This is a genomic window from Halopseudomonas pelagia CL-AP6, from assembly GCF_000410875.1.
Lineage (GTDB): Bacteria > Pseudomonadota > Gammaproteobacteria > Pseudomonadales > Pseudomonadaceae > Halopseudomonas > Halopseudomonas pelagia.
Map to the genome: position 1 here is coordinate 288,358 of NZ_AROI01000006.1, position 57,671 is coordinate 346,028.

50 protein-coding genes, 1 other RNA gene and 1 riboswitch (2 of these 52 only partly in view) are annotated in these 57,671 nt (G+C 57.8%); of the genes, 30 read left to right on the forward strand and 21 right to left on the reverse strand.

All coding sequences use genetic code 11. The features are described 5' to 3' along the window. On the reverse strand, positions 1-34 hold the beginning of the coding sequence (locus K787_RS0105775; RefSeq protein WP_022961846.1) for a GlxA family transcriptional regulator. It extends 980 nt beyond the left edge of the window; only the first 34 of its 1,014 coding nucleotides appear in the window; its start codon is at positions 32-34; its stop codon lies beyond the left edge, outside the window. A gap of 162 nt (positions 35-196) precedes the next feature. Next, positions 197-1,237 carry an NADP(H)-dependent aldo-keto reductase gene (locus K787_RS0105780; protein ID WP_022961847.1) on the reverse strand — a complete coding sequence of 347 codons (1,041 nt, stop codon included), beginning with the start codon at positions 1,235-1,237 and terminating at the stop codon, positions 197-199. 285 nt (positions 1,238-1,522) lie between these two features. Here K787_RS0105780 and rplM point away from each other — a divergent pair, with 285 nt between their 5' ends. The 7 genes from rplM (at position 1,523) to K787_RS0105815 (ending at position 6,478) form a co-directional block, all read left to right on the forward strand. Then, positions 1,523-1,951 carry a 50S ribosomal protein L13 gene (gene rplM / locus K787_RS0105785; protein ID WP_022961848.1) on the forward strand — a complete coding sequence of 143 codons (429 nt, stop codon included), beginning with the start codon at positions 1,523-1,525 and terminating at the stop codon, positions 1,949-1,951. Positions 1,952-1,963: 12 nt separating this feature from the next. Further along, positions 1,964-2,356 (forward strand): 30S ribosomal protein S9, encoded by a 393-nt coding sequence (gene rpsI / locus K787_RS0105790; RefSeq protein ID WP_022961849.1) that lies wholly within the window; start codon positions 1,964-1,966, stop codon positions 2,354-2,356. A gap of 264 nt (positions 2,357-2,620) precedes the next feature. Further along, entirely contained in the window at positions 2,621-3,214 is a 594-nt protein-coding gene (gene petA, locus K787_RS0105795; RefSeq protein WP_022961850.1) for a ubiquinol-cytochrome c reductase iron-sulfur subunit, read from the forward strand. Further along, the gene (locus K787_RS0105800) at positions 3,214-4,437 is read left to right on the forward strand and encodes a cytochrome b (RefSeq protein WP_022961851.1); all 1,224 of its coding nucleotides are present in this window, start codon (positions 3,214-3,216) and stop codon (positions 4,435-4,437) included. Before petA ends, K787_RS0105800 begins: the two co-directional genes overlap by 1 nt. Next, a complete protein-coding gene (locus K787_RS0105805) occupies positions 4,437-5,222 on the forward strand; it encodes a cytochrome c1 (protein WP_022961852.1) in 786 nt (261 codons plus the stop codon). Before K787_RS0105800 ends, K787_RS0105805 begins: the two co-directional genes overlap by 1 nt. Before the next feature lie 169 nt (positions 5,223-5,391). Beyond that, positions 5,392-6,021, forward strand: a complete 630-nt coding sequence (locus tag K787_RS0105810; protein WP_022961853.1) for a glutathione S-transferase N-terminal domain-containing protein — start codon at positions 5,392-5,394, stop codon at positions 6,019-6,021. A gap of 37 nt (positions 6,022-6,058) precedes the next feature. After that, complete coding sequence (locus K787_RS0105815) at positions 6,059-6,478, forward strand: ClpXP protease specificity-enhancing factor (protein ID WP_028614646.1); 420 nt, start codon at positions 6,059-6,061, stop codon at positions 6,476-6,478. Positions 6,479-6,570: 92 nt separating this feature from the next. Here K787_RS0105815 and K787_RS0105820 read toward each other — a convergent pair whose 3' ends face one another. The 4 genes from K787_RS0105820 to K787_RS0105835 are packed head-to-tail and all read right to left on the reverse strand — an operon-like array spanning position 6,571 to position 10,081. After that, positions 6,571-7,140, reverse strand: coding sequence for a BON domain-containing protein (locus tag K787_RS0105820; RefSeq protein ID WP_022961855.1), 570 nt, complete (start codon positions 7,138-7,140; stop codon positions 6,571-6,573). Next, positions 7,137-7,730: a phosphoheptose isomerase gene (locus tag K787_RS0105825; RefSeq protein WP_022961856.1), complete on the reverse strand. Its 594-nt coding sequence runs from the start codon at positions 7,728-7,730 to the stop codon at positions 7,137-7,139. Before K787_RS0105825 ends, K787_RS0105820 begins: the two co-directional genes overlap by 4 nt. Before the next feature lie 15 nt (positions 7,731-7,745). Continuing rightward, complete coding sequence (locus K787_RS0105830; protein ID WP_022961857.1) at positions 7,746-8,120, reverse strand: YraN family protein; 375 nt, start codon at positions 8,118-8,120, stop codon at positions 7,746-7,748. Further along, the gene (locus K787_RS0105835) at positions 8,117-10,081 is read right to left on the reverse strand and encodes a penicillin-binding protein activator (protein WP_022961858.1); all 1,965 of its coding nucleotides are present in this window, start codon (positions 10,079-10,081) and stop codon (positions 8,117-8,119) included. Before K787_RS0105835 ends, K787_RS0105830 begins: the two co-directional genes overlap by 4 nt. Between K787_RS0105835 and rsmI the strand changes: the two genes are divergently transcribed. After that, positions 10,080-10,916, forward strand: coding sequence for a 16S rRNA (cytidine(1402)-2'-O)-methyltransferase (rsmI, locus tag K787_RS0105840; protein ID WP_022961859.1), 837 nt, complete (start codon positions 10,080-10,082; stop codon positions 10,914-10,916). The genes K787_RS0105835 and rsmI overlap by 2 nt on opposite strands. Before the next feature lie 299 nt (positions 10,917-11,215). Here rsmI and uca read toward each other — a convergent pair whose 3' ends face one another. The 5 genes from uca to K787_RS0105870 form a co-directional block, all read right to left on the reverse strand. Further along, positions 11,216-14,818 (reverse strand): urea carboxylase, encoded by a 3,603-nt coding sequence (uca, locus tag K787_RS0105850; protein WP_022961861.1) that lies wholly within the window; start codon positions 14,816-14,818, stop codon positions 11,216-11,218. A gap of 143 nt (positions 14,819-14,961) precedes the next feature. Further along, positions 14,962-15,597: an urea amidolyase associated protein UAAP2 gene (locus K787_RS0105855; protein ID WP_022961862.1), complete on the reverse strand. Its 636-nt coding sequence runs from the start codon at positions 15,595-15,597 to the stop codon at positions 14,962-14,964. 11 nt (positions 15,598-15,608) lie between these two features. Continuing rightward, positions 15,609-16,337 (reverse strand): urea amidolyase associated protein UAAP1, encoded by a 729-nt coding sequence (locus K787_RS0105860; RefSeq protein ID WP_022961863.1) that lies wholly within the window; start codon positions 16,335-16,337, stop codon positions 15,609-15,611. After that, positions 16,334-17,143: an ABC transporter ATP-binding protein gene (locus K787_RS0105865; RefSeq protein WP_022961864.1), complete on the reverse strand. Its 810-nt coding sequence runs from the start codon at positions 17,141-17,143 to the stop codon at positions 16,334-16,336. The genes K787_RS0105860 and K787_RS0105865 overlap by 4 nt, the downstream gene beginning before the upstream one ends. A 1-nt stretch (position 17,144) precedes the next feature. Continuing rightward, positions 17,145-17,963, reverse strand: coding sequence for an ABC transporter permease (locus K787_RS0105870; protein ID WP_022961865.1), 819 nt, complete (start codon positions 17,961-17,963; stop codon positions 17,145-17,147). A gap of 114 nt (positions 17,964-18,077) precedes the next feature. Continuing rightward, a riboswitch (guanidine-I (ykkC/yxkD leader) is annotated at positions 18,078-18,178 on the reverse strand. A 262-nt stretch (positions 18,179-18,440) separates the two neighbouring features. On the opposite strand from K787_RS0105870, the gene rnpB reads away from it, so the two are divergent. The 17 genes from rnpB (at position 18,441) to lpxC (ending at position 36,890) form a co-directional block, all read left to right on the forward strand. Then, positions 18,441-18,795: RNase P RNA component class A (gene rnpB / locus K787_RS24250), an RNA gene on the forward strand. 309 nt (positions 18,796-19,104) lie between these two features. Next, positions 19,105-19,560, forward strand: coding sequence for a division/cell wall cluster transcriptional repressor MraZ (gene mraZ / locus K787_RS0105875; protein ID WP_022961866.1), 456 nt, complete (start codon positions 19,105-19,107; stop codon positions 19,558-19,560). Positions 19,561-19,562: 2 nt separating this feature from the next. Next, positions 19,563-20,495 carry a 16S rRNA (cytosine(1402)-N(4))-methyltransferase RsmH gene (rsmH, locus tag K787_RS0105880; RefSeq protein WP_022961867.1) on the forward strand — a complete coding sequence of 311 codons (933 nt, stop codon included), beginning with the start codon at positions 19,563-19,565 and terminating at the stop codon, positions 20,493-20,495. Then, complete coding sequence (gene ftsL / locus K787_RS0105885) at positions 20,495-20,803, forward strand: cell division protein FtsL (RefSeq protein WP_022961868.1); 309 nt, start codon at positions 20,495-20,497, stop codon at positions 20,801-20,803. Before rsmH ends, ftsL begins: the two co-directional genes overlap by 1 nt. Then, positions 20,800-22,533: a peptidoglycan D,D-transpeptidase FtsI family protein gene (locus tag K787_RS22320; RefSeq protein WP_052185317.1), complete on the forward strand. Its 1,734-nt coding sequence runs from the start codon at positions 20,800-20,802 to the stop codon at positions 22,531-22,533. Before ftsL ends, K787_RS22320 begins: the two co-directional genes overlap by 4 nt. Beyond that, positions 22,533-24,008, forward strand: a complete 1,476-nt coding sequence (locus K787_RS0105895) for a UDP-N-acetylmuramoyl-L-alanyl-D-glutamate--2,6-diaminopimelate ligase (RefSeq protein WP_028614652.1) — start codon at positions 22,533-22,535, stop codon at positions 24,006-24,008. Before K787_RS22320 ends, K787_RS0105895 begins: the two co-directional genes overlap by 1 nt. After that, positions 24,001-25,398: a UDP-N-acetylmuramoyl-tripeptide--D-alanyl-D-alanine ligase gene (locus tag K787_RS22325; RefSeq protein ID WP_022961871.1), complete on the forward strand. Its 1,398-nt coding sequence runs from the start codon at positions 24,001-24,003 to the stop codon at positions 25,396-25,398. The genes K787_RS0105895 and K787_RS22325 overlap by 8 nt, the downstream gene beginning before the upstream one ends. A gap of 1 nt (position 25,399) precedes the next feature. Continuing rightward, on the forward strand, positions 25,400-26,482 hold the full coding sequence (gene mraY, locus K787_RS0105905) for a phospho-N-acetylmuramoyl-pentapeptide-transferase (RefSeq protein ID WP_022961872.1): 1,083 nt from the start codon (positions 25,400-25,402) through the stop codon (positions 26,480-26,482). A 10-nt stretch (positions 26,483-26,492) separates the two neighbouring features. Next, positions 26,493-27,842: a UDP-N-acetylmuramoyl-L-alanine--D-glutamate ligase gene (gene murD, locus K787_RS0105910; RefSeq protein WP_022961873.1), complete on the forward strand. Its 1,350-nt coding sequence runs from the start codon at positions 26,493-26,495 to the stop codon at positions 27,840-27,842. Further along, entirely contained in the window at positions 27,839-29,017 is a 1,179-nt protein-coding gene (gene ftsW / locus K787_RS22330) for a putative lipid II flippase FtsW (protein WP_022961874.1), read from the forward strand. Before murD ends, ftsW begins: the two co-directional genes overlap by 4 nt. 4 nt (positions 29,018-29,021) lie before the next feature. Continuing rightward, positions 29,022-30,095, forward strand: coding sequence for an undecaprenyldiphospho-muramoylpentapeptide beta-N-acetylglucosaminyltransferase (gene murG, locus K787_RS0105920; RefSeq protein WP_028614653.1), 1,074 nt, complete (start codon positions 29,022-29,024; stop codon positions 30,093-30,095). Between the two features lie 34 nt (positions 30,096-30,129). After that, on the forward strand, positions 30,130-31,539 hold the full coding sequence (gene murC, locus K787_RS0105925) for a UDP-N-acetylmuramate--L-alanine ligase (RefSeq protein WP_028614654.1): 1,410 nt from the start codon (positions 30,130-30,132) through the stop codon (positions 31,537-31,539). Beyond that, entirely contained in the window at positions 31,536-32,456 is a 921-nt protein-coding gene (locus K787_RS0105930; RefSeq protein WP_022961877.1) for a D-alanine--D-alanine ligase, read from the forward strand. The genes murC and K787_RS0105930 overlap by 4 nt, the downstream gene beginning before the upstream one ends. 10 nt (positions 32,457-32,466) lie before the next feature. Then, the gene (locus K787_RS0105935) at positions 32,467-33,333 is read left to right on the forward strand and encodes a cell division protein FtsQ/DivIB (protein WP_022961878.1); all 867 of its coding nucleotides are present in this window, start codon (positions 32,467-32,469) and stop codon (positions 33,331-33,333) included. A gap of 9 nt (positions 33,334-33,342) precedes the next feature. Further along, a complete protein-coding gene (ftsA, locus tag K787_RS0105940) occupies positions 33,343-34,572 on the forward strand; it encodes a cell division protein FtsA (protein ID WP_022961879.1) in 1,230 nt (409 codons plus the stop codon). Positions 34,573-34,673: 101 nt separating this feature from the next. Then, on the forward strand, positions 34,674-35,855 hold the full coding sequence (gene ftsZ, locus K787_RS0105945; protein WP_022961880.1) for a cell division protein FtsZ: 1,182 nt from the start codon (positions 34,674-34,676) through the stop codon (positions 35,853-35,855). A gap of 123 nt (positions 35,856-35,978) precedes the next feature. Continuing rightward, positions 35,979-36,890 (forward strand): UDP-3-O-acyl-N-acetylglucosamine deacetylase, encoded by a 912-nt coding sequence (gene lpxC, locus K787_RS0105950; protein WP_028614655.1) that lies wholly within the window; start codon positions 35,979-35,981, stop codon positions 36,888-36,890. Positions 36,891-36,980: 90 nt separating this feature from the next. Here lpxC and K787_RS0105955 read toward each other — a convergent pair whose 3' ends face one another. Next, positions 36,981-37,433 carry a DUF721 domain-containing protein gene (locus tag K787_RS0105955; protein ID WP_022961882.1) on the reverse strand — a complete coding sequence of 151 codons (453 nt, stop codon included), beginning with the start codon at positions 37,431-37,433 and terminating at the stop codon, positions 36,981-36,983. Between the two features lie 91 nt (positions 37,434-37,524). Between K787_RS0105955 and K787_RS0105960 the strand changes: the two genes are divergently transcribed. From K787_RS0105960 to argJ, 3 genes are all read left to right on the forward strand, one after another. After that, the gene (locus K787_RS0105960) at positions 37,525-38,442 is read left to right on the forward strand and encodes a M23 family metallopeptidase (RefSeq protein ID WP_022961883.1); all 918 of its coding nucleotides are present in this window, start codon (positions 37,525-37,527) and stop codon (positions 38,440-38,442) included. Between the two features lie 227 nt (positions 38,443-38,669). After that, positions 38,670-41,411 (forward strand): preprotein translocase subunit SecA, encoded by a 2,742-nt coding sequence (secA, locus tag K787_RS0105965; RefSeq protein WP_022961884.1) that lies wholly within the window; start codon positions 38,670-38,672, stop codon positions 41,409-41,411. A gap of 523 nt (positions 41,412-41,934) precedes the next feature. Then, on the forward strand, positions 41,935-43,152 hold the full coding sequence (argJ, locus tag K787_RS0105970; RefSeq protein WP_022961885.1) for a bifunctional glutamate N-acetyltransferase/amino-acid acetyltransferase ArgJ: 1,218 nt from the start codon (positions 41,935-41,937) through the stop codon (positions 43,150-43,152). Between the two features lie 116 nt (positions 43,153-43,268). Here the strand turns inward: argJ and K787_RS0105975 are convergent, their stop codons facing one another. The 8 genes from K787_RS0105975 to K787_RS0106010 all read right to left on the reverse strand — a co-directional run bounded on the left by K787_RS0105975 (position 43,269) and on the right by K787_RS0106010 (position 53,234). After that, complete coding sequence (locus K787_RS0105975) at positions 43,269-43,787, reverse strand: GspH/FimT family pseudopilin (RefSeq protein ID WP_022961886.1); 519 nt, start codon at positions 43,785-43,787, stop codon at positions 43,269-43,271. A 97-nt stretch (positions 43,788-43,884) separates the two neighbouring features. Then, positions 43,885-44,307 carry a type IV pilin protein gene (locus tag K787_RS0105980; RefSeq protein ID WP_022961887.1) on the reverse strand — a complete coding sequence of 141 codons (423 nt, stop codon included), beginning with the start codon at positions 44,305-44,307 and terminating at the stop codon, positions 43,885-43,887. Further along, the gene (locus K787_RS0105985; RefSeq protein ID WP_022961888.1) at positions 44,307-48,164 is read right to left on the reverse strand and encodes a pilus assembly protein; all 3,858 of its coding nucleotides are present in this window, start codon (positions 48,162-48,164) and stop codon (positions 44,307-44,309) included. The genes K787_RS0105980 and K787_RS0105985 overlap by 1 nt, the downstream gene beginning before the upstream one ends. Before the next feature lie 17 nt (positions 48,165-48,181). Then, positions 48,182-48,808 carry a pilus assembly PilX family protein gene (locus K787_RS0105990; protein ID WP_022961889.1) on the reverse strand — a complete coding sequence of 209 codons (627 nt, stop codon included), beginning with the start codon at positions 48,806-48,808 and terminating at the stop codon, positions 48,182-48,184. Then, on the reverse strand, positions 48,805-49,572 hold the full coding sequence (locus K787_RS0105995; RefSeq protein ID WP_022961890.1) for a PilW family protein: 768 nt from the start codon (positions 49,570-49,572) through the stop codon (positions 48,805-48,807). The genes K787_RS0105990 and K787_RS0105995 overlap by 4 nt, the downstream gene beginning before the upstream one ends. Next, positions 49,569-50,090 (reverse strand): type IV pilus modification protein PilV, encoded by a 522-nt coding sequence (pilV, locus tag K787_RS0106000; RefSeq protein ID WP_022961891.1) that lies wholly within the window; start codon positions 50,088-50,090, stop codon positions 49,569-49,571. The genes K787_RS0105995 and pilV overlap by 4 nt, the downstream gene beginning before the upstream one ends. A 2-nt stretch (positions 50,091-50,092) precedes the next feature. Then, the gene (locus K787_RS22335; protein ID WP_022961892.1) at positions 50,093-50,572 is read right to left on the reverse strand and encodes a GspH/FimT family pseudopilin; all 480 of its coding nucleotides are present in this window, start codon (positions 50,570-50,572) and stop codon (positions 50,093-50,095) included. A gap of 268 nt (positions 50,573-50,840) precedes the next feature. Then, positions 50,841-53,234 carry a DUF6351 family protein gene (locus K787_RS0106010; protein WP_022961893.1) on the reverse strand — a complete coding sequence of 798 codons (2,394 nt, stop codon included), beginning with the start codon at positions 53,232-53,234 and terminating at the stop codon, positions 50,841-50,843. A 235-nt stretch (positions 53,235-53,469) separates the two neighbouring features. On the opposite strand from K787_RS0106010, the gene K787_RS0106015 reads away from it, so the two are divergent. Beyond that, positions 53,470-55,668 (forward strand): hypothetical protein, encoded by a 2,199-nt coding sequence (locus K787_RS0106015; RefSeq protein WP_022961894.1) that lies wholly within the window; start codon positions 53,470-53,472, stop codon positions 55,666-55,668. 21 nt (positions 55,669-55,689) lie between these two features. On the opposite strand, the gene K787_RS0106020 is transcribed toward K787_RS0106015, so the two are convergent. Further along, the gene (locus K787_RS0106020; RefSeq protein ID WP_028614659.1) at positions 55,690-57,108 is read right to left on the reverse strand and encodes an aminotransferase-like domain-containing protein; all 1,419 of its coding nucleotides are present in this window, start codon (positions 57,106-57,108) and stop codon (positions 55,690-55,692) included. Positions 57,109-57,382: 274 nt separating this feature from the next. Between K787_RS0106020 and K787_RS25820 the strand changes: the two genes are divergently transcribed. Continuing rightward, positions 57,383-57,671 carry the 5' portion of a PAAR domain-containing protein gene (locus tag K787_RS25820; RefSeq protein WP_152486788.1) on the forward strand. The gene runs 227 nt beyond the window's last position, so only the first 289 of its 516 coding nucleotides appear in the window; it begins with the start codon at positions 57,383-57,385; its stop codon lies off the right edge, out of view.

Genomic DNA, 57,671 nt, shown 5'->3' on the forward strand with positions numbered 1-57,671 from the left:
GGGGCGTTGAGGGTGGAGTAATAGGTGTTGTCATATGGCTCATTATTATAGGCTGTTTCGGCCAGTATATGACTAAAGCATCTTAAGGTTTGGCGCAAGTGTCTTGTTTGGCTCGTTAGTCGTAGCAATATTGCTGAATGGTTAAGCGGCTGCCGCGAGGATGGCCCCGCGACAGTGCAAATCTGCGAACGTGAAATCAGGGTGCTGGGTTGGGTTGGCTCTGATGGATCTCGGCAATGGCTTCGAGGATGGCGTCGGTCAGCCCCATGTTCACGCTGCTCAAATTGCGATTGAGCTGATCCATGTTGGTGGCACCAATAATATTGCTGGTGACGAAGGGTTGTCGGGTGACGAACGCCAATGCCATTTGTGCCGGGTCCAGGCCGTGATCTCGGGCGAGCTGCACATAGCGAGCACAGGCCCTTTGCGCCTGAGGGTTAGTGTAACGACTGAAGCGGCTAAATAGTGTCAGCCGGCCTTTTTCCGGTCGCAGACCATTTAGATATTTACCGGTCAGTGTGCCGAAAGCCAATGGCGAGTAGGCCAGAAGACCCGTTTGCTCGCGTAGAGACATCTCTGCCAGGCCCACCTCATAACTGCGGTTGAGGAGATTGTAGGGGTTTTGAATCGATGCAATGCGTGGCCAGCCACGGCTCTCAGCCAGATGTAAAAAGCGACTGACGCCCCAGGGCGTTTCGTTAGACAGGCCGATATGGCGAATTTTGCCAGCTTTGACCATCTCATCGAGTACCTCGAGGGTATCTTCGATCGGGGTTATAAGCTCGTCGGGGTTGTGTTTGTAGCCAAGGTTGCCGAAAAAATTGGTGTTGCGATCCGGCCAATGCAACTGATAAAGATCGATATAGTCGGTTTGCAGGCGTGTCAGGCTGGCGTCCAGCGCAGCGGTCAGGTGGTCGCGATTAAAGCGCGTCTTGCCGTCGCGGATGTGCGGTAGCCAGTCGCCGGGGCCAGCCACCTTACTGGCCAATATCCAGTTCTCGCGATGGCCTCGCTCAGCAAAGTAATTGCCGATAATGCGCTCGGTTTCGCCGTAGGTCGCTGCCACCGGCGGAACCGGGTACATCTCAGCGGCATCGATAAAGTTGACCCCCGCATCCTTGGCCCGATCAATTTGGGCAAAGGCGTCCTTCTGGGTGTTCTGTTCGCCCCAGGTCATGCTGCCGAGACAGAGTGCGCTGACCTTGAGTTTGCTGCGGCCGAGTGGGCGGTATTGCATGGGTTTACTCCCAGTGGATCGGTAAAGGACTGATTATTGACCATAAGCTGAGCTAAAGTAGCGGTAAATGTAAATAAGGGTTGTAATTTTTAGCTCCCTTGGCATAATGCCGCCACTTTCGACAGGATGCCTAGCCTGTCGTTGTTGTTTACAGCGCAGATGCCACCCAGACCCACGCAGCCCCCACTGAGTGTCTGTTCTAGGCTTTGTTGTCTTGTAAAAACACATTTCATTCTGTAAGATTCGCCCTCTTCTAAACAAGAGTGGCCTCTGAGGCTAGGATTAATGAAAACCTTCAGCGCCAAACCTGAAACCGTAAAACGCGATTGGTACATTGTAGATGCTACCGGTCTGACCCTGGGTCGCCTGGCTACCGAAGTGGCTACACGCCTTCGCGGTAAGCACAAGCCCGAGTACACGCCGCACGTCGATACTGGCGATTATATCGTCATCATCAACGCGGAAAAGATTCATGTGACGGGTAACAAGGCTCAGGACAAGATCTACTACAGCCACTCCGGTTTTCCGGGCGGTATCAAGTCGATCAGCTTCGAAAAGCTCGTTGTACGTGCTCCAGAGCGCATCATCGAGTCAGCCGTCAAAGGCATGTTGCCGAAGAACCCCTTGGGTCGTGCAATGTACCGCAAGATGAAAGTGTACAAAGGTGCAGTTCATCCGCATGCGGCTCAGCAACCCCAAGAACTCAAGGTCTAATAGGAGCATACTATGTCGGCGACACAAAACTACGGTACTGGCCGTCGTAAAACTGCCACCGCTCGGGTGTTCCTACGTCCGGGTAATGGCAGCATCCAGATCAACAACCGCACCATCGAGAACTTCTTCGGTCGTGAGACAGCGCGCATGGTTGTTCGCCAGCCGCTGGAACTGACTGAAAACGTCTCCAAGTTCGACGTGTTTGTCACCGTCAAAGGCGGCGGCACTACTGGTCAGGCTGGCGCGATCCGTCACGGTATCACTCGTGCTCTGATGGAATATGACGAAACACTGCGTGGCGTGTTGCGCAAAGCTGGTTTCGTTACGCGTGATGCTCGTGAAGTTGAACGTAAGAAAGTGGGTCTGCGTAAAGCGCGTAAGCGTCCTCAGTACTCCAAGCGTTAAGTCGCAAGACTTACCCGCAAAGCGCCCGGCCTCCTATTGGATACCGGGCGTTTTTGTATCTGCGGCAAAATGCCGCTTACGCTCTAGTGCGCTGGAAAGCTCCGTAATTCAAGGTGTTTAGCCGGATCTCTGTGGTTAATGATGAATACTTCACCTTGTCAAAAATGGGGTTTTTCATTAACATCGGATTCATTTTGTGCATGCGGATTAAAACTCTTAAAAGGGCTTACAAAAGGCCTGAATTAGCAGATGGGAGACGACTGGATGAGTAATGACGGCGTTAACAATGGCCGGCGTCGCTTCCTGGTGGCAGCCACAGGTGTTGTGGGTGCGGCCGGAGCCGTAGGGGTGGCAGTACCCTTCGTGGGATCGTGGTTCCCGAGCGCCAGAGCCAAGGCGGCAGGTGCGCCGGTCCGGGTAAATATCGGCAAGCTGGAAGCGGGGCAGCAGATTATTGCTGAATGGCGCGGCCAGCCTGTGTTTATTTCCCGCCGTACACCCGAGGCGCTAGCAATCCTCGAGGAGAATGTCGCTGTTCTGGCTGATCCTGAGTCCGAGTCCTCAGATCAGCCCGACTATGTCGATCTGCACACCCGGGCGATCAGGCCGGAGGTGCTGGTGGTCATGGGTATCTGTACGCATCTGGGCTGTTCTCCTTTGTTTCGTCCCGAGGTGGCTTCCGCCGACATGGGTAACGAATGGAAGGGTGGCTATTTTTGCCCCTGCCACAGCTCCCGTTACGATATGGCTGGCCGTGTCCACCGCGGGCAGCCTGCCCCGTTGAACCTGCCGGTCCCACCCCATTCCTATGAGACCGATGAGATCATTGTTATCGGCCTGGATGAGGAGTCTGCCTGATGAGCAAGCTGAATAACTGGATCAACGAGCGGATGTCCGTTAATCGGGTGGTCGAAGATCACCTGACCAAATACTACGCTCCCAAGAACTTCAACTTTTTCTATTTTTTCGGCTCGCTGGCGATGCTGGTGCTGGTCAACCAGATTGTGACCGGTATTTGGCTGACCATGAGTTACGAGCCCTCGGGCGATGGCGCATTCGCCTCCATCGAATACATCATGCGTGATGTCGAATATGGCTGGCTGTTACGTTACATGCACTCCACCGGCGCTTCTGCGTTCTTCGTGGTGATCTATCTGCATATGCTTCGCGGCATCATGTACGGGTCCTACCAAAAGCCCCGTGAGCTGATCTGGTTGTTTGGCATGACCATCTATCTGGTGCTGATGGCTGAAGCCTTCATGGGCTATCTGCTGCCTTGGGGGCAAATGTCCTACTGGGGGGCGCAGGTGATCATCTCGCTGTTCGGTGCGATTCCGTTTATCGGGCCGGACCTGCAGCAGTGGATTCGTGGCGACTATCTGATCTCCGGGATCACCCTGAACCGATTCTTCGCGCTGCATGTAGTCGCCTTGCCGATCGTCCTGCTTGGACTGGTGGTTCTGCACATCATTGCGCTGCATGAGGTGGGTTCCAACAACCCGGACGGCGTGGATATCAAGAAGCACAAGGATGAGAATGGCAAGCCGCTGGATGGTATCGCATTCCACCCTTACTACACCGTCAAGGATATTGTCGGCGTCGTGGTATTCCTGTTTGTTTTCTGCATCGTGGTGTTCTTCTTCCCCGAAATGGGCGGCTTCTTCCTTGAAAAGCCCAACTTCGAGATTGCCAATCAGCTGAAAACGCCTGTTCACATTGCACCGGTGTGGTACTTCACGCCCTTCTACGCGATTTTGCGCGCAGTTCCGGCTATTGGTGGTTCGGCATTCCCGGGTGTAGTGGCCATGGGTGCTGCGATTGCCGTGTTGTTTGTGCTGCCCTGGCTGGACCGCAGTCCAGTACGCTCCATCCGCTATAAAGGCTGGATGAGCAAAGTTGCGCTGGTGGTGTTCTGCATCTCCTTTGTGATCCTGGGTATTCTGGGTGCTATCCCCGGTAATGACACTCGGACTCTGATTTCGCAGATCTGCACCGTTTTGTACTTCGCCTTCTTCATACTCATGCCGTTCTATTCCAGCATGGAGAAGACTAAACCCGTCCCGGAGAGGGTTACTGGCTAATGAAAAAGCAATTGATTGCACTGTTGTTTGCACTCGTGCCCGTAGTGGCCCTGGCAGCGCCAGCCGGTGCGCCATTGGAGTCGGCTAATATCGACCCGCATGACAAGGCCTCTCTGCAGGACGGCGCGCGTACTTTCGTTAACTACTGCATGGGTTGCCATTCCGCGCAATACCAGCGGTATGAGCGTGTCGCGACCGACCTGGACATTCCGGAAGAGTTGATGCTCGATAACCTGGTGTTTTCTCAAGGTAGTCTGATCGGCGACCATATGAAGATTGGTATGCGTCAGGCTGATTCCAAGCTGTGGTTTGGTGCTGCGCCACCTGACTTGACCAACGTTGCCCGTGTTCGTGGTGAAGACTGGTTATACAGCTACCTGAAGACCTTTTATGAAGATCCTTCCCGCCCCTACGGCGTCAACAACAAGGTTTTTGCCAACGTCGGCATGCCTAACGTGTTGGCTGAGCTTCAGGGGCGCCAGGTGATTGGTTGCAAGGCTATGCCGGTAACGGACAAAAGCGGCAAGGTTCAGCGCGATCCGCTGAGCGGCGATACCCTCAAAGACGAGCAGTGCGATGTGCTGACCGTGGTTGAAGGTACTGGCACCCAATCCGAGGAAGAGTTTGATACCACGGTGCGTAACCTGGTGAACTTCCTGGCTTACTCGGCTGATCCGATCAAGCTGGAGCGTCATCGCATCGGTACCTACGTGCTGCTTTATCTTGCGTTCTTGTTCGTGTTTGCCTACCTGCTCAAGCGTGAGTATTGGAGAGATATTCACTAACTAACGCTTTTTCAGGATCAATTGCGCGCCCTTTGGGGCGCGCTCTTGTTTCTGGGGTATAATGCGTCACTACTAATTGAGGCGGTTCTTGTTATGAGCCCGTCTTGCGTACCTGCGCAGCAGCGCGATCTGTTGTTACCGCAATCCGCTAATGGATGAGGGTTGATTTATGGGCGTTACCGCCAACAAGCGTTCTTCGATGGCTTTTTTCTCTGATCCACGTGACCACTACTGTCATCGTGTCCGTATCGTTCTGGCGGAGAAAGGCGTTACCGTTGACGTCATCAACGTTGAGCCCGACAACCATCCTGAAGAGCTGGCTGAGAATAACCCTTACAATAGTGTTCCCACCTTGCTGGACCGTGATCTGGTGCTCTACGAGCCCAATATCATGATGGAGTATCTGGATGAGCGTTTCCCGCATCCGCCGTTGCTGCCGGTTTATCCGGTAGCCAGGGCCAATACTCGCCTGCTTATGTTTCGTGTTCAGCGTGACTGGTGCGGTCTGGTGGATGCCATTGCCAATCCCAAGACGCCGACGGCTGCCGTCACCAAGGCGCGCAAAGAGCTGCGTGAAAGTTTGATCGGCGTAGCCCCTGTGTTCGCTGAAATGCCGTATTTCATGAGCGAGGAATTCAGCCTGGTTGATTGCTGTATTGCTCCAATCCTCTGGCGCTTGCCGATTCTCGGTGTTGAGCTGCCCAAGCAGGCCAAACCGTTGCAGGATTACATGGACAGAATTTTCCAGCGTGAAGGTTTTCTCGGTAGCTTGTCTGCGGCCGAGAAGGAAATGCAGTAAGCAATTCACCAAACAATAGGAGGCCCGCATGGCTCAAATGAGCTCAAGCCGACCCTACCTGATTCGCTCACTTTATGAATGGATATTGGATAACCAGTGCACGCCTTATGTGCTGGTCAATGCCCACTATCCGGATACCGTGGTTCCCGAGTCCTTTGTCGAAGCCGGACAGATTGTTCTCAATCTGGCGCCCAGCGCGATACGTCATCTGGAAATGGATAACGAGAAAATCTGTTTTGATGGCCGCTTTGGCGGGGTAGCTCAGCAGGTATGGTTACCTACTCAGGCGGTAATGGCTATTTATGCGCGCGAGAATGGTCAGGGTATGGTCTTCGAGGTAGAGCCTGCGCCGCAGCCGCCGTCTTCAGAGTCACCCTCTGCAAAAGAAGGCGCAGTACCAAGCAAGGGCTCTACTGGCAGTAAGCCAGCCAGGCCTGCGTTGAAAGTGGTTAAATAAGCGCGGCGGATATTGCTCGAATAGCATAATGAAAAAGCCCGACCCGGAGATATCCGGCGCCGGGCTTTTTTCTGCCAAGTGAGGAAGCAGACTCAGTCGATATATTCGAATAACTTCACGATACGTTGTACGCCACCCACCTGCTGAACGGCATTGACGGCCAGATCGGCTTCGCTGCGGCGCACCAGGCCCAGCAGATAGACTACCCCAGCCTCTGTAGTGACTTTGATGCGGCGACCCGGGATGGTGCTGTCACCGAGCATACGTGCCTTTGCACTCGTGGTAATCAAGGCATCATTGTTGCGAGCCAGCAGCGGCAAGTTATCGCCAACGGTCAGCTCGTTGTGTACTACCTTGACGCGCTGCACGTTTTTGGTCACCTGTTCGGCCAGGTCCTTGAGCTCTTGGCGTGGCACCTGTCCGGCAAGCAGCACCACGCCGTTATAGCTAGTGACGGCAACCCGGGATGACTGTTCCAGATCCAAATGGGCCTTAGCGATATTGACCCCTGCGCGGGTTTCTATCAGTTGATCGTCAATGGTGCTGCCGAGGGTTCTGGTGCCTTGATTGCCTTCCATAGGCGTATCGCGTGTCGCGGTGAGCACCGAGCTGCAGCCTGCAAGCAGCAGAGAGACTATTAGCAGGGTTCCGAGGCGTTTCATTCTTCGCTCCCAAAGAGTTGACGATCAATAAGATCACACAGGCAATGGATAGCCAGCAGATGCACTTCCTGAATGCGCGCAGTCGAGCGTGCCGGGACGCGGATTTCAGCATCTTCGGGTAGCAACAGAGAGGCCATGGCGCCGCCGTCTCGCCCGCTCAGGCAGACTACCAGCATGTCGCGATCATGCGCGGCCTGAATGGCCTGGAGTACGTTGCCGGAATTGCCGCTGGTCGAGATTGCCAGCAATACATCGCCAGGCTGGCCCAGGGCGCGAATCTGTTTGGAAAAAATTTCGTCGTAGCTGTAGTCGTTAGCGATTGAGGTAATGGTCGAGCTATCAGTAGTCAGCGCCAGCGCAGGCAAGCTGGGCCGCTCGCGCTCGAAGCGGTTCAGCAGTTCCGATGAAAAATGTTGCGCGTCACCGGCCGAGCCACCGTTGCCGCAGGTCAGAATCTTGCCTTCATTCAACAGGCAATTGACCATCAGTTGGCTGGCCTGTTCGATGCTTGGCCCCAGCACGTCCATGGCGCGGGTTTTGGTTTCAATGCTGTCAGTAAACAGTTGCCTGATTCGGTGTTGCATATCCATAGGGATCGTGACTCGCTAGCAGGTGAATGCTTCTCGGATCCATTGGTAAGAGGCCGGATCCGCTGGGTTGCCTTGCCCGGTAATGACATCGAATCGGCAAGGCTGATTGACCAGATGGGGGTGGGTGAGCAGGTAATGCTGGGCTGCGGCGATAACGCGTTTCTGCTTGCGCCAATCGATCGTTTCCGCAGCGTTGCCCCATCGGGTACTTCGTCTGTAACGTACTTCGACAAATACTACTGTATCTGCATCGCGCATGACCAGATCAAGCTCGCCCTGCTTACAGCGATAGTTTCTTGCCAACAAGCGCATGCCAGCCCGCAATAGCAGTTGCTCGGATTGGCGCTCGGCTTGGTTGCCGAGCACTTGCTTGTCTGTCAGTGACGTCACGGGGCGGGGAGTAGGGCCGGAGATTCTGCCAGCCGGCCCTCCTGGATAACACCCCAGCTCAGCTCCCGTCGAATGCGCCCATCACTGGACAGAGACAATATCCCGGTCGCACCGTTCACCGTGGTTTCAGGATATTGCTGCATCTGTCCAAGTCGGGTGAAGATACGCTGCGCATCGATGCCCATTGCATACAGTCGGCCTAACGCGCCGCCAGCTTGCGGCCAGTTTTGCGTGACCGAGTCGTAGAGGCTGTCCGAGCGGGTCAGCAGCCAGGGCGTTTCGGCTACCAGAATACCGTCCAGGTCATTATTTTGCTCATTGCCCACCTGGTATACGTGGGAGGTAGCGTATACCGGTAAGTCTGCGGCGTACTGGAATGCCAGCGTTGGCATGATCTGTCTGGCCTGTAAGGGGCCAGCGGTGATAAACAAGGCGTCCAGATCCTGACGAGGGGTAGGTTGCACTACTACGCTGCTACCCAGCACACGCTGTAGTTGTCTTCCACGTTGCTCGCTTTGGCGGATACGTAGCATTTCACCGATCTGCCCAGCCATGGCTGCGGGTTCATCAACCACTTCCCGGGCAACCAGTACGCCACCCATCTCCTGCCAGGCCTGTTGGAACGCCTGGTAGGCACGCTCGCCCCACTCGGTTCTGGCAGTCAGTGCTGCCATGCGCCGGTGGCCTTGGGCCCATGCCTGGGTTGCCGCAGAGCGGGCTTCGTCTTCGGGGGCCAGGCCAAATTGGAACAGCGCCTTGCCTTCAGGTGTGGCGCTTTCAGTGTAGTTCAATGCCAATGTGGGCAGTGGTAGTTCGGGCATAGCCGCCAGGCGGCTGACTTGTTCGCGCTCCAGCGGCCCAATCACCCATTCCACGCCATCGGCGATCGCCTGACGGTAAAATGCATCCAGATCAGTGTAGGCGGTAGAGTCATAAAGACTCACTTCGGGTTGGTCGAGCCCTTGGCTGTAAGCCTGGTACTGAGCGGCAAGAAAACCGTCGCGCAGTGCCTGTCCGGCGTTGGCCAGTTGACCCTGGAAGGGCAGCAACAGAGCAATATGCTGTGGTCGGCTGCTGTGCAGTTCGACCAACTGAGACAAGGATCCCGGCAGTTCTAGTGCGGCAGGGTGGCTGGGATTGTCTTCCTGCCACTGCTTCAGGGCGCGAACCTGCAGATCCAGATTGCTCAGTTCCTGATCAATCAGCGCCAGTTCCAGCCAGGCGGCCAGCTCGCCAGTGCTGGTGGCGGCTGCGGCTTGCAAGTTAGCAAGCGGCATCTTGCTTATACCTTGCCAGATCGCCTGCTGGTTGGCAGCTTGCTCTTCGACAGGTAGCAGGCTGTGGATGAAAATACGCTGCTGCGCCGCTTTGAGGTATTCGCCCACCTGATCGTTGGCCTCGGCCTGCAGCTGCTGTATACGCAATTGCTCATCCATGGGCAGGCTGTCGATCTGGCTGATGGACGGGTGGCGCAGGGCGCGCAATGCCATTTTCGGTTCATTGAGCGCCATCGCGCTGATGGCTTGCAGTTGGCTAAAGCGAATTTGCTGGTCGGTCGGCAGATCGCTCTGCGGAATGCGCTCGAGAATGCTCAGTGTTTGTTCGTGTGCCCCCGCGTCGCTAGCCGCTTGGGCCGCATACAGGCGTAACAGGTTGGCTTCGGCTCCGGAGCGCCGGTCGGCGTCTTCAAGCAGTTTTTCCGCGGATGCCTGCGGCGTGCGTGGTAGGTCGCCCAGCTGTTGCGGGGCCGAGGAGCAGCCGGCAATCAATACAGCCAAGGTCAGAGGTAAAAACGGCAGGCGTTTGCTGCGGAACATGCGGCGGTATCCTTGCGCTGGGGACGCTGGCGTGCGTGCCCCGTGAGATTCAAAGCGGTCATTGTAACCAAGGGGGGCGGCAATCGCCATGCACTGCATCACGTCCTGTACAATGGCCGCATCAACCAGCTCAGGAACAGTCATGTCCGGTACCCTTTACGTTGTCGCCACGCCTATTGGCAATTTGCAGGATATGTCGCCCCGAGCGCTGGAGGTGTTGCGTACGGTCGCCCTGATCGCTGCTGAAGATACGCGCCACAGCGCGCGCTTGCTGCAGCATTTCGGCGTTAGTACGTCGACCACGGCCTGCCACGATCACAATGAGCGAGACAAGAGCATTCGGCTGGTTGAACGTATGCTGGCTGGCGAAGACATGGCGCTGATTTCCGATGCCGGTACGCCGTTGATTTCCGATCCAGGCTACCACTTGGTGCGCCAGGCCCGTGAGGCGGGAGTGCGGGTCTGCCCCATCCCCGGCGCCTGTGCGCTGATCGCCGCGCTGAGTGCGGCGGGTTTGCCATCGGATCGTTTTGCCTTTGAAGGTTTTCTGCCGGCCAAGGCGCATGGTCGGCGCCAGCGTTTGCAGGCGCTGGCCGTTGAACCGCGCACCTGGATGCTCTATGAAGCGCCGCATCGGCTGCTCGAATGTCTGGAAGATATGCTCGATATTTTCGGTCCCGAGCGACAGGTGGTGTTGGCGCGGGAGTTGACCAAAACCTTTGAAACGATCAAGGGCGCGCCGATAGCCGAACTGGTTGAGTGGGTCCGAGCGGACTCTGATCAGCAGCGTGGAGAATGCGTGTTGATCGTCGAGGCGATGCCTGAGCCCGAGGTGAGCGAGGGGCTCAATCCGGAAGCCCAGCGCGTGCTGGATATTCTGCTCAGTGAGCTACCGGTCAAGCAAGCCGCTGCGCTGGCGGCGCAGATCACCGGTGAGAAAAAGAACCGGTTGTATCAGGTGGCGCTGGGTAAGGGCTGAGCGCGCTGGCCGAGATGGAACTCGGCCGTCCCGGTGTCGCATTCCTGGGAGTGTCGAGTTCCATCTCGACACAAGGGGGGGTAGGGCTGAGCACGTTGGCCGAGGTGGAACTCGGCCGTCCCGGTGTCGCATTTGCTGGGAGTGTCGAGTTCCATCTCGACACAGGGGTGGTAGAGCTGAGCGCGCTGGCCGAGGCGGAACTCGGCCGTCCCGGTGCCGCATTTCCTGGGAGTGTCGAGTTCCATCTCGACACAGGGGGTGCGGACGAGCGCATTGAGCGAGATTATCCCGGTGATTGGCTATTTCTGCTGTAACACCAACACGCGCTGTCCCGCCCGCACCGCAGAGCCAGGCTGTACGTGGATTGAGCTCACCACGCCGTCACAGGGCGCCACCAAGGGTATTTCCATCTTCATCGATTCCAGGATCACCAGCACGTCGCCGGTTTTGACCTGGGCGCCTTCCGAAACCTGGACCTGCCACAGGTTGCCGGCAATATGGCTTTCGACACCCTGTTGATCGACCAGCAAGGGCGCCTCTTCAGAGATCTCCGCAAGGGTTTCCTCGCTCTCGTAATTGGCCTGGCCATTGGCGATCCAGCGCTCGCGCTCGGCTTTGAATGCTGCCTGCTGTTGCTGACGAAAGGTATGAATACTGTCTGCCTCCTGGTCGAGAAAGGCCTGGTAATCATTTAGCCGCAATTCGGTTTCTTCTATGCGCAGCGGGTAGCGTCCCAGCGGGAAGTCACGGCGGATCACCTGCAATTCGTCGGCGCTGACCGGATAAAAGCGGATCTGATCGAAGAAGCGCAGTAGCCAGGGCATTCCGCCAAAGGCTTCGACCTCGCGGTAGCGATTCCACATTTGCAACGTGCGCCCGACAAACTGATAGCCACCCGGGCCCTCCATGCCATACACGCACATATAGGCGCCACCGATGCCCACCGAGTTTTCTGCGGTCCAGGTACGGGCTGGGTTGTATTTGGTCGTGACCAGGCGGTGTCGTGGGTCTAGCGGTGTTGCCACCGGCGCGCCCAGGTAGACATCGCCCAGGCCCATAACCAGATAGCTCGCGTCAAAGACGGTACGGTGTACTTCGTCGAGGTTCGGCAGGTCATTGATGCGGCGGATGAACTCCAGATTGCTCGGGCACCAGGGCGCATCCTTGCGCACGGTGGTCATGTATTTATCGATGGCCAGTTGGCAGGCCGGGTCGTCCCAGGAGAGCGGCAGGTGCACGATGCGTGACGGAACCTTGAGATCGCGGGCGGCGCAAACCGCCTCCCAGGCATCCTCGACGATGCGCAGCAGGCGATCAATTGGTAGTGTCTCGGGCTGATAATGCACCTGCAAGGAGCGGATGCCGGGGGTTAGATCGTTCACGCCGGGCAATTGCATGGCCTCTAGCGATTGCATCAATGCGTGACCGCGAAAACGCAATACCAGGTCTAGTTCCGGCTGGCCGATTTCCAGCAACAGGTGGGTATCGCCTGATAGCCGTGCGACCAGACGCGTGTCGTCCACGCCAATATCCAGCACTATCGGCGATTCTGGCGCGACCGCTGGGCTGCTAGCAGGGCAGAGAGGCTGCAGTTGCTGGATTGCCTGCTCACGCAATACGGCTAGTTCCCGGGCGGTTTCCAGCTCCACTGGAATAAAGCGTACCCGGTCGCCAGCCTTGAGCTGACCCATCTGCCATAGATCCGCTTCAATGATGCTGACCGGGCAGACGAAGCCGCCCAGACTCGGCCCGTCTGGGCCTAGAATCACCGGCATGTCGCCGGTAAAGTCCACGGCGCCGATGGCATAAGGGTTGTCATGAATATTCGACGGGTGCAGCCCGGCCTCGCCGCCGTCCTCACGCACCCATTCGGGTTTGGGGCCGATCAGTCGCACGCCGGTACGGCTGGAGTTGAAGTGCACCTCCCAGTCGGTGTCGAGAAAGCGTTGCATATAAGCCTGGGTAAAATACTCTGGCGCAGCATGCGGTCCGTAGATTACCCGCAGTTCTCGAACAGCAGGCAGGGTGGTGCGCATATTCTCGTCGAGGCTTTCTCCCGCGCCTTTATCGCTTAGCGCCGGCAGGTGTAGTACGTCGCCAGCGCGTAACGCGCGGCCGGCGTGCCCACCAAACTGGCCGAGGGTGAAAGTGCTTTTGCTGCCCAGATAATCTGGCACCTGCACGCCGCCACGCAGCGCAATATAGCTGCGCGCGCCTGCGCCAGCGATGGTGCCCAGGGCCAACTGGCTGCCGGCTTTGATCAGCAGGCTGGTATGCATGGGCTGCGGTTCGCCATCGATACTCAGCGGAATCTCGGCCCCGGTTACCGCCACCACCGCATCGGTATTGAACTTCAGCGTTGGCCCGCTCATGGTGATTTCCAGACCAGCGGCGGCGGTTGGATTGTTGAGCAGGCGGTTGCCCAACTGCAACGCCAGATTATCCATCGGCCCGGAAGGTGGTACGCCGACGGCCCAGTAGCCTAGGCGGCCAGGCACATCCTGAACGGTGGTTTGTGTGCCGCCGCTGACCACTTCGAAGGTATTGGCCTGGTAGCTCAGGCCCTCCAGGCAGCGGGTCCAGGGTTCGCCACTGGCGAAGGGTGTATCCAGCAGGATTTGGCGGATATAGTCGATATTGGTTTCCACACCGTACAGTTGCGTTGCGCCAAGTGTGGTGTGCAGTGCGGCGCTGGCCGCTGCGCGGGTGGGCTCCCAACAGATAACCTTGGCGATCATCGGATCGAAGTAGGGTGGTATCTCGCAGCCGGCTTCCACCCAGGTATCGATCCGCAGCGCCTGACCATTGGCGTCCGGAAAGTTCACGGCGGTCAGCAGCCCGGGGCAGGGTTGAAAGTCGCGGCCGGGGTCTTCGGCATACACTCGTGCCTGTATCGCGTGGCCCTGGGCTTTCAGGTCTTTGCCCAGCTCGGTCAGCGGCGGCAGATCGCCTGCGGCCAGTTCGATCATCCAGCGCACCAGATCCACGCCCCAGACCTGCTCGGTGACGCCATGCTCGACCTGCAGACGGGTGTTGACCTCAAGAAAGTAGAACTGCGCGGCTTCGCTGTCGTAAACAAACTCGACGGTGCCGGCGCTGCGGTACTGCACGGCGCTGGCCAGTTGGATAGCCGCCTCGCATAGCGCATCGGCCATGCCGTCGGGCAGGTTGGGCGCCGGTGTCTCCTCAATGACTTTCTGGTTGCGGCGCTGCACCGAACAGTCACGCACGCCGAGTGCCAGCACACCGCCCTGGCCGTCGCCGAACACCTGCACCTCCAGATGCCGGGCGCGCTCAATGTATTTCTCGATAAATACGCCGGCGTCGCTGAAGTTGTTCTGCCCCAGCCGTTTGACTGTCTCGAAGGCTTCACTCAGCTCGCTGGCATCACGGCATACCCGCATGCCGATGCCGCCGCCGCCCGCAGTGCTTTTGAGCATGATCGGATAGCCCACCAGGTCGGCCGCCGCCAACGCGATGGCGAGGCTGTCCAACAGTTCAGTACCCTCAAGCATAGGTACGCCGTGCTGTTTGGCCAGCGCCCGGGCGGTATGCTTGAGGCCGAATACGCGCAGTTGTTCCGGGGTAGGGCCGACAAACGCAATACCCGCCGCTTCACAGGCCTCGGCAAAGGCGGCGTTTTCCGAAAGAAAACCGTAACCAGGGTGAATCGCCTTGGCACCGCTTTGCCGGGCAGCCTCGAGAATTTTCTGCACATCCAGATAAGTCCCGGTAGCCGCGCCTTCGCCCAGCGAGATCGCCTCATCGGCCTGCTGGATATGCAGGCTAGCGGCATCGGCCTCGGAATAAACGGCTACGCCGCGAACATCGAGATTTTTCAGCGTGCGCAAGATGCGGCAGGCGATGGCGCCGCGGTTGGCGATTAGCAAGGTATCGAACATGATTGTTCCTCGGCCAGGTCGTCCTGGGTTACATATTCTGTGCTCCCCGGGTCGTCCCGGCGGGAGCTGCGAGCCGCAAGCTGCAAGCGGCTAGCTGTTAGATCGACAAATCGTTATTCACCGCGCGGCTCGCTGGAAGTGGATCAATCCCAGACCAGTATCTCCGCCGGCGTCGGGTTGTAGCCATTGCACGGGTTATTCAGCTGCGGGCAGTTAGAGATCAGGATGATGATGTCCATGTGCGCGACCAACTCGACATATTTGCCCGCGCCGGAGATGCCGTCTTCAAAGGTTAGGCCGCCTTCAGGGGTGACCGGCACGTTCATGAAGAAGTTGATATTGGCGCTGATATCGGCCTTGGTCAGGCGGCCGTCGTGCAGGCTGGCGCGCAGGAAGTTGTCGCGGCAGCTGTGCATATAACGTGTGCTCAACGCGTAGCGCACGGTATTACTTTCTTGTGCGCAGGCGCCGCCGAGGGTGTCATGGCGGCCGCAGGTATCAGCGCTGATGGTCAGCATCGGGTTGCCCATATTGCTGTAGAGCACGCTGCCGGTGGTTAGATAAACGCTGTTTTGGCGGCGCAGGGTGCGTTGTACGTCATAGCGTTCGCGCGGGTTGCGGGCGCTGTAGAACAAGGTGTCGACCGCCTGATTGCCTTCCAGGTCCAGAAGGCGCACGGTCTGGCCGGCCTTGATGTCGAGCATAAAGGGTTCGCCAGCGGCGATGTTGCCGCGCAAGCGCGCGTTGTCTGGCTGTTTGTCGCTGTGGGTCAGTGTCATGTGGGCGGCCCTCAGAGGTGGATGCGATCGGTGTTGTACAGGCCGCGCACGTTTTCCGCGCGGGTGTTGCGGCAGAGCACGGTGATGCCGTCGTCGGCGACCTGATGCCAGCTCAGCTGTACCGGTTTGGGTGCGTACTGCGGATTCGGGTCCATGGGGTGCTGCAACGCGGTCAGCACCACCAGCGTGTCCATCGGTGCGTAGAGCTCGATCAGATCGCCGGCAGTGGAGTTGTCTGGGTGGAACTGGAAACGGCCTTCGGCATCAACGGTGACTTTACTGAACAGGTTCAGCGTCATCAGCAGGTCAGCCAAGTTCATATTCCACTTGCCCATCTCGACCAGCAGATTGTCTACGCCGTTGCGGAAGAAGCCGTTGCGCAGCTCCTGGTAGCGACCTTCCCCATACTGGCTGATGACCTCTTCGGCATTCAGCACACCGCCGAAGCTGTCGCTCCAGCCGCAAGTGTCGGTAACGATGGCCGCCAACACGCGGCCCATGTCCGAGTACAGGCAATGGCCGGCGGTAAGTTTGGCGGTGTGCTGGCACTTGAGGCTGTCCGGCAGGTTCAGGCGTTCACTTTTCTCATGGGCGTTGAACAGCATCATGCTGACGTTGGCGCCGCCTTCAGTATCGGTCAGACGCAGCATTTGGCCGCGCTTGAGCACGAATGAGGTGTGGCCGCCGCCGGGCAGCATTTCTTCAAATAACGTGGTGCGCAGGGGCGCTGGAACAGTCATGCGGAAGCTCCTTGCATATCAGGTGTCGCCAGTTTGCCAGTGATGCGTTCAGGCAAGGCATCCAGCGCGGCGCGTGCTGCCAGGCGATCACTGTTGAGGGGGATGTCGTAGGTAATACGAGCGCCATAGGCGCCGGGGGCCTGTGGGTCGATCCGGGTCTTGTCGAACACCATCAGGCGGGTGCCGAGGGTGAAACCCTCGCTCAGGTCGTGGGTGACCATAAATACGGTCAGGCCGGATTTTTTCCACAGGGACAGCAGCAGTTCATGCATATCCTTGCGGATGCCCGGATCCAGCGCGCCAAAGGGCTCGTCCAGCAACAATATGCGTGGCGTTTTGACCAGCGCCTGGGCGATCGCCAGACGCTGTTGCATACCGCCGGACAGTGCATGCGGGTATTTATCCAGCGCCTGCCCCAGGCCGACCGATTCGAGCATGGCAACACTGCGCTCCCGCGCTTCCCGGCGCTGCGTTCCCAGCAGGCGCCCCAGTAGCGGGGAGCCCTGCAGCTCCAGGCCGAGCATCACATTGCCGAGCACGGTCAGGTGCGGAAATACCGAATAGCGTTGAAACACTACGCCGCGTTCAGGACCGGGTTCTGCAGCCAGCGGTACGCCGTCCAGCAGTATCTGGCCCTTGCTGGGTTTTTCCTGACCCAGTAGCAGACGCAGGAAGGTCGATTTGCCGCAGCCAGACGCGCCGACCATGGTGATGAACTCGCCGCTAGCGACCTCCAGGTTGAGATTTTCCAGCACTACATTGTCGTCGTATTGCTGCCAGACGTTGCGAATGGAAATGGCGCTCATATCAATGCGCTCCCTTGGGTTCGAACCAGGGAAAGAGCGCCCGGCACAGGCCTTTCAGCGCACGATCCATAATAAAGGCCAGCAGTGTGATCCAGGCGACGTAGGGCAGGATCACGTCCATGGCCAGGTAACGGCGGACCAGAAAGATGCGATAGCCCAGGCCGTCGGTGGAGGCGATGGCTTCGGCGGCAATCAGGAACAGCCAGGCAGGCCCGAGCGCCAGACACAGCCCTTGCAGCAGTCTGGGTAACAGTTGCGGTAGCACCACGCGGATTACGACCTGCCAGGTATTGGCGCCCAGGGTCTGGGCCTTGATCAGCAGTTCAGTCGGGATCTCGCTGACCCGTTGCTGCATGTCGCGGATCAGTACCGGGGTAATGCCAATCACAATCAGCATGACCTTGGACAACTCACCCAGCCCCATAACGATAAACAGAATCGGCAGGATCGATAGCGGCGGAATCATCGAGATCACCGTAACCAGCGGCGATAGCGGTGTGCGCAATAGTGGTATCAGCATGGCCAGGCCAAGTACCAGGCTGGTTGCCGCAGCGATCGCCAGGCCCGTGCCCAGTCGCTTCAGACTAGCGCTGGTGTCATCCCACCATAGATAGGCACCGGTACGACGGTCCGGGGTAAAGGCCATCCGGTCTACCGCGTCGGCCATCTGGGTAAAGCTGGGCAGCAGTTTATCGTTCGGGTTTTCTGTCAGGCGTGCCTGCGAGCTTGAGAGATACAGCAGCAGCAACAGGGCGAAGGGCAAGAGCACCAGACCCAGGTGTAGTACCCGTCCTGGCTTGCGGTTCATCAGGCGCGACATGGAAAGCTCCCAGCGAAAGAGGGAATGCGGGGCGACGAGGTGAAGCAAAACGAGAGTGCAGCAGGCATGGCAGTCTCCACGGGTTACAGGTAACGAGATCTCAGCTGTCTGAGGCTCTCCCGGGCTTTTATCCCGCCGTGTAACCCCCTTGCGGAGGTCGACAACTCTCGGACCAGTCATCTGCAGCGCAGATCGGAACCCTAGTTGTCCATTGGTGCCAAGTTGTATCAAGCCCGAGGGCGAGGCTACGTTGTTGGGGTCAGACAGACCCGGATCTCGTATGCACCGTTACCCAATGCAGAGGTTGTGCCAACACCTCAACCAGGCTGCTTAACGGGCTCTGCACCGCAACGGGGCACAGGCAGTACCCGCAGGTTGAAGCTATTTTGCGCCATGTTGGTGCTTTGAATGCTCTGTAATGGTGCGCTCGGAGACTGGGCTTGCCGCGGAAGACGAACCCAGCTAATCTTGCGCTCAAGAGTTGGCTGGACAGTCGCCGTATCGCTTCGCGGTAGGGAGGAAAGTCCGGGCTCCATAGGGCAGAGTGCCAGGTAATCCCTGGGGGGCGTGAGCCTACGGAAAGTGCAGCAGAGAGTAGACCGCCGATGGCCCCGCAAGGGGATCAGGTAAGGGTGAAAGGGTGCGGTAAGAGCGCACCGCGCGACTGGTAACAGTTCGTGGCATGGTAAACCCCACTCGGAGCAAGACCAAATAGGAACCCTTGGGTGTGGCCCGCACTGGGTTCGGGTAGGTTGCTAGAGGCAGTCAGTGATGGCTGTCGTAGAGGAATGACTGTTCACGACAGAACCCGGCTTACAGGCCAACTCTTATTTTTACCTCTCGTCTTCAAAACCCCTTCTGTTAGATCAAAAAAATCTTAATCGTGATAATTCACTTTAACTATGGGCGGCATCCGTCTGTAGGTTATGAAGTTGATCCCCTCTAGTTAAGGTTATTTCTCCCTAATACCCCCGTATTTGCCACTAAACCCCTGCCACATAACACTTTTTCCGTGAACTCCTTACTTGACGGTGGCTGCGTGGGGTTCCTATAGTGTGCCAAAGTGGTATGAAGTGGGTAAAAGTGGGTTGTTTTGGTAAAAGACGCCCGGCCAGCATCGTCATCAGGGGAAGCGCACATCGTGTTTCGAGGAGCCAACGCCATCAATCTGGACGCCAAAGGGCGACTGGCGATGCCTGCGCGTTATCGCGACCGGCTCCTGGGCGCTTGTGGTGGTCAATTGGTGGCGACTATTGCCTTGGAAGACCGCTGTCTGTGGATTTACCCCCAGGCTGAATGGGACGAAATCGAAGAAACCCTCGGCAACCTGCCCAACATCAATCCTCAGGTTAAGCGTATGCAGCGTCTGCTGATTGGTAATGCCAACGATATCGAGCTGGACAGCAATGGTCGCTTCGTTGTTCCACCGCTGCTGCGCGAGTACGCAGGGCTGGACAAGAAGGTCATGCTGGTTGGCCAAGTGAACAAATTCGAGCTCTGGAGTGAAGATGCCTGGGAGGCTACCACCAGTGCCTACCTCAACGAAGTGCAGGACGTTGGCAGCATGCCGGCCGAGCTGCATACCTTGAGGCTCTGATTATGGAAATTCTTTACGGACACGTCAGCGTATTGCTTGAGGAGGCCCTGGATGGTCTCGCGGTGCGCCCCGGTGGCTTATATATAGATGGCACTTTTGGCCGCGGCGGCCACAGCCGCGCGGTACTCGCCAGGCTCTCGGACGAGGGCAGGCTGATCGGCTTCGACAAGGACCCGGAGGCTATCCGGGTCGGTGAACAGCTGGCGGCCGAAGACGGCCGCTTTGTCGTTTTGCAAAGCTCGTTCGCCGATATGGCGCAGGAGCTGCGCCAGCGTGGGCTGCACGGCAAGGTGGATGGCGTACTGCTGGATCTGGGTGTGTCTTCTCCGCAGTTGGACGATGCCGAGCGCGGCTTCAGTTTTATGCAAGACGGCCCCTTGGATATGCGCATGGATCCGACCAGCGGCCAGAGCGCCGCCGAATGGATCAACAGTGCAGCCGAAGCCGATATCGCCACCGTACTCAAGGAATATGGTGAGGAACGGTTCGCCAAGCGCATGGCCCGTGCGGTGGTCGCCCGCCGCGCTGAGCAGCCCTTCACGCGTACTGGCGATCTGGCAGAGGTGCTCAAGGTAGCCAATCCTGCCTGGGAAAAGCACAAGCATCCGGCTACCCGCGCGTTTCAGGGTATTCGCATTTTTATCAACCGCGAGCTGGATGATCTGGCGGAGGGCCTCAAGGCCGCGCTCGACGTTTTGGCTCCGGGTGGGCGTCTGGCAGTGATCAGCTTTCATTCCCTTGAAGACCGTATGGTCAAGCTCTTTATGCGCCGCGAGGCCAAGGGTGCGCCTTTGCCGCGGGATCTGCCTATTCGCGATGCAGACATCCCGGTGAGCATCAATCTGGTGGGCAAGGCAATCAAACCGTCAGCAGCTGAAGTTGCAGCCAATCCGCGCGCCCGCAGTGCGGTGTTGCGCATAGCGGAGAAACGCTGATGAGCGCGCAATTGCCGCTGCTAGTCGAGCGTCACCGTTTGCCACGCAGTAGTGGCTGGCTGGCGATCGTCTGGGTGTTGATTGTGGTCAGCGCGCTCGCCGTGGCTTACAGCACGCATTGGAGCCGGGTCATGCTCAATGATCTGGCGGCGGAGATGTCCCAGCGCGAGAAGGCGCAGGCCGAGTGGGGGCGTCTGATTCTCGAGCAAAGCACCTGGACTGCGCACAATCGCGTCGAGTCGCTGGCTGCCAGCCAGTTGAACATGCGTGTGCCCGAGGCCAATGAAGTGATTTTGGTGAAGCCATGATGAAGCTCAAGCCTGGCATTACGCTGCCGCCATGGCGCTTTCTGGTGGTGATCGGCGTGCTGGCCGTGTGCTGCGTGGCCATCAGTTGGCGTATTGTTGAGCTGCATGTGCTGGACGACGGCTTCCTCAAGGGTGAAGGTGACAAGCGCAGCGTACGGCACACGGTTATTCCGGCCCATCGCGGCTTGATCACCGATCGCCACGGCGAACCCATGGCGGTCAGCACCCCGGTTCTGACGCTGTGGGCCAACCCCACACAGTTGATTGCGCATGAGGCACGCTGGACCGAGCTGGCGCGCGCGCTGGGTACTGATCCGGCAACCTTTGCCGAGCGCTTGAAAGCTAATGCGTCGCGCGAATTCATCTACTTGCGTCGGCACATGACTCCGCAGGATGGCGAAAAGGTCATCGCCCTCAAGGTGCCCGGCGTTTACAGCATCGAAGAATACCGGCGCTTCTATCCTACCGGCGAAGTGGCGGCGCATCTGGTTGGTTTTACCAACGTAGATGAAGCGGGTCAGGAGGGTCTGGAACTGACCTATAACGACTGGCTGAAGGGCGTTCCCGGAAAGCGTCAGGTGTTGCAGGATCGCCGTGGTCGCCTGATCAAGGATGTGCAAGTGGTCAGCAATGCGCGGCCGGGCAATGATCTGTCCCTGTCGCTGGATTTGCGCCTGCAATATATTGCCCACCGCGAACTGCGTGAGGCGCTTAAGCAGTTTGGCGCCAAGGCTGGCTCCGCCGTCCTGGTGGATATTCGCACTGGTGAAATTCTTGCCATGGCCAATCACCCCAGCTACAACCCGAATAATCGCTCCAATCTGAAGCCCGATATGATGCGCAACCGCGCGCTGATCGATGTATTCGAACCTGGTTCGCCAATCAAGACCTTTACCGTGGCGGCTGGCTTGATGAGTGGCCGTTACCAACCCACCACAGTGATGGATACCCGGCCCGGCACCATGCGCGTATCTACTCTGACGGTCAGAGATTTCCGCAATTACGGCATGCTCGACCTGTCCGGCGTGATCATGAAGTCGAGTAACGTAGGCGTGGTCAAGATCGCGCTGGATATCGGCGCGGAAAGCATTTTTGATCTGCTGCGCCAGCTCGGGCTGGGTGAATATACCGGGCTCGGCTTTCCTGGCGAAAGTACCGGCAGCATGCCCAATCACCGCCGCTGGCCGCAGGTGGAAACCGCCACGCTGTCCTATGGATACGGCTTGTCGGTGACCGCCACGCAGTTGGCCCATGCTTATGCAACGTTGGCCAATGGCGGCCGCAGCCTGCCGCTGTCGCTGCTCAAGGTCGATCAACCACCGGCCGGCGAACAGATTATTCCGGAAAATGTCAGCAAACAGCTGCTGACCATGCTCCGCGGTACCGTAGATGGCGAGGGCGGTACTGGCTCAAGGGCTCGGGTGCCGGGTTATCAGATTGGCGGCAAGACCGGCACCGTGCACAAGGCGGTTGGCGGCGGTTATGCCAAGGATCGCTACCGTTCGGTGTTTGCCGGTATTGGGCCTATCAGCAATCCGCGGTTTGCCGCGGTTGTGGTCATTGATGAGCCGAGCAAGGGCGAGTATTACGGCGGCCTGGTAGCAGCCCCGGTGTTCGGCGCAATCATGTCCGGCGCTTTGCGGCTGATGAATGTAACGCCGGACGATCTGCCGGCGCTGCAGCAGGTTGAGCTGCCACCCGTGAAGAAAGAACCGGGAGCCCGCGGATGATGAACCTTGCGCAACTCTTTCCGCAGTGGCAGGGCGAGCCGGTGATGATCGATAGCCTGGCCCTGGATTCTCGCCAGGTGAAGCCCGGCTGCCTGTTCCTTGCTGTGCCGGGTTTGAAACACGATGGCCGCCAGCATATTGCTCAGGCCCAGGCAGCTGGCGCGGCAGCCGTGGCCTATGAAGCTCAGGGCGCAGGGGATCTTGGCTGCAGTCTGCCAGCGCTGGCGATTGACGGTTTGGCGGGTCAATTGTCTGCTATCGCGGGCCGCTTCTACGGCAACCCAAGCCAGCAACTGCGCGTGGTGGGTATTACCGGTACCAACGGCAAGACCAGTGTCAGTCAAATGTTGGCGCAGGCGCTTGGCGCCCTCGGCGAGCCTTGCGGCGTTATCGGCACGCTGGGTAGCGGCATGCCTGATGCGCTGCTCGACCATGGAATGACCACGCCAGACGCCTTGCGCGTGCAACAGCAATTAGCGCAGCTGCGCAAGTTGGGCGCCAAAGCAGTGAGTATGGAAGTGTCTTCCCATGCACTGCAGCAGGGTCGTGTTGCTGCGGTGGATTTTGATCTGGGCATCTTTACTAACCTGAGCCGCGATCATCTGGATTATCACGGTGATATGGCCAGTTACGCTGCGGCCAAAGCGCTGCTCTTCGAGCGGCCATTGCGTGCGGCGGTGATCAATCTGGACGATCCGTTCGCTACGCAATTGCTCCCGCGCTGCACGGGCAAGGTTACTACCTACAGTCTGAACAACAGCCAGGCTGATATCCACTGTTCGGATATCCGTTATGACCAGCAGGGCATCATCGCTCAGGTGCATGTGGGCAGCCATGTAGGTGGCCATATGGGTGAAATCGTTGCGAGCCTCAGCACGCCGCTGCTTGGCGCTTTCAATCTGGCTAACCTGCTGGCGGTACTCGGCGGGTTATGCGCGCTAGGTGTGGCGGCAAAAGAGGCGCTGGCTGAATTGGCCAAGCTGCAAGCCCCGGCTGGTCGTATGCAGCGCCTTGGTGGCGACAACAAGCCGGTGGTGGTGGTGGATTACGCCCACACTCCGGACGCACTGGAAAAGGCGTTAACTGCATTGCGCGCTCATGCGCAAGGCAAACTCACCTGCGTATTTGGCTGCGGCGGCGACCGGGATGCTGGCAAACGCGCACTGATGGGCCGCGTTGCCGAGCAGGGCGCTGATCAATTGGTGGTTACCGATGACAACCCCCGCAGTGAGGCCTCCGCTAGCATCATCGAGCAGATCCTGCAGGGTATCGAGCAACCGCAGGCGGTCAGGGTGATTGCCAGCCGGGCTCAGGCAATCCACAACAGCATCACCCAGGCACAGGCCGGTGATCTGATTTTACTGGCCGGTAAGGGCCATGAGACCTATCAGGAGATTAATGGGGTGCGTCAACCTTTCAGTGACATCGAACAGGCCGAACGTGCCTTGCGGGAATGGGAGGCAGCCCATGCTTGAAGCCATGCAACTGTCGCAATTGCTCAAGCCGCTAGGTGCCAGCCTGGTCAGCGTCGATGCGCAGTTCGATAGCGTCAGCATCGATGCCCGTTATGTACGCCCCGGAGGGCTGTTTGTGGCCTTGCCGGGCGAGCGTGTCGATGGTCATGATTATCTGGCCCAGGCACGCGCCAACGGCGCAGCCGCCGCACTGGTGGCCCACGCAGTAGATGACCCGCTGCCGCAATTGCTGGTACACGACTGCCGCTACGCGCTGGGTCAACTGAGCGCCTTGGCGCGCGAGGCGTTCACCGGCCCGCTAGTGGCTATTACTGGCTCCAGTGGCAAGACCACGGTAAAGGAAATGCTCGCGGCTATTTTGCGTCAGCGGGCTAAGGATCAAGGCCGGGTACTGGCGACCCGCGGCAATCTGAACAACGAGCTGGGCGTACCGCTGACCTTGCTGGAGCTGGGCGCAGAGCATCAGTTTGCTGTGATTGAAATGGGTGCTGCCGAGCTGGGTGATATCAGTTACAGCATGGCGCTAGCCAAGCCCAACGTAAGCATACTGACCAACGCCGGCATGGCGCACGTTGGGCGTTTTGGCAGTCCAGAGGCGATCGCTCGGGCCAAGGGGGAGATCATTACCGACCTGACTGCCGAAGGGCAGGCGGTCATCAATCTGGACAGCCCCTGGTTCGAACAGTGGTATCAGCATTTGGGCAAGCGTAAGTCGCTGGCTTTCAGTTTAAGTAATCCGACTGCCGAGCTGCGTGCCGAATCGATTGAACTGGATGAACGTGGTTGTCCGGGCTTTTTGCTGGTCACCCCGCAAGGGTCGATCACCGTGCAACTGAATCTGCTTGGCTATCACAATATTGCCAATGCGCTGGCTGCTGCCGGTGCCGCGCAACTGCTCGGCACCGATCTGGAATTGATTCGTCGTGGCCTGGCGCGGGTGAAGCCAGTTGCCGGACGGGCATTCCCGATTGCGGGTGAGGCCGGTGCGCTGATTATCGATGATAGTTACAACGCCAACCCGGCATCGATGAAGGCCGCTATCGATATTCTGGCCGCGCTGCAGGGGCGTCGCATCCTGGTGCTGGGTGATATGGGCGAACTCGGCGAATGGGAGCAGGACAGTCATCGCGAGGTAGGTGCATACGCCCGCGAGATGGGACTTGATGCCCTGTATGCCGTAGGCCGGCTTTCCGCTTTGGCAGTGGACAGCTTCGGCGATGAGGCGCTGCTGTTCAGTAGCCGTGCCGATCTGGTCGAGGCGCTAAGGCCTGAGTTGGATGCTAACACCCGAGTACTGGTCAAAGGTTCGCGTAGCGCCGGTATGGAAGAAGTGGTCGCTGGACTGCAGGCGACACATCAATCCGACAATAACAACGATAAGGCCCGCTGATATGTTGCTGCTGCTGACCCAATACCTGCAACAGTTTTACACCGGATTTTCGGTGTTCCAGTACCTGACACTGCGCGGCATTCTCGGCGTGTTGACGGCGCTGGGCCTCGCGCTGTTTCTCGGTCCCTGGATGATCCGCACCCTGAGCTTTCGGCAGATTGGTCAGTCGGTGCGTAACGATGGCCCGCAGTCGCATTTGTCCAAAGCGGGCACGCCGACCATGGGCGGTGCACTTATTCTGATGGCAATAGGCGTCAGTACGCTGCTCTGGGCAGACCTGAGCAACCTGTATGTCTGGGTTGTGCTCGGTGTGACCTTTGCCTTTGGTGCAGTGGGCTGGGTCGACGACTACCGCAAGGTCGTGGAAAAGAATTCCCGCGGCCTGCCATCACGCTGGAAATATTTCTGGCAATCGGTATTTGGTTTAGCCGCTGCGGTGGTGTTGTACCTGGCTGCGGACACACCGGTAGAAACTACCTTAATAGTACCGTTCTTCAAAAACATCGAATTCCAGTTGGGCATCCTGTTTATCGTGCTCACCTATTTCGTGATTGTCGGTTCTAGCAACGCGGTCAACCTGACCGACGGCCTGGACGGCCTGGCGATCATGCCTACGGTCATGGTCGGCGGTGCGCTGGGGATCTTTGCATATTTATCCGGTAACGCGCGATTTGCCGAATACCTGCTGATTCCGTATGTCCCTGGCGCCGGCGAGCTGATTATTTTCTGTGGTGCTCTGGTTGGCGCTGGCCTGGGTTTCCTCTGGTTCAATACCTATCCCGCCCAGGTCTTTATGGGTGATGTCGGCGCGCTGGCGCTGGGTGCAGCGCTGGGCGTGATCGCCGTGATTGTCCGGCAGGAAATCGTACTTTTCATCATGGGCGGTATTTTCGTGGTGGAGACATTGTCAGTCATCGTCCAGGTCGCGTCGTTCAAGCTGACCGGGCGCCGGGTGTTTCGTATGGCGCCGATACACCACCATTTCGAACTGAAAGGTTGGCCGGAGCCGCGCGTGATTGTGCGCTTCTGGATTATTACCGTGATCCTGGTCTTGATCGGCCTGGCCACCTTAAAACTGCGTTGAGGATGACTTTGTGTCACTGATTACCACGGACAAACAACGGATCATCGTCGGCCTCGGGAAGACCGGGCTCTCGGTTGCCCGTTATTTGGCTGGCCGTGGTTTGCCGTTTGCCGTAGCCGACACGCGCGCGAACCCGCCTGGGCTGGATCAGCTCAAGCGCTTTGCCCCCATGGCTGATCTGCACCTGGGTGAACTGGACGCAGACCTGCTATGCAAAGCATCGGAGCTGGTCGTCAGCCCCGGTATCGCGCTCTCAACGCCCGCTCTGCTGCAAGCCAGTGCTGCTGGTGTGAGCTTGATCGGCGATATTGAACTGTTCGCCCGCGAGGCGCATGCGCCGATCGTGGCGATTACCGGCTCGAATGCGAAAAGCACCGTAACCACGCTGGTTGGCGAGATGGCCGCCGCCGCAGGCAAACATGCTGCGGTGGGCGGCAATCTGGGTACTGCTGCGCTGGATCTGCTCGACGAAAAGGCGGATCTGTACGTGCTCGAGTTATCCAGCTTCCAGCTGGAGACCACCGACAGACTCAATGCCGAAGTGGCCACGGTGCTGAATATCAGTGAAGACCATATGGATCGTTATCCGAACTTGTTGGCCTATCATCAAGCCAAGCACCGTATATTCCGTGGCGCACGGCAAGTGGTGGTAAACCGCGATGATGATCTGTCGCGTCCGTTGGTTGCCGACCAGTTGCCATGCTGGACATTCGGCCTGTCGCGCCCGGATTTCAAAGGCTTTGGGTTGATTGAAAAAGACAGCCAAACCTGGCTGGCGTTTCAATTTGAGGCGCTGATGCCGGTCGCCGAACTGAAGATAAAAGGCGCCCACAATCAAGCCAATGCGTTGGCGGCGCTGGCACTGGGGCACGCGGTGGGGCTGCCTAGGCCAGCCATGCTTGAGGCTCTGCGTCAGTTTGCTGGTTTGCCGCACCGCTGTCAGTGGGTAGGGCAGCACAATGGAGTCGATTTCTACAACGATTCCAAAGCCACCAACGTCGGCGCGGCACTGGCCGCTATCAGCGGTTTTGCCGCCGAAACCGCCGGTAAGCAAGTATTGATCGCCGGTGGCGATGGCAAGGGTGCGGACTTCTCGCCGCTGCTGCCGGCCGTTCAGCAACACTGCCGTGCCGTCATCCTGTTGGGGCGCGATGCGCCACTGCTGGAAAATGCGTTGGCTGGCAGCGTGCCGCTGATACGCGTGACCAATCTGGACGAGGCGGTCGCAGCCGCAGCTCAAGCAGCGCAGCCCGGCGATATGGTGCTGCTGTCGCCTGCCTGTGCCAGCCTGGACATGTTCCGCAACTTCGAAGAGCGCGGCGAGCTATTCGCCAGTGCTGTCGGGAGGTTGCCAGCATGATCGGACTCTCCGCGCTCAGGGAATCTGCCGCACCTCTGGTTGGCCAGCGCCGCTTCGATATGGATATGCCGTTGCTGATCGCTGCTATGTGCCTGCTCGGGCTTGGCTTGGTCATGGTGTCTTCTGCGTCAATGGAAGTCGCCGCCGGCCAGTTGGGCAACCCGTTGTTCTACATGATTCGCCAGGTCATCTACCTGGTGATCGGGCTTGGCGCACTGGTGTGTGTGCTCTCAGTGCCGATCAAACTGTGGGAGCAATTCCGCTTTCCGCTGCTGTTCCTTGGCTTCGCGCTGCTGATTGCCGTCCTGATTCCTGGTATCGGGCGTGAAGTGAACGGCAGCTGGCGCTGGATCGCCGTTGGGCCAATCAACGTGCAGCCTTCGGAGCTGGCCAAGCTCTTTGCCGTGGTGTTTCTGGCTGGTTACCTGGTGCATCGTCAGGAAGAAGTCAAAGAAAGCCTCTGGGGCTTCGTCAAACCCTTTATGGTGCTGTTCCCCATGGCCGGTTTGCTGATTGTCGAGCCAGATTTTGGCGCAACCGTGGTATTGATGGGCGCAGCGATTGGCATGTTGTTTCTGGGTGGCGTCGGTCTGTTCCGCTTTATTACGCTGTTTGGTTCGTTGGCGGCCGCCGGTGGGCTGTTGATACTGAGTGCGCCCTACCGGTTGCAGCGTCTGACCGGCTTCCTCAATCCCTGGGAAGACCCGTTCGGCAGCGGCTACCAGTTGACCCAGGCGCTGATTGCGTTTGGCCGTGGTCACTGGCTCGGCGTGGGCCTGGGCAACAGCGTGCAAAAGCAGTTTTACCTGCCTGAAGCGCACACCGATTTTGTCTTCGCGGTGCTCGCCGAAGAGCTGGGCATGATCGGTGCGCTTGGCGCCTTTGCGCTGTTGGTCTTCGTCGCGGTGCGCAGCTTGTATATCGGTTTGTGGGCTGAGCGGGCTGGCCGGCTGTTCCCGGCTTACCTGGCCTACGGCCTGTCGATTATGTGGATTGGCCAGATTCTGATCAATGTCGGGGTAAATGTTGGCCTATTGCCGACCAAGGGGCTGACGTTGCCGTTCCTGAGTTACGGCGGCAGTTCGCTGGTGGTCTGCTGTATCAGCCTGGGCATTCTGCTGCGGATCGACTGGGAACGCCGTCAGGCGCAACGGGAGGCCGGCAATGGGCAATAACACAATGAACCATAACGTGCTGATCATGGCCGGCGGTACTGGCGGGCATGTATTCCCGGCGCTGGCCTGTGCGCGACTGTTTGCCGAGCAGGGCTATACCGTGCACTGGCTGGGGACTCGCCGGGGTATTGAAGCCGAGCTGATTCCTGCTGCAGGCATCCCAATTCATTACATCGATGTGCAAGGTTTGCGTGGTAAAGGCAAATTAGGTCTGCTCAAGGCGCCATTCCAGCTGCTGCGTGCGTTGGCGCAGTCACTGCGTCTAGTCAGCGAGCTCAAGCCGGTATGCGTACTCGGTGCGGGTGGCTATGTCACCGGCCCGGGTGGGCTGGCAGCCTGGTTGAAGCGTATTCCCTTGGTGATCCACGAGCAGAATGCGTTGGTCGGTACCGCCAATCGGCTGCTCGCCCATCTGGCTGCGCGGCGTTGTGAAGGCTTCCCCGGTAGCTTTGCCGATGACGCCAAGCGCCGTAGCACCGGTAACCCGGTGCGTGAAGAAATTACGCAAGTACCCGACATGCGCTGGAACGGTGATCGTCGGTCGCGTCTGTTGGTGCTGGGTGGCAGTCTCGGCGCTTTGCCGCTGAACACCCTGTTACCCCAGGCGGTAGATGCGTTGGCGACTGAGCAGCGTCCTGAGGTCTGGCACCAGAGTGGCAAACACCATGTCGAGCTGACCCAGCAGGCCTATCAATCAGCCGGCATCGCTGCCCGCGTCGAGCCCTTTATTGCCGACATGGCCGCTGCCTACAGCTGGGCTGATCTGGTGGTCTGTCGCGCTGGCGCCTTGACCGTTTGCGAACTAGCAGCCGCCGGTCGCCCAGCGTTGCTGATTCCGCTGCCGCACGCGATTGATGATCACCAAAGCGCCAATGCCCGTTATCTGGCCAGCCGCGATGCTGCGATATTAATGCCGCAGGCCAGTCTGACCGGCGCACTGCTGGCAGAACAGATGAATACTCTTTTTTCCCAACCGGAGACGCTGCAAGCGATGGCTCAGAACGCACGCCGCCAGGCCACACCCAATGCTACCGCGGATGTTGTTCGCGCCTGCCTGGAGGTTGCCCGTGATCACTAAGACCCGCCAGAAAGCCACGTTCAGCTTGCCGGAAATGCGCCGCATTCGTCGGATCCACTTCGTGGGTATCGGCGGTGCCGGCATGTGCGGTATTGCCGAGGTGTTAATGAACCTGGGCTATGAAGTCTCGGGCTCGGACCTCAAGCGTTCAGCAGTCACGGATCGGCTAGAAAGCTTCGGCGCGCGCGTCGATATCGGTCATCGTCCAGAGAATCTGCAGAATGCCGACGTACTGGTGGTCTCCAGCGCGATCAATACCAGTAACCCGGAAGTGGCTGCGGCCATGGAAAAACGCATCCCGGTAGTGCCGCGCGCAGAGATGCTGGCCGAGCTGATGCGCTATAGGCATGGCATCGCCGTGGCAGGCACGCACGGCAAGACCACCACCACCAGCTTGATCGCATCGGTGCTGGCGGCAGAAGGTATGAGCCCGACGTTCGTGATTGGTGGCCGTCTGACCAGTGCCGGTACCAATGCCCAGCTAGGTGAAAGCCGCTACCTGGTGGCCGAAGCGGATGAAAGCGATGCTTCCTTCCTGCACCTGCAGCCGATGGTCGCGATTGTTACCAATATCGACGCCGACCACATGGCCACGTACGAAGGTGATTTCAATCGCCTGAAAAGGACCTTCGTCGAGTTCCTGCACAACCTGCCTTTTTACGGTCTGGCTGTACTCTGTATTGATGATCCCGTGGTGCGTGAAATTCTGCCGCAGATCAATCGCCAGGTGATCACCTACGGCCAGTCTGAAGACGCCGATGTGCGCGCTATCAATATTCATCAGCAAGGTATGCAGACGCATTTCACTGCGGTACGCGAAGGGCATGACGACCTCACCGTGTCGGTCAATATGCCGGGTGTGCACAACGTATTGAACGCCCTGGCTACCATCGCCGTGGCCACCGATGAGCTGGTCAGCGATGCGGCCATCATCAAGGGCTTGACCGGTTTTGAAGGCGTTGGCCGGCGGTTCCAGGTGTATGGCGACTACCCGCTGGGTAATGGCGAGATCATGCTGGTTGACGACTATGGCCATCATCCACGCGAAGTGGCTGCGGTGATCAAGGCGGTACGCGCCGGGTGGCCTGAGCGGCGGTTGGTGATGATCTACCAGCCGCACCGGTTCAGTCGTACCCATGATTTGTACGAAGACTTCGTCCAGGTGCTGGCCGAGACCAATGCATTGCTGTTGATGGAAGTCTATCCGGCGGGCGAAGAACCGATCCCCGGCGCTGACAGCAAGCACTTGTGCCGCAGCATCCGTCAGCGCGGTCATCTGGATCCGATTTACGTCGAGCGCGATGCGGATGTGATGCCACTACTCGAAGCCGTATTGCAGCCTGGCGACATCCTGCTAACCCAGGGCGCGGGTGATATCGGCGGCCTGGCCGTGCAGTTGGCCGAGGCACTGCACCAGCTCAACGGTCGCGGAGGTGAAGCATGACAATCGACGTGCAAGCGCTGGGTAAAGTAGCTGTGCTCTTTGGTGGCCGATCTGCCGAACGCGCGGTGTCGCTTAAATCTGGCAACGCGGTGCTGGAAGCGTTACTGGGCGCCGGTGTGGATGCCTACGGTATCGATGCCGGTGCGGATTTGGCTGAGCAACTGATCAAGCAACGGCCCGACCGTGTGTTTATCGCGCTGCATGGCCGGGGTGGCGAAGACGGCAGCCTGCAGGGTCTGCTGGAAAGCTTGCAACTACCCTATACCGGCAGTGGCGTCATGGCCTCTGCGCTGGGCATGGACAAACTGCGCACCAAGTTGGTGTGGCAAAGTCTGGGCTTGCCGACGCCAGCCTACGGCGTATTGCGCGAGCAGGCCGACTGTCAGGCGATTATTGATCGGTTGGGTGCCCCATTGATCGTCAAGCCGATTCACGAAGGCTCCAGCATCGGCATGGCGAAAGTCGATAGCGTGACGCAGCTTGAGCAGGCCTGGGCCGACGCGCAGCAGTACGACGACGTCGCGCTGGTTGAACAATGGATCACCGGGGCTGAATTCACCGTGGCGATTCTCGATGGCAAGGCGCTGCCGGCGATTCGTTTGCGCACCCCGCATACCTTCTATGACTACGAAGCCAAGTATCTGACCAACGATACCCAATATATCTGCCCCTGCGGCTTGAGCGAAGAGCGCGAGGCGGAACTTGGTGACTTGTGCCTGCAAGCCTTCAATGCTGTCGCCTGCCGTGGTTGGGGACGAGTGGATGTAATGCAGGATGAAGCGGGTCAGTTCTATCTGCTGGAGGTTAATACTGTGCCCGGCATGACCGATCACAGCCTGGTGCCGATGGCCGCCGCTGCGGCCGGTATGACGTTCACCGACCTGGTGCTGGCGATACTCGCCAGCGCCCGTTACTGAGGATAACCCAATGCTCGGGGCGATGATCAGAGACCCACGTGCCGGCAAGGCCACGACCAGACGCGCTGCGTCCAGTCGTGGCGCTGTGCGTGTGTCTCAGCCAACCCCGCGTAGCTGGCCAAGCCTGTCGCTGCGTTGGCCATCCCTGGACGGCGCCTTTACCCGCGCCCAACAGCTGCTCTGGCCAGTGGTGCTGCTGGCGCTGGGTATCGGCCTTTACGAGTTGGGCAGCCGTCTGTGGCCGCTGGCTGACCGGCCGATTGACCTGGTCAGCGTGCAGGGCGAGTTGCAATACATTGATCCGACGTCCGTGCAGGCGGTTATCCAGCCGTACCTGAACGAGAGCTTTCTGGGCATAGATCTGGGCGCCATGCGGGGCGACCTGGCAGCTATGCCTTGGGTGGCGAACGTTTCGGTCACGCGGGTCTGGCCTGATCAGTTGATCGTGCATCTGGATGAACAGATGCCGATTGCACGTTGGGGTGACAGTGCGCTGTTGAACAACGCCGGCAAGGAATTCAGTCCCGAGGACATCAGCCGCTTTTCTGACCTGCCGCAACTCTCTGGTCCGCAGCGTGCGCAGCGCCGGGTCATGCAGTATTACCAGCAGTTCAATCGTCTGCTGAGACCCTATGGGCTGGGCGTGGCCGAGCTGGAGTTGCGCGATCGCGGCAGTTGGTTTCTGACCACTCAGGACGGCATGCAGGTGCTGCTGGGGCGGGACAAATTGGTAGACAAGATGCAACGGTTTCTGACCATCGATCAGCACATGCTGTCCGAGCATCGGGAACAGATAGCGCGGGTTGATCTGCGTTATAGCAATGCAATGGCAGTGGCCTGGCGCGAGCCGGCCGCACAAGCTTCAACGGGGGAGTAACCGGATCTTATGGCAAGCAAGCAGGGTAGCAGGATGATTGTCGGGCTCGATATCGGCACAGCCAAGGTCGTTGCACTGGTCGGTGAGATCGGCGCAGACGGCGTATTGGAAATTGTCGGTATCGGCTCGCACCCTTCACGCGGCTTGAAGAAGGGTGTGGTGGTGAATATTGAATCCACTGTGCAATCCATTCAGCGCGCTATCGAAGAGGCTGAATTGATGGCCGGTTGCCAGATTCACTCAGTGTTTGCGGGTATTGCTGGCAACCATATCCGTAGCCTGAACTCCCACGGCATCGTCGCCATTCGCGACCGTGAAGTGGCGCAGGCGGATATCGAGCGGGTATTGGATGCCGGCCAAGCGGTCGCCATTCCGGCGGACCAGAAGGTGCTGCACATCTTGCCGCAGGAATACGTGATTGATAACCAGGAAGGCGTACGCGAGCCGCTGGGAATGTCCGGCGTGCGGCTGGAGGCCAAGGTGCATCTGGTCACCTGCGCGCTGAACGCGGTGCAGAACATTGAGAAATGTATCCGTCGCTGCGGCCTGGAAGTTGAGGATGTGATCCTCGAGCAACTGGCCTCCAGTTACGCGGTATTGACCGAAGACGAGAAAGAGCTGGGCGTGTGCATGGTCGATATCGGCGGTGGCACTACCGATATCGCCATCTTCACCGAAGGCGCGATTCGTCACACCGCCGTGATCCCGATTGCCGGTGATCAGGTCACCAACGACATCGCCATGGCGCTGCGTACACCGACCCAGTACGCCGAAGAAATCAAGATTCGCTATGCCTGCGCCCTGGCCAAACTGGCCGGGCCGGAAGAAACCATCAAGGTACCCAGTGTTGGCGAGCGGCCGCCACGGGATCTGTCCCGCCAGGCGCTGGCTGAAGTGGTCGAGCCACGTTACGACGAGCTGTTCACGCTGATTCAGGCTGAGCTGCGGCGTTCTGGGTTTGAAGACATGATTCCTGCGGGCATCGTCTTGACCGGCGGCACCTCGAAGATGGAAGGCGCAGTCGAACTGGCCGAGGAAATCTTTCACATGCCGGTACGCCTGGGTATGCCGCAGGAGTTCAAGGGTTTGACCGATGTAGTGCGCAATCCAATTTACGCGACCAGCGTCGGCCTGCTGCACTACGGCAATCGCCACCATGCGTTGGCGGCAAGCAGTTCAGAACAGAGTAAGGAATCCGCGCTGGTGCGTATCAAGCGCTGGTTCAAGGGCAATTTTTAATAGACCTGCTTTTAAGCGGGCAAGGCCTCGCGCAAGCGAGCAAACGTGCTGTAAACGAAACGAAACGAAACGAAACGAGACAGTTCTCGAGGAGATGGGCCATGTTTGAATTAATTGATAACGTTCCGCAAAACGCGGTAATCAAGGTCGTCGGTGTTGGCGGTGGTGGCGGTAATGCCCTGCAGCACATGGTGATTAATAACGTCGAAGGCGTTGAATTCATCTGCGCCAATACCGATGCACAGGCACTGAAAAACATCAGCGCCCGCACCGTTCTGCAACTGGGCCCGAACGTCACCAAAGGCCTTGGTGCAGGCGCCAATCCGCTGATCGGTCGTGAAGCGGCAATGGAAGATCGCGAGCGCATTGCTGAAGTCCTGCGCGGCGCCGATATGGTCTTCATTACCGCCGGCATGGGTGGCGGCACAGGTACCGGTGCTGCGCCTATCGTTGCTGAAGTAGCACGGGAAATGGGCATCCTTACCGTCGCCGTGGTCACCAAGCCATTCCCCTTCGAAGGCCGCAAGCGTATGCAGATTGCCGAAGAAGGTATTCGTGAGCTGAGCCAGCACGTCGATTCGCTGATCACCATCCCCAACGAAAAGCTGCTGACTGTGCTGGGCAAAGATGCCAGCCTGCTGGCCGCGTTCAGCAAAGCCAATGACGTGCTGCTTGGCGCCGTTCAGGGTATTGCTGACCTGATCATGCGTCCGGGTATGATTAACGTCGACTTTGCCGACGTGAAAACCGTGATGAGCGAAATGGGCATGGCAATGATGGGTACTGGCCACGCCAGTGGTCCGAACCGTGCGCGTGAAGCGGCTGAAGCGGCTATCCGCAGCCCGCTGCTGGAAGACGTCAACCTGATGGGTGCACGCGGCATTCTAGTCAACATTACTGCCGGCCCGGATTTGTCCCTGGGTGAGTTCTCTGAGGTGGGTAACACCGTGGAAGAGTTCGCGTCTGATACCGCTACTGTGGTCGTCGGTACCGTTATTGATCCTGAACTACGTGATGAGCTGCGCGTGACCGTTGTTGCTACTGGCCTGGGCGCCAAGACCGACAAGCCGGTCAAGGTGATCGACAACACCACCGCCAACGCCGCGCCAAGCCGTCAGCAGCCAGCAGAAAGCACTACGCCGAACTATCGCGATCTGGATCGCCCAACGGTTATGCGCAATACCGGGCAGGGCAATAATGCGGCGGCGGCACGCTTGAATCAGCCTGCAGAAGACCTGGATTATCTCGATATTCCGGCTTTCCTGCGTCGTCAGGCTGACTGAACTTTATAGGCTCAGTCAATTGACGGGATAGGGCTGATTGGTATTCAACAGAGGCGTACTTTGCTATGATGCATGCCAATTTGTTGAAAATAATTCGCAACTAGAGCGGAAGCCATGTCAAGCATGATCAGACAACGCACACTGAAAAATATCATCCGGGCCACTGGTGTTGGTTTGCATTCGGGTGAGAAGGTTTACCTCACGCTGAAGCCAGCACCGGTAGGTACGGGCATCGTGTTCGTCCGGGTAGATCTGGACCCTGTGGTCGAGATCCCGGCACGAGCCGAGTTCGTGGGTGATACCACCATGTCGACCACCCTGGTTAACCAGGGTGCCAAGGTGGATACGGTCGAGCACCTGTTGTCCGCCATGGCGGGCCTGGGGATCGACAACGCCTATGTGGAACTCAGTGCGCCTGAAGTGCCGATCATGGATGGCAGCGCCGGTCCTTTTGTATTCCTGATCCAGTCCGCTGGTATCCAGGAGCAGGATGCGGCTAAACAGTTTATTCGCATCAAGCGTGAAGTGACGGTGGAAGAAGACGGCAAGACGGCCAGCTTTTTACCCTTTGAAGGGTTCAAGGTGTCCTTTGCCATTGATTTTGACCATCCGGTATTTCGCGGTCGTAGCCAGTCTGCCAGCGTGGATTTCTCGAGCACTTCCTTCGTCAAGGAAGTCAGCCGGGCACGGACTTTCGGGTTTATGCGTGATATCGAGCACCTGCGCTCACAGAATTTGGCCCTGGGCGGTAGCGTGGACAACGCGATTGTGGTGGACGAGTACCGTGTATTGAATGAAGACGGCCTGCGCTATGAGGACGAATTCGTCAAACACAAGATTCTCGATGCCATCGGCGATCTGTATCTGCTGGGCAAGAGCCTGGTAGGTGAGTTCCGCGGTAACAAATCTGGCCACGGCCTGAACAACAAGCTGTTGCGTGCCCTGCTTGCCAATAAGGAAGCCTGGGAAGTAGTTACCTTTGACGACGCTGGCACTGCGCCCATCTCCTTTATGCGCCCGGCCGCCGCCGTCTGATACATCGTTTCCTGAGACACGGTTTCGTTTCGATTTGAATGGCCACTTCGGTGGCCATTTTTTTTAGCTGAATTTTGCCCTAGATGGTCTTTATTGACCTTCGTGATGTTTGGCAAGTCGTGTCAGCGCGGCCTTTAGCGCGGGATCGGTAATCTGCTCGGCGGTGTCATTCAGGCTTTGCGCTGCGACTGCCGATTTTCGCATTTTGTGAACCGGTGGTGCTTTTTTGACCAACGGCGGTTGTACCTTGCAGTGTATTTTAGTTAAGGTTGCAAACTCATTAAATGCCTGCAACTGACGAACGAGTCGTTTTTGCTGGTAACGCATGCGCGTAGCCCAGTGGCTATCGGTCACGATCAGCTTCAGAACGCCCTCGCGTAACGCCGCGATATGGCAGTGTTCTCGGGCAGCCGGCTCCAGCAGCGTATCCAGCAGTATTTGCAGGCGCTCTACAGCATGGGCTTTGGCATACAACCCCTTGAGGGTTGCATGGGTGCGAATCAAGTCGCCGGGGCGACGGGCATCCAGAGGATGAAAAGACATGGCATATGCCGATTGACGTAATTAACCAGCGGTCATCCTATCAGAACCGCCAGTTTGGTTGCTTGGGGAATCGTAGTTTGGGGGTTTTTGCTTGAACATCATTATTCTAACGGACCGTCATGGCGCGGCCCGGGCGTTGACGCTCAGCCTGCCTGTACTGCTTGCCGCAGGTGCTGCCATGGTTGCCGTGCCGGTTATGGCCGCAGTACTGACCTGGTCGGTACTCACCAGCGCGCCACAGCCGGTTATTTCGGTGGAGTCCGAAGCCGCCTGGCAGGAAACGCTGGCGGATATCGACACTGAAGAGTCCGGCGGTGAGTCGCAGGCACAATTGGAGCACATGACCCAGCAACTGGCGCGGCTACAAACCCGTCTGATGCGGCTTGATGCGCTGGGCGAGCGGCTTACCGAGCTGGCTGACATGTCTGACGGTGAATTCGATTTTGGCTCCGACCCTGGCATGGGCGGTCCCGAGCTGCTCAATAATAGCTTGAAGCATGAAAGTCCTGACGTGCAGTCAGTGCTGGACAGGCTCGCCGATCGCATCGACAGCCGTACCCAACAGCTGAAACTGTTGGAAAAGCTGATGGTCAATCGCAGTGTCGACAGCAATGCCTTGCTTGACTTCAGGCCGGTGCATCAAGGGCATATCTCTTCAGGCTTTGGCCGTCGTAGTGACCCGCTAACCGGTCGTATCGCCATGCATACTGGGCTGGATTTCGCCGCGCCGCGCGGCACACCGATTTTTGCCGTGGGTGCCGGGGTGGTGACCTTTGCCGGGCGCAATGGCGCCTATGGCAATATGGTCGAAATCTCCCATGGAGACGGCTATAAAACCCGTTACGCTCATGCTCACACCTTGGATATCAAGAAAGGTGATCTGGTCAGTAAAGGCCAGCAAATTGCTACGGTGGGGTCTACCGGCCGCTCTACCGGCCCGCATCTGCACCTTGAGGTGTTTCATAAAGGCATGGCGGTCAACCCGGCTCGCCACATCGCGCTCAAATAACGCGTCCCTTGCGCAGGTTGCTGCCTGCGCTTGCCAAGCGGGGCTTCTGGTCCCTGGCTTGATCTCCTTTCCTCGCGGCTCTGTCGCCATATCAAGCTCGGCGCGCATGATAAAACCCCTCACGGTTTATTGTGTCAGCTGATTCAGAGTAGAATGCTTGTTTTGCGGTAATGGCCGATTGACCACGGCCTGACCTGTCAACCCTCAAACGGATATCAAAGTCGACTATGTTTGCGCCTTTATTGAAGAAACTGTTTGGTAGCAAGAACGAGCGTGAGTTGAAACGCATGGGCCGGATCGTTGGAACGATCAACTCCCACGAAGAAAAACTGAACGCCCTGAGCGACGAGCAGCTAAAGGCCAAGACTGCCGAATACAAAGAACGGGTTGCACAGGGCGAAAGCCTGGATGCCATTCTTCCCGAAGCTTTCGCATTGGTACGTGAAGCCAGCAAACGGGTCATGGGCATGCGTCACTTTGATGCCCAGATGATCGGCGGCATGACCTTGCACGAAGGCCACATTGCCGAAATGAAAACCGGTGAGGGCAAGACCCTGGTCGCGACGCTGGCGGCTTATCTGAATGCCTTGTCCGGCAAGGGTGTGCACGTTATTACGGTCAACGACTACCTGGCCCGGCGTGATGCCGGCTGGATGCGCCCACTGTATGAATTTCTGGGGTTGAGCGTGGGCGTTGTGGTGCCATTTCAGGATCCGCAGGACAAGCGCGACGCTTACCGCTGCGACATTACCTACGGCACCAACAACGAATTCGGTTTTGATTATCTGCGCGACAACATGGCCTTCAGTATTGAAGACAAGTTTCAGCGTGAGTTGAATTTCGCGATTATCGACGAAGTCGACTCGATCCTGATCGACGAAGCGCGCACCCCGCTAATTATCTCCGGCCCGTCCAACGACAGCTCGCAACTCTATGAAGCGATCAACAAGCTGATTCCACAGCTGACCCGCGGCTATCTGGCCGAAGAGGGTCAGGATGAGGTGGAAGGGCACTACTATATCGACGAAAAGACCCGCCAGGTCGAGCTGAACGAGTCAGGTCACCTGTTTGTTGAGGGTTTGCTCAGTCAGGAAGGTCTGTTGCCCGAGGGCGACAGCCTGTACGCAGCGCAGAACCTGAACCTGCTGCACCATGTGCATTCGGGCTTGCGTGCCCACGTGCTGTTTCATCGCAACGTCGAATACATCGTGCAGAACAATCAGGTCATCCTGGTTGACGAGCACACCGGGCGGACCATGCCGGGTCGTCGCTTGTCCGAGGGTTTGCACCAGGCCATCGAGGCGAAGGAAGGGCTGAAGATTCAGGCCGAAAGCCAGACGTTGGCCTCGACGACCTTCCAGAATTATTTCCGTCTGTACAACAAGCTGTCCGGCATGACCGGCACGGCCGATACCGAGGCGTTCGAGTTCCGCCAGATTTATGGCCTGGATGTGGTGGTTATCCCCACCAACAAGCCCATGGCGCGCAAGGACTATAACGACCTGGTCTACCTGACCATCGAGGAAAAATTCGCCGCTATCACCGTTGATATCAAGCACAGCATGGGTGAAGGTCGGCCGATCCTGGTGGGTACTGCTTCGATTGAATCATCGGAAGCCGTTTCCCGGTTGCTGGATGCCGAGAAGATTCCGCACAAGGTATTGAACGCCAAGCACCACGAGAAAGAAGCCGAGATTATTGCCCAGGCCGGCCGCCCCGGAGCGGTAACCATTGCCACCAACATGGCCGGTCGCGGCACTGACATTATTCTGGGTGGTAGCTGGGAGGCGGAAGTCGCCAGCCTGGAAAATCCAACCGAAGAGCAGGTTGCGCAGATCAAAGCCGAGTGGCAGCAGCGCCACCAGCAGGTGCTGGAATCTGGCGGCTTGCATATCATCGCTTGTGAGCGTCACGAGTCGCGGCGTATCGATAACCAGCTGCGCGGCCGGGCTGGCCGTCAGGGTGATCCGGGCTCAAGCCGCTTCTACCTGTCGCTAGAAGATAACCTCATGCGGATTTTTGCCTCTGACCGGGTGAAAAACTTCATGAAGGCACTGGGGATGGAGAAGGGCGAAGCCATTGAGCACCGCATGGTCACCAACGCCATCGAGAAAGCCCAGCGCAAAGTGGAAGGCCGTAACTTCGATATCCGCAAACAGCTACTGGAATACGACGACGTTGCCAACGAACAGCGTAAGGTGATCTATGGCCAGCGCAACGCGGTACTGGCAGCGCAGGATGTGTCTGAAACCATTCAGGCGATTCGTGAAGACGTCGTAGCAGACGCCATCAGCCAATACATTCCGCCGCAAAGCCTGCCTGAACAGTGGGATGTACCTGGCCTGGAACAGCACCTGAACGCCGAGCTGGGTATCAAGGCGCCAGTGCAGGAATGGTTGGATGCCGACGACACACTGCATGAAGAAGGCCTGCGTGCGCGTATTCTGGAAGAGCTGGTCAAGGCCTATGCCGAGAAGGAAGAGCTGACCGGGTCCGAGGCGCTGCGTACCTTCGAGAAGCAGATGCTACTGCGCGTGCTGGATGATTTGTGGAAGGAGCACTTGGCGACCATGGATCACCTGCGCCAGGGTATTCACCTGCGTGGCTACGCGCAGAAGAACCCCAAACAGGAATACAAACGTGAAGCCTTCAACCTGTTCGAAGAAATGCTCGAGTCGGTCAAGCGCGACACCATCCGTATCCTCAGTCACGTGAAAGTGCGCCGCGAAGATCCAGTGGAAGAGGAAGCGCGGATGCGCCGCCAAGCGCAAGAGATGGCCCAGCGCATGCAGTTCAAGCATGAAGAGGTAGCGCCCGTGGGCGCTGAAGAGACGCCAGAGCCAGCAGAGCAAACCGCTACTGCCACCGCCGCACCCGTCACCCGTGACGGCCCCAAGGTCGGCCGTAACGATCCTTGCCCTTGCGGTTCCGGCAAGAAATACAAGCAATGCCACGGCAAGATCGATTGATCTGACGCCGACCAGGTTGGGCCTCGCACCAGCGCGGGGTTGACCTGAATAATCGCCGTGTCGAGATGGAACTCGACACTCCCGGCACCCCCTGGGAGTGGCCGGGTACCACCCCGGCCAACAGGCCATCAGCCCCACCGCCTGCTTCAGATGAAACTCAACACTGCCCGCAAGCGCCCCGGGAGTGGCCGGGTCCCATCCCGGCCAACAACAGACCATCAGCTCCACCGCCTGCTTCAGATGAAACTCAACACTGCCCGCGAGCGCCCCTTGGGAGTGGCCGGGTTCCATCCCGGCCAACAGGCCATCAGCCCCACTGCCTGCTTCAGATGAAACTCAACACTGCCCGCAAGCGCTCTGGGAGTGGCCGGGTTCCATCCCGGCCAGCGGGCTCATGGTAACCCACATACGCGAATCAGAATTCGTTCGCCTCGGGTAGCTCGGCGCGCCATCGCACTCTGCACCACCCGCTAAAGTGCTGCTACAATCGCCACTCTTTTATCCAGTTAGCGGAGATCTCCCCATGCCCGTCGGTCTTGGCCCCTTGCCTGTACTTCACCCTGTCCCCGGCTTTCGCTTGGGTATTGCCTCTGCCGGCATCAAACGAGCAGGGCGCAAAGACATCGTGGTGATGGAGCTGGCCGAAGGTGCAAGCATCGCTGGCGTGTTTACCCTCAACGCCTTCTGCGCCGCGCCAGTGACCCTGTGCCGCGAACACATCCATCACGCGCCACGCTACCTGCTGGTCAATACCGGAAACGCCAATGCTGGCACCGGCAAGCCCGGCATGCAGGCCGCTATCCAGACCTGTGAAGCTCTCGCGCAGCTGACCCAAGTACAAACTGAACAAGTGCTGCCGTTCAGCACTGGCGTCATCGGCGAACTGCTGCCAGCCGCCAAGGTGATAGCTGCGCTGCCAGCCGCTCTGGCCAACCTGGATGCCGACCACTGGGCCCAGGCTGCCGAAGGCATCATGACCACCGATACTCTGCCCAAAGGCGCTAGCAGGCAGATCACCCTGGCCGGCCAGACAGTGACCATCACCGGCATATCCAAAGGGGCGGGCATGATCAGGCCGAACATGGCTACCATGCTCGGCTATATCGCCACCGACGCGAAAGTTGCTCAGCCGGTGCTACAGGCCTTGCTACGCGAAGCCGCTGACCTGTCATTCAACCGCATTACCATCGACGGCGACACCTCCACTAACGACTGCTGCATGCTGGTCGCGACCGGTCAGGCCTCTATGGATGAAATTACCGTCGCCAATGGCGCTGATTACCAGCAGCTCGCGGCTGCGGTGAAATCCATCATGCTTGAGTTGGCGCAAGCCATCGTGCGCGACGGGGAAGGGGCCACCAAGTTCGTCACCATTCAGGTCAATGGTGGTGGCAATCGCGATGAATGCCTGGACGTAGGTTATGCTGTAGCGCATTCACCCCTGATCAAAACCGCCCTGTTTGCCTCCGATCCCAATTGGGGGCGAATACTCGCCGCCGTAGGCCGCGCTGGCGTTCCGGAGCTGGTCGTAGAACGAATTGACGTTTATCTCGACGACCTATGCATCACCCGCAGCGGCGGCCGTGCCGAGGACTATACCGAAGAGCAGGGCGCACGCATCATGGCCCAGGCAGAAATCACCATCCGCATCGATCTAGCCCGCGGTGATTACCAGGAAACGCTCTGGACCACGGATTTGTCCCACGAGTACGTGCGCATCAACGCCGAATACCGTACCTGAAACCGCCGCAGTGACGCAGTCTAACTGCGTCACTCGCGCTCGCTTCCAGCGGTTAAGCTGCTCGGCACTATCCGCTCGCGCCTCACTCCCGCGAACGCGGGAGCCCATCCCAACCATCAAAACTCACAATACTCCGCTTCAATAACACCCCGCTCAACCCGCCAACGCCCCACCTGATTGATCGTCACCCGCCGCCCTTCATCGCTAGCGGCGAGCGGACAGAAGCGAAAGGTTCCCGCCTGAAATCCCCCGTTAAGCAACTGGCTTTCACCGCGGCCATTGAAGCGTACATATCGCGCTACCGGCGTATTGGCGTGGATGCGGATTGCCGCGTCAGGCGCTATCTCACGCAGCAGCGGTTCGCCTGCGTCGTATTGGCCGTTGTGATTGGTATCCAGAAACATCAACCAGCCGTTGCCCCAGTCGCCCTCTATCGCAGCCAGGGTCACAGGCCGGTTGCGTCTTACTGCTTCCAGCCGGGCCATATTCAGGCTGCCGGTGAGGCTGCTCAGGCCAGAATCCATGCGCTGCTGATCGATGATCTTGCCGAAGGCCGGCATGCCGATACTGAGGAGTATGCCCAATACTACTAAGGCCACCAGCAACTCAATCAGAGTAAATCCGCGTGAGTTCATATTCGATCCTCCTTGACGTGTTGATAGAGGGGCTACTTCCTGTATGCCCCTAGGTAAACCCGACGTAACTTTGAGTATGACTTAGTTTATTAACAGCTTAGCGCCAACATTCGTCCAACGCTCGACCAGTTCCGCTACGGCCCCTGTCCCCCCTGGCATTTAGCGTCAAGTTGCCACAGTCAGCATCATTGAATAACTGTGTTGCGGTCAAAGTATAGCCGCCGTCATTGGCTACTTGGCTAATGGCGAGAGTATAGAGATCGGCGTAGCGACCCTCATTAACGCCAAGACGGCCACGGTTGGCATCATCCGTGAGGTAGGCGTTGTTCTGCGCATAGAAACGCTCCTGTCGCGCTGCGGCCTCGACGAGGAGCGACTGTCCTTCTGTACGATTGCCGCGCAACACGTACTCGCGGTAGCTGGGGTATGCAACGGCGGCGAGGATGCCGATGATGGCGACTACTATCATCAGCTCTACCAGGGTAAAGCCCCTGCTTTCTCTCAGTTTGATCAGGCTCATTAAGGTGTCTCCTCTAGCAGGTACTGCCAGGTCTGGCGGCCCTGCTCTGCAGGGGGTACGAAGAAACCGAGAGTGTCATCATTGCCGTAAATGAGTCCATCCCCTGTCAACGCCACGCCGCCGGGCGCTCCAATTTGGATGCCGGAAGGAGGAATCCCTGCCGAGGTCGAGTCACCTGCGTCAATTCTGCCATCGCGGTTGAAGTCGAAAGGCGGCAACAAAGTTCGGGCGCCAGTTTGTGCATTGATGCCATAGATAAAGCTGGTCAGCCCGTCCGCACAAGGATCCTCATTGGGGGTTGTGGTACCGAAGAGAAGCGTATTTCCGCGAGCGAGCATCTCATTTACCATCATCTCACCCTCCAGTGAACTGCTGCCGACTCTCAAGTCTAAAAACCAGCCGCGTCGCCGAACATTGCTTTCACTTGCCTCCTGGATCGGCGTAGTGCCGGGGTTGTACCATTCCACCCGACCATCGCTGATGACGCGTATCAAGCTGGTAGTGGACCCTGCGTCCCCAGTGAAGGTGGTATTCGCCTGGCTAGTGATAGTGCGTTGTTCCATATTTCCACGGTTGGCTAGTGCAAGTGCTGCACTGGTATTTTGCGCGCGGGTGTAACGGTCCCATACCGCGTAGATGCTGTTGGCCTTGCTGGTGTCGGGCGCTGCATCTGATGTTTCGAAATACTTGCCGGTACCGACAATGACCAGATAGCCGAGACGGCTCGGATGGCGTACCAGCGACGGTATGGCTGTGATGGACTGCGGCAGGGTAGCGTCGCTGTTGAAGCGCGCCTTGAACATCGGCTGGCCGCCGTAAGCGACCCTGAAAGAACTGGGATCAATTGACTCATGATTTGCCCTGGCAAAGGGGTCCGACCCACTGGAGGACCCCGTGTTCACCAGATCGAAGCGCCAAAGGTTGCCGCGCAGATCACCAGCATAAGCATAATCGACAATGCCGTCACTGTTGTTGTCGGCGCCGCGTACGCTGGACAGGCCGTTGGGCAGGTCAGAACCGTCGTCGACGGTAAGCTGGGTGAGTTTCTCGCCGTTACTGATGTCGATGACAAACAGCGCCGCGACATCGTTGACGCCAGTGTCGGGGTTGGTGCTGTCATAGCCGTTGCCCAGCAGTACGGCCCATTGGCCACTGTGCAGACGAACAATTTCAGGGCGGGCGAAGGTATAACCGAGGTCGCTGTAATCGTCGCTCTCATTACTTATTTCCCAGAGCAATTCCACCCCTGAACCGTCTGACCCAGGGTCGGTAATGTCCAGTGCAAAGATAGACTTGCCACCGGCGCGCAGGGTGCCTACCAGCACGGTACGCCACTCGCCACCGATATAGACGTCCCGAACAATGGGGCTGCCATCGACGAAGAAACGGTGTTCGCCGCCCTGATAGCTTTGGCCGGTCAGGCTTGGCAGGTTGGTTATCACTGCGTCGGGAATAAAGGCAAAGGCTTCCTCACCACCCAGGTAACCGTCACCGTCAGCGGTATGGATGGCATGCAGCATGCCATCGTTGGCGCCAACATACACCAGCTCGGGGCGATCGGCAGTCCGGCGAAGATATGCAAGATATTCGCCGCGGGCTCCGTCAATACGGTCCATGAGGTAGGGCACATTACCGGCTGTACCTACCACAGCTGGCGCGGAATTGATGATGTCGCCGAATACCGAGGTACGAGCGCGAAAGTCAGTGGTACCGGTACCTTCGCCTGCGCGGTGGCCTCTTATATAGTTAACGCGAGCGCCGCCTCGGGCGTCGGGAGTTCCGCTCAGGCCGTCAGGATTGAGGTTGAACAGGGCCTGTTGCTCTGGGCTAAGGTTGGTCCAGTTGAAAGGCCTGATAGCGCTATCGCCACCCATATAAATGTTTCGGCCAGTGCCCTGGGCCGTAATGCGTTCTGATGCTGACCATTCTTCGTCAATGGTGACTAGACCATTAGATAGACGCCTGACATCCTTGCGCACCAAGTCACCAGTCCAGCCGGCGGTGCTGTCATAAGAAGACTCGAAGATACGGTTGACGATACTGATGTCACTCGGATCGCTAGTGTTCAGGCTGACCGATGAGGACACGCCTGGCCGACCTGCGGTCGAGTTGCGCTCAGCAATGCGATTAATAATGTCGTTGAAAGCAGTGACGAGCTCCTCAGGGCTGTCGGCACTGAAGAACTCGCCGCGTGAATTGACCGCAGCATGCCACAGGTCATAGACGTTATTGGCGTTGCTATCACCAGCAGCAGGCCAATTGGCGGTGCCATTGAGGATGTTGGCATAACCGCCCTGGAAAGTGTCCTTTTCCCAGGGTACGGACGAATTATTCAATGAAGACCCGAGCCCCAGGCCTACCATGTAGTTGGTCATGTTCTGCCAGGTAGCAGGATTGTTTCGCGCATCCCAGTATTGAGTTGCTGCATTGGTATTGGTGAAACGTGTATAAGGCTTCACTTCATTGTCAAGGCCTGTATTCAAGTCCGTTGCCCAGTAATGCATGGCCAGGTCAGCAAGTGTATTGGTCGTCGCATCTGCATAGGGGCGTCGGCTATTTGAATAGCTCTGACCGTCTGGGAGGTTGAAGTTGCTATGGTCGGCTCGCAGGGTCGAATTAGGTGAGCCATTTGCCCCGTTCCATATGCCGTCGGTCATCATGATATGGAAGCTTGGGCGGCAGGCGTATTGAGGGTTTGAAATTGTACTACCAGTGGTACCGCTGGGATTGAAAGGGTTGGGTTCGTTAGCCCACGCAGTATTGGTTTCCAGGAATTTTCCGGCCCGATCGAGGCTCGCTCGTAGTGGCGTACCGCCTGAGAAGGAAACGTCAGTTAACCAACTGAGAAAGTTGGATTTCTGCCGGTCGCCAAAAATGCGAAAGCGGTTGTCATTACAGTTGGTACCGTTATTGAAGCTGGTACAGTTGTTCAGGGCCTGCCAGGTAAAGCGTACGGCGGATGGTAGATCGTAGAAGGCCAGGTGGGCAGCGCTCTGGGTAGCCAGGGCGCGGTCGCGATAGAACGAATACCAAGTGGCAAAGTTCTGCTGTTCGGCAGTGTCCACTAACTGCACTCTGTAGCAGTCGTCATTTCCGATGGAGGTTATGCTACAGCCTGCCCGTGTGGCATCAAACACATAATAATAGGCTGCGACTGGTTGCTGGCGTAAATTAACACTTGCGGTACGCGATCCACCTCCACTGTTTTGCGTACAATGCGCGGCGCTGTTGACGTAGCCTGCGCCGGTAACCCTGCATGTTGCATTGGCTGTTCGTTCAATCGTGTAGACCATGCCGCCGGGGGTGGTGATAGTTGTGGATGCGCCATTGATCAGATTGGCGCTGACGTCGAAATCTTCCGCTGGATTCTCAGCCAATTCTTTGATGTTACTGAAGCCGTTTGTGCCGTAAGCGCAGTTACCCACCTGATCCCTTGTGCAATACCACGTCACACGGTAATTGGTTGCCAGGTTGGCACTGCCCAAGCCGGTTTTGAAGCCCATATGATATGCATTGGAAAAGCTGGTGCCGTAAATGATATCAGAACCGTTCACTGCGACGCCCTTGGGAATGATGTAGCTGGTATTGGGATCGTAGTAGGCTGGGTTGAAAGTTGCGGATTTAACTCTTTTGGTCCGCATAGTGGCATCGGCAGCAATGCTGTCCGGCACGTGTGAGCGCTTCATGCTGCCTGAGTCATCAATGGTGAAGATCAAGTTGGGCGCTACCGAGTCCACCAACATCAAAGGCTGCTGGCTGACGTCCAGGGCAGCGGCGTGGGCCACTCCGCCGTGTAGATAGAGGCTAAATGCCAGGCAGCTCAAGGCCGCTTTGGTCAGGCTTTTATATGAGTTCATAATCTGTTGTCCTGGCATTAAAGGTAGACACGTAGAGTCGTTGAGCGCAGATCCACACGGCAGCCGTCATCTGAAGAGGTGGCATTTATTTCGTGCCGTGATGGACCAATGCCAGCCTGGAAGTTACCGTATTCTGGATTTTCCGATTCGCCCAGGGAGGCACCGCCGATAAAGGGCACGGCGTACCAAAGGATGCTTTGCGCGAACACAGTCGAAGCATCTGGCGAGTATTCTTTAACGCCTGCAAAGCCTGGCTCGCCAGCAGCAAACGCCTGTTCGAATGTCGGTTCCTGATCGAGAACGCAGGGCTGGTCGGCAGGCAGATCTGCAGGGCAGGATTCGCTGGCGTTCGGTGGCGCAAGTACCAGATTACCCCCGTATGAGGCCACTGGTATTGAAGGATAGTTGCCAGGGGTGTCATCGGTCAGTTTACCGGAAATCCGGTACTCTCCATCGCGCAAACCCGCCTCCGATGCGTTGAAACAACCCTTCTGGTTGACCAGGTTGCCGGTGGTCCGAGACTCTAGCGCGACCTCGCGCATATTCGTCACTGCCAGAGTGGTCAGAATCAGCAGAAACACCAGAGAGATAACCAGCACGGCGCCGCGTTGCTTTTGGTGTGAGCGGTAGGCATGCATTTTCATCGGGTGAGGTTCCTGAGGTTAATAGTGCTTTCCGTGACCAGATACAAGGCGCGGTCCGGAGCGTCGGCGCCCTCATTGTCATTGTAGGTTTCTTGCCAGTATTCATAAGCTGGACTTTGATTGTCGCTGGCAATGTTGTCGTAACGGCTTTTAACCAAGGCCGCATAGCGGACCGACTGGATGCTTTGATTGACACCGGGGGTGCTTGTATAGGCGTCAGCCTGGCGGCTGTCATTGTTGCTCACGCCGAACTCAAGTTGCAGGTCGACCACGTTGTCGAATACGGGCTGGTCATTGCATAGCAGGCTGTTGCCGGTGAACGTCAGGTCGACAATTAAGTTGCTCGGAGTGGCCGGAAGCTCGTAGGGCTCTGGCGGGCCTGGTTGCGCTATCCCGTCGCAAGCGGTTAGTCCGGGAACATGAGGTTGATATCGCAAGCAGAGCCGACGGTTGGTGGCGTCGTAATTAATTGTTTCGCCGGCAACAAAGCTGCAGTTGCCCACAGCTTCAATCCGAAAAGCGTATGTAGGGTCGTCATCGGGACGAATCTGGTAACCCACCCGGCGTAGCTCTTCTTCAAGTATCAGTAATGTATAACGGGCGTTTTCGGTATTGTCGGACTGACCTTGCTGGAAGAAAAAATTGCTCTTGTTGTCTATGTATATCTGAGTAACTCCAAGAATTAACAAGCTACTGATGGCGAGCGCGATCATCAGTTCGATGATGGAGAGGCCCCGCTGGGTTCTGCGAAGAATCTGGGTCATATCTGAGTCCTTACGCGATAGGTGCAGATGTCAGCGTCAGCGTCACCATCAATCAAGCATTGCTCACCCGCCGCGCGCCAGGCGACCTGCACTTCGACCGCCGCACCAGCACCGCAAGTCCCGGCCACGGCAGTACGGCAAACATAGAACTGACCGCTGACTGCATCGGAGCCAGCATCGGGTAACAGACGGCGGACCTTGTCGCCCCAGCAGGCAATCTGGTCATCCATCAGAGATGCGGCGCCGATCTCGCGGCAATCGCCGGTACTGCTGGGTAGCTCGGCGCTGAAGTAAAAAGCGTCGCCGGTGGTGGCAGTGGTAGGGCTTGCACGGACAATCTCGATCATCTCGTTAGCCAGGATGGCAGCCTGGGTCCGATGCAGTGAGTCGTTGGTATACTGGATACTACGTCCCTGCATGGCGACCATGCCAAGCACCCCGACGGCGATCAGCAGGATGGTGATAAGTACTTCCAGCAGACTGAAGCCCTTGGGTGCTGAATTAACTGGTTTCAGCATGATTAACAACCCCCCAAGGCGGTGCCGTCTTCGCTAAGGCCCTGCGGATGCAAGGTAGAGCGGCCACTGTTAATGACAGATATGACATAGGCTTTCTCGGAAATACCATCGCGACAGAATGAAGCGCGAAAATCGCCGATGGTAGAGGTGCCGTTTGCGCGATAAATAAGCTGTGGATGGCTAGAGGTAAAGTCGACGCCAGTAGCGTCGAAAGTGCTGGCGCGGAGGATTACACCAGCACTTGTTACATCGACTTCGCCGGTAGCGGTGTCGATGTTGACATTAACCGGGCGACGGCGAATGACCGATTCGCTGCGCGCATACTGCAGCATGGCATTCATTTCCTCGGCTTGGGCCTGTACTTGATTGTCGCGCACCAGGCCAAAGAGGTTAGGGATCGCCAGAAAGGCAACGATTGACAGTAATGCCACCACCACCATCAATTCGATCAAAGTAAAGCCGCTAGCATGTCCGGTACGCATGGTTCACTCCATATTGATTCATGGCAGAATGTAAATTAGCTTCTGTGACAAGTCAGCAGGTGTTGGATGGGATGTGGTAATTCCAGGACGGATGGTCGATTTGCTTGATGTTGGCAGGCGTGGTCAAGACAGGCGACTCTTGCGGGAGCATAGGGTGAAGCCTACAGAGGTGCAAAAAAGTCGAAGATAACTCTAATATTGATAGCAGGTTATTAGCCCAATGAGTTGGAAGCTGTAGCGCTTCAGCAGCGCTACAGCTTCTTCTTTATCAACCCTGCGGCCGGCCCTGATCCGCCTGGCTGTAATCACAGACTCCCTGTGGAAAGATCGCCTGTAGTTCTTCGATCTGATCACTGGTCGGCATCCAGGTACCGTAAGTGCCGTCACTAACGGCCGTGTTCACTGGCTTTAGCGAACATTTGAAAATACTCCCTTCAATCGGTCCGCCCGCGACCATTCTTGAGGTTGTATAGGTGGGGAACAGTTGGGTGCAGGCACCTTGTACGTTGTTGTCAAGAATGCCGTCCCATACGTTGTCACCCGCGGCGATCAGCTCGCCATTGGTCTCGAAGCAGCTATCCACTGCGGCGTCGGGCTTATTCTCCGCAACACTTTGCCCAGGGTTTTCCTGAATATTGGTTATCCAGTCGTGCAGCACGTCCAGGGCTTGCCAGGTCTGGTCAAAGTCGTTTTGGGGGCGCGGGCGAGTGGGGTCGCTGACATTAGTGGGGCGTGCGTCGGTAAACCAGATCACCTGGTTATCCGAATGACCCATCTGGTTGCGTATACGCTGACGTCCGGAGAACGATTGGTGACTGTTGTGCATATCCAGTACTTCTTCCAAATAGTGCCGCCAATCGATCATCGGAATAGTCAGCTCTCCGTCAAATACCATGCCTGAACTGTAGGCCGCATTGATCGCTAGCAAGTCACCCTGGGTTCGCGGGGCGGGGGCTGTGCCGTCTGGACTCAAACGCATATTGCGTCTACTCCAGGGGTCGAACCTGCTTGGATCAGCTAAGACATCGCTTTCGGTGCCTATGAATGGGAAGCCTTCCTGGATCATATCTTTGGGTTGCTTCCAGCCGCCGATCTGCGAGTTAAGCTTGAGAAACTCGGCCGGGGTAATATGACCGTCGTTGAGGGCTTGAAGACCATATTGAACCCCTACGTTGTCGAACAGTGTGCGCGGCTGGCCTTCATCATCCAGGCCATAGATATTGCGCAGATCGTCATAATGCGTCCATTGCACTGAATCCATAATGCCCGGCGGCTGCATCTGCGCTTGGTTGCGTGCCTCGCCGTAAAGCGGATTCATGACCAGTGGGGTCAGGCCGCGCCAGGCGGGTATGCATTCGGTCATGCCGGGGGCAGTGCTATAGCCGAACATGGGCTTGTAGGGGGCGAACGGGTCTGGGTAGTCATCAGTTGAGTTTAGCCCCACCAACCAGCTACGGTTCGCGGTGGTTGTCCAGAGGGCGTTGTCCTTGTCTGTGACATCCATATAGTGCTCCAGCAGCTCGCAATCACCGATATGGATGGTTTGGGTCACCATATCGGGATAGGAGTACTGAGGTACGCCGCCGTCCAGCAGGCCTGGATGGTTCTGCGCATAGACATACTGCTGGATGCCGCCTCCGGAGCCGCCGATGGCGACGGTATAATCCGGGACGCCAAAGCGTTTGACGAAGTGCTCCTTGACCATCAACGCGGTTTCGCCACCAACTTGCAGGTTGTAATGCGAGCTGGTGCGGGTGCCGGTGGAGAAGAGCACCGCATAGCCCTTGCCTAGCACCTCTGGCGACATGGACCGGTTGTCCATGCGCCCCTGCGTATGCCCGATGGCCACACCGCCGAGGAAGTGGAACATGGCTCGTCCATTCCATAGTTCGGTTGAGGCCGCTTCGGCCGCATCATTCAGGCTGGCTAATGTGGCAAAGCTGTAAATAAAGCGGTTGATGGTGCCTACTTCGCGACGCACGATAAAGTCCACCACGCGTCCATCTGTCAATGTGGTAGTCGTCAGGTCTGCCGGGCGTGTGCGGTCGCTTGGCAGTGGCTTGTAGCTGTTGTCGGTGGCGCGGTAGAAAAACTCTACGTAGGACTCAATCGAGCAGTCCTTGCTCAGGCCTATCTGCGTATTGCTGGCATCATAAACCGGGAAGCCCATGCCCTCGTCAGTGTCTACCAGTGGCTGTTTGTTCAGTTCGGTACTGACAGTACAAACAAAGGGGTACTGCTGCGGCCCTGAGAAGATTGGGCCGGTTATCGGATGGTTGGTCAGGGTCATGCTATGCAGCGGGCCGTGGGCGGCGTGGTGCAGCTCGAGTTCGTTCTCGCCGAGTTCGAGCCCCTCAAGCAAAATTTCCAAACGGCCGTTGCGACGGGTTATGCGCGCAGGGTCGACCTCCTGATCATTGAGCCATAGCTCTAGTTGATCCAATTCGCTATCGATCTGGCCCATGTCACCTTCCACCGAGAGCAGCACATCGCCGCCGCTGACCTGATCGGGTGCGCTGGACAGCACGCTGAGCGTGAAATCGGGTGGTGAACCGCCGGAATCTGAACTGGAGCTTGAGCCGCCAGAGCTGAGGCAGCCGGTTAAGGCAAGGGTGAGAAGGCTTGCTGCAAAAGGTGTTGAGTAACGCTGAAGTGTGGACATGCTAGATCCCTCTTATGGCCTTTTTGTTGTGGTTGTCGGGCAACATTATGCTAAGGCCCTAATTGAGGGATAAAACAGGTACAGATTCCGTTAAAGCACTGTCACAGATTTCAGGGGCTGGGCCGCTTGGGTAGCAGTATCTGTGTCAGCCGTTTCGTAATATCTGTATCTGTTTTGCAGGGATGGGAGGTTTTAGTCTGGGAGTGCATACCAACAACAAAAAAAGGAGATAGCCATGCAACCCACGTTGATCCTGGTTGTGCTTGCCTGCAGTTCCATGCTGCTGCAGGGCTGCCTGAGTTCCGGCTCCAGCTCAAGTACGCCGGCGCTGCCAGCGACTGTTGATCTGTCGGGATTCGACGAGGCAAGTGCCGGCTATTGTGACCATACGGTACATGGCCACTGTCTCTATCCCTTCCCGAGCAACTTCTTCACTCGCCAGGACGCCGCTACGCAGACGGGCTTGCGGGTGGATTTCGATATGGCGGGTATGCCGGTTGCGCAACCGGTATCGATTGCTGCGAGCCAGCTGGCGCCACAGGGTGTGACCACCACCGTGGCCGCGCCGGTCGATCCTGACGAGTGGAACCGTAACGATGGGTTCTCGCCTGGATCAATGTTACTGGCGCATCTGCCAGGTATTGATTTGCAGCAGACAGGCGCGGTATCCATCACTGATATAGAAGCGTCGCTGGCGGCGGATGCGCCCATTCTAGTGATCGATGCGGGCACCGGTGAGCGGCAGTTGATCTGGGCCGAGTTGGATGCCAACGCACCGTCTGCCGAGAGACAGGCGTTGATTATTCGGCCTGCGGTCAACTTCAAGGAGGGGCATCGTTACATCGCTGCGATCCGCAATGCGCGGAGCGCCGATGGTGAGCTGTTGGAAACGAACGAATTGTTTCGCGCCTATCGTGATGGGATCGATACGGGCGTAGATGTTTACGAAGCGCGCCGCAGCGCCATGGCGGACATCTTTGACCATTTACAGGCGCATGGTGTGGAGCGAGAGGGTCTCAACCTGGCCTGGGATTTTACCATTGCCAGTCAGGCGTCCATTACTGAACGGCTGCTGAGCATACGAGATGATGCCTTTGCGCGGCTGGGTAATAGCGCTCCCGTCTTTACCGTGGACCAAGCGGGGCTATTGATTGATGGCTCTGCTCGCGCGGGTTTGAGTCGTGGTATCACTGGGACTATCCAGGTACCCAATTATTTAAATGCCGAGGGTGGCCCGCCCGGCTCGGCCTTTAACTACGCAAACGATGATCCAGATGCGTTGCCGGAGGTATTTAACGGGACTGATTTTTTCACGGCGCGCTATCGTTGCCAGATTCCGGTGACTGCCGTGGCAGATTTTGAAGATGCTGCCAGTCCGGTTACAGCTGCCCGTGCGGCGCTCTATGGGCATGGATTGTTTGGCGAAGGGCCGGGAGGCGAGTTCCGCTCAGGTAATGTGCGGGATATGCAGACCGAGCATAACGTCATGTTTTGCGCCACTGATTGGGTTGGTATGGCAACCGAGGATTTTATTGCCGGCGTTATTCATCGGATATTGGCCAACATCAGCTTGCTGCCTCAGCAGTTGGACCGCAGTCAGCAGGGCGTATTGAACGCCATGTTTCTGGCTGAGCTGTTAACCCATCCGCAGGGATTCCAGTCGCACCCGGCGTTCAGGCACGGCCCCGCAGAGACCTTGGTATACGATCCTTCCGAGGTGTTTTATGACGGTAATAGCCAGGGTGGAATTCTCGGCGGTGCGCTGGTAGCCACCGCCCCCAACATCCATCGTGGCGTTCTCGGCGTGCCCGGCAGCAATTACAGTCTGTTGCTGCGCCGTTACGGCCCTTTCAATCAGCGGTTTGGGACGGTTCTGTATCAAGCGTACGAAGACGGGTTGGATCGCTCGCTGATCTTCGCGCTCATGCAAATGTTGTGGGACAGGGCGGAGAATAACGGTTATCTCAGCCACTTGGCCGGAGACTACCTGCCCAATACGCCGACGAACAAGCGGTTACTTCTTCACGTTGCCCTGGGGGATTATCAGGTGACGCAGTGGAGCGCCGAGATCATGGCCCGCACTATTGGCGCGGCGATTCATGAGCCAAGCGTGCGTCTGGGTGAGCACCCGGACAGTAATCCTTACTACGCTATCCCTCTGATCGAGCAGTACCCGTATGACGGTCACGCGCTGATGATTTGGGATTCAGGTGCGGTGAATGCGGACGGAAACCGGGGTAACCCTTTTCCCCCGACCAACAACACGGGTCCTGATGTGTCAGTAGGTCGTGACCCGCACGAATCACCGCGTAATACGGTGGCAGCGCGTTTGCAGAAATCGGAGTTTATGAAAACGGGTGGCGCAGTGAACGACGTGTGTGGTGATAGCCCCTGCTACAGCGATGACTACACTGGCATCGCCCGACAGCCATGAGCGGGAGACGCTGTTGGGCCTTCAAATGCCCCGCGCCAGCTCGCCCAGTTGGCCAATGGCCTGGCGCAGTTTGCTGTTGATTGGGGTGCCGGCGTTCAGGCGCATATAGTTGAAATGCCGGGGCCCAACGGAAAACACCGTGCCAGGGAAAATATGAATGCCTTTAGCCAGCGCCTGGTCGAATAATATTCTGGAATCCAGCCGGTGTGGCAGGCCGACCCAGAGCACGCAACCGCCGGTGGGGATATCGATGCGCGTGCCGGGAGGGAAGGCATCCAGCACGGCTGCGGCGGTTTCCTGGGTTTGCGCTGCCAATTGATGGCGCAATTGCTGAACGTGCTGCGCGTAAAAGCCGCTTTCCATCAGCCGGCTCATAAGCAACTGGGGTGCCGATGCGGTAGTGATGCTGCTGATCTGTTTCAGTTCGCGAAGGCGGTGATGAAAGCGCCCTGGCGCCACCCAGCCAAGGCGCATGCCCGGCATCAGTGACTTTGAAAAGGAATTGCAGTAAATCACCATGCCGGCTTTATCGTAGGCTTTAGCGGGCGGCGCGTCTCCGGCATACACGGTATCACCCCATATATCGTTTTCAATCAGCGGTACCGAGTAGCGGGTAGCCAATGCCACCAGCTGCTGTTTGCGCTCGGCCGACATGGTAAAACCCAGCGGATTCTGCGCGTTGCATGACACCATGCAAGCGCTTACCTGGCCGTGTTTGAACGCCTGCTCCAGCGAGTAAAGGCACATGCCGTCGCGATGATGCGTGGGGATCTCCAATGCCTTGCGTTGCATGACCTCCAGGGCTACCAGCGCGCCATAATAGGTGGGCGTTTCCACCGCTACCGTGTCGCCGCGGCGGGTCACGGTGCGCAGGGCCAGCTCCAATGCCTCCATACAGCCGTTGGTGATGATCAGGTCTTCCTGGTTGATCGGGACCGGGTAGTTGAGACTGCGTCGGGCCAACTGGTGGGTGAAACGATCGTGGCCATGCGGATGCATGTAATCCCAGGCTTGTAGGGCGTGCGTACGAGTGACCTCGCGCAGGGTACGCAGTATGCGGTCAATCGGCATGATTTCGCGTGCCGGCAGGGCAATCCCCAGGTGCACTAGATGCTCCTCCACATGCGGTTCCATATAATGGAGGACATCTTCACTCAGGGAGACTTCTACAGGTAACGCCAGGAATTGTGCCATCGTGCTCGGCGGCTGCTTGAGCGGCGGGTTGCTCGCGACAAAAACCCCGGAGCGCGGCCGGATATCGATCACCCCATCCATTTCCAGCTGGCGGAAGCACTGCACCACAGTATTGATACTGACACCGAAAACCCGGCTCAGGCGACGCACGGATGGCAGTCGCTCGCCAGCTCGATAACTCCCGCCGCCGATTTGATTGCGCAACTGCTGACTGATGTTCTCGTACAGAAAACGTTCCTGTGCCATACGCCTGCTGCCTCGACTGGCGGTGCTGAATGCCGCTGATTTGTTTTTTTGGTCGATTGGCAGAGTATAGGGCAGGATGCAGTAGTGCGCCAAAAGGGTGCCTGATCGGATTTTATAGTTTGGTTAGTGGAAGAGCGTGTCATCAGCTTCGACGTATAAGGCATGCCGACCGGTTCACATTCCGGGGCAACCGTTCTTGTTGCTGGCCGCTTGACGCACTAGCATCCCTGGCACGGACAGCAATACATATTCAACACCGCCAGGGAACAAGGCCATGTCAGGAAAACCCGCAGCGCGTCTGGGCGACGCCACCCAATGCCCGCAGAAAGGCCACGGCAGCAACGCCATTATCAGCGGCTCACCAGATGTACTGTTCAACGGCATGCCCGCGGCCCGCCTCGGCGACAAAACCGCTTGTGGCAGTGTCATTACAGGCCAGGTGATACCCAATGTCTTGATCAACGGTCGCCCCGCCGTGGTCACCGGCAGTACCGGCTCCCATGGCGACGTCGTGATCGGTGGTTCGGGGGATATACTTATCGGTGGGGCGGTGACCTTTGCCA

Excerpts from the sequence above, each read along its gene's own strand:
- K787_RS0105780 (WP_022961847.1), bottom strand. The coding sequence starts at position 1,237 with ATGCAATACCGCCCACTCGGCCGCAGCAAACTCAAGGTCAGCGCACTC.
- rplM (WP_022961848.1), top strand. The coding sequence starts at position 1,523 with ATGAAAACCTTCAGCGCCAAACCTGAAACCGTAAAACGCGATTGGTAC.
- rpsI (WP_022961849.1), top strand. The coding sequence starts at position 1,964 with ATGTCGGCGACACAAAACTACGGTACTGGCCGTCGTAAAACTGCCACC.
- petA (WP_022961850.1), top strand. The coding sequence starts at position 2,621 with ATGAGTAATGACGGCGTTAACAATGGCCGGCGTCGCTTCCTGGTGGCA.
- K787_RS0105800 (WP_022961851.1), top strand. The coding sequence starts at position 3,214 with ATGAGCAAGCTGAATAACTGGATCAACGAGCGGATGTCCGTTAATCGG.
- K787_RS0105805 (WP_022961852.1), top strand. The coding sequence starts at position 4,437 with ATGAAAAAGCAATTGATTGCACTGTTGTTTGCACTCGTGCCCGTAGTG.
- K787_RS0105810 (WP_022961853.1), top strand. The coding sequence starts at position 5,392 with ATGGGCGTTACCGCCAACAAGCGTTCTTCGATGGCTTTTTTCTCTGAT.
- K787_RS0105815 (WP_028614646.1), top strand. The coding sequence starts at position 6,059 with ATGAGCTCAAGCCGACCCTACCTGATTCGCTCACTTTATGAATGGATA.
- K787_RS0105820 (WP_022961855.1), bottom strand. The coding sequence starts at position 7,140 with ATGAAACGCCTCGGAACCCTGCTAATAGTCTCTCTGCTGCTTGCAGGC.
- K787_RS0105825 (WP_022961856.1), bottom strand. The coding sequence starts at position 7,730 with ATGGATATGCAACACCGAATCAGGCAACTGTTTACTGACAGCATTGAA.
- rsmI (WP_022961859.1), top strand. The coding sequence starts at position 10,080 with ATGTCCGGTACCCTTTACGTTGTCGCCACGCCTATTGGCAATTTGCAG.
- K787_RS0105835 (WP_022961858.1), bottom strand. The coding sequence starts at position 10,081 with ATGACTGTTCCTGAGCTGGTTGATGCGGCCATTGTACAGGACGTGATG.
- uca (WP_022961861.1), bottom strand. The coding sequence starts at position 14,818 with ATGTTCGATACCTTGCTAATCGCCAACCGCGGCGCCATCGCCTGCCGC.
- K787_RS0105855 (WP_022961862.1), bottom strand. The coding sequence starts at position 15,597 with ATGACACTGACCCACAGCGACAAACAGCCAGACAACGCGCGCTTGCGC.
- K787_RS0105860 (WP_022961863.1), bottom strand. The coding sequence starts at position 16,337 with ATGACTGTTCCAGCGCCCCTGCGCACCACGTTATTTGAAGAAATGCTG.
- K787_RS0105865 (WP_022961864.1), bottom strand. The coding sequence starts at position 17,143 with ATGAGCGCCATTTCCATTCGCAACGTCTGGCAGCAATACGACGACAAT.
- K787_RS0105870 (WP_022961865.1), bottom strand. The coding sequence starts at position 17,963 with ATGTCGCGCCTGATGAACCGCAAGCCAGGACGGGTACTACACCTGGGT.
- rsmH (WP_022961867.1), top strand. The coding sequence starts at position 19,563 with ATGGAAATTCTTTACGGACACGTCAGCGTATTGCTTGAGGAGGCCCTG.
- ftsL (WP_022961868.1), top strand. The coding sequence starts at position 20,495 with ATGAGCGCGCAATTGCCGCTGCTAGTCGAGCGTCACCGTTTGCCACGC.
- K787_RS22320 (WP_052185317.1), top strand. The coding sequence starts at position 20,800 with ATGATGAAGCTCAAGCCTGGCATTACGCTGCCGCCATGGCGCTTTCTG.
- K787_RS0105895 (WP_028614652.1), top strand. The coding sequence starts at position 22,533 with ATGAACCTTGCGCAACTCTTTCCGCAGTGGCAGGGCGAGCCGGTGATG.
- K787_RS22325 (WP_022961871.1), top strand. The coding sequence starts at position 24,001 with ATGCTTGAAGCCATGCAACTGTCGCAATTGCTCAAGCCGCTAGGTGCC.
- mraY (WP_022961872.1), top strand. The coding sequence starts at position 25,400 with ATGTTGCTGCTGCTGACCCAATACCTGCAACAGTTTTACACCGGATTT.
- ftsW (WP_022961874.1), top strand. The coding sequence starts at position 27,839 with ATGATCGGACTCTCCGCGCTCAGGGAATCTGCCGCACCTCTGGTTGGC.
- murG (WP_028614653.1), top strand. The coding sequence starts at position 29,022 with ATGAACCATAACGTGCTGATCATGGCCGGCGGTACTGGCGGGCATGTA.
- murC (WP_028614654.1), top strand. The coding sequence starts at position 30,130 with ATGCGCCGCATTCGTCGGATCCACTTCGTGGGTATCGGCGGTGCCGGC.
- K787_RS0105930 (WP_022961877.1), top strand. The coding sequence starts at position 31,536 with ATGACAATCGACGTGCAAGCGCTGGGTAAAGTAGCTGTGCTCTTTGGT.
- K787_RS0105935 (WP_022961878.1), top strand. The coding sequence starts at position 32,467 with ATGCTCGGGGCGATGATCAGAGACCCACGTGCCGGCAAGGCCACGACC.
- ftsA (WP_022961879.1), top strand. The coding sequence starts at position 33,343 with ATGGCAAGCAAGCAGGGTAGCAGGATGATTGTCGGGCTCGATATCGGC.
- ftsZ (WP_022961880.1), top strand. The coding sequence starts at position 34,674 with ATGTTTGAATTAATTGATAACGTTCCGCAAAACGCGGTAATCAAGGTC.
- lpxC (WP_028614655.1), top strand. The coding sequence starts at position 35,979 with ATGATCAGACAACGCACACTGAAAAATATCATCCGGGCCACTGGTGTT.
- K787_RS0105955 (WP_022961882.1), bottom strand. The coding sequence starts at position 37,433 with ATGTCTTTTCATCCTCTGGATGCCCGTCGCCCCGGCGACTTGATTCGC.
- secA (WP_022961884.1), top strand. The coding sequence starts at position 38,670 with ATGTTTGCGCCTTTATTGAAGAAACTGTTTGGTAGCAAGAACGAGCGT.
- argJ (WP_022961885.1), top strand. The coding sequence starts at position 41,935 with ATGCCCGTCGGTCTTGGCCCCTTGCCTGTACTTCACCCTGTCCCCGGC.
- K787_RS0105975 (WP_022961886.1), bottom strand. The coding sequence starts at position 43,787 with ATGAACTCACGCGGATTTACTCTGATTGAGTTGCTGGTGGCCTTAGTA.
- K787_RS0105980 (WP_022961887.1), bottom strand. The coding sequence starts at position 44,307 with ATGAGCCTGATCAAACTGAGAGAAAGCAGGGGCTTTACCCTGGTAGAG.
- K787_RS0105985 (WP_022961888.1), bottom strand. The coding sequence starts at position 48,164 with ATGAACTCATATAAAAGCCTGACCAAAGCGGCCTTGAGCTGCCTGGCA.
- K787_RS0105990 (WP_022961889.1), bottom strand. The coding sequence starts at position 48,808 with ATGAAAATGCATGCCTACCGCTCACACCAAAAGCAACGCGGCGCCGTG.
- K787_RS0105995 (WP_022961890.1), bottom strand. The coding sequence starts at position 49,572 with ATGACCCAGATTCTTCGCAGAACCCAGCGGGGCCTCTCCATCATCGAA.
- pilV (WP_022961891.1), bottom strand. The coding sequence starts at position 50,090 with ATGCTGAAACCAGTTAATTCAGCACCCAAGGGCTTCAGTCTGCTGGAA.
- K787_RS22335 (WP_022961892.1), bottom strand. The coding sequence starts at position 50,572 with ATGCGTACCGGACATGCTAGCGGCTTTACTTTGATCGAATTGATGGTG.
- K787_RS0106010 (WP_022961893.1), bottom strand. The coding sequence starts at position 53,234 with ATGTCCACACTTCAGCGTTACTCAACACCTTTTGCAGCAAGCCTTCTC.
- K787_RS0106015 (WP_022961894.1), top strand. The coding sequence starts at position 53,470 with ATGCAACCCACGTTGATCCTGGTTGTGCTTGCCTGCAGTTCCATGCTG.
- K787_RS0106020 (WP_028614659.1), bottom strand. The coding sequence starts at position 57,108 with ATGGCACAGGAACGTTTTCTGTACGAGAACATCAGTCAGCAGTTGCGC.